The following is a 57,671-nucleotide window of genomic DNA, read 5'->3' on the forward strand; positions in this document are numbered from 1 at the left end:
GGAAGTTGCGAACCCAAAAAGGACGGGCAAAATATGCCTTGCGAAAACAAACAGTTGAGCCTGTTTTTGGCCAAATTAAGGAAGCCCGGGGTTTTCGAAGATTTCTTCTCCGCGGGCTCGACTTGGTGCGCGGAGAATGGGTCCTTCTATGCCTTACGCACAACATTTTGAAGCTATTTGGAAATAAAAAGAAGTTGGCTTGGTAAATAGTTAAAGGGGCACCTCATTCTGCTTAAAATTTTTATATAAATTCATATGAATTTGTTTTAAGGCCCCTAACCACAGTTTTTTAAAGTATCAATTCTTAGACAGGCTGCTAGTTTGTGGGGAGGTATTTTTTTTATGGATTTAACAAACTTAAAAAGACAGCACAAGGAAATTTTAGCCCTGGCAGCATCTATTAAGCAACTTTCAAAGGTGCATGAACTCGAGGCCAAAGCAATGGACATTTCAATGGAGTTAGGAAAATTATCCGGTAAAGTATCTGTACACCTTAGTAGTGAGGATAAATTTCTTTACCCCAGCTTGTTAAGTCACCCCAACGATAAAGTAAAAGCGATAGCCCGCCGGTTTATCAATGAGATGAGTGGTATTTCCAAAGTGTTTTATGACTACAAGACAAAATATCTGGCACCCAGTAAAATCAAGGCAAATCCTGAACAATTCAGCAAGGAGACAGACGCTGTTTTTGCCGCACTACAAAAACGGATTGAACTGGAAGAGAAAGAGCTGTACCCGCTATTGGCCAAGTGAAGCTCTCCCGGTAAAAAGATAATCACAGGGAAGCAAGAGAACCGTCCTCCTGCTTCCGTTTAATGATGCCGATTATCTCCTCCGGGGTGACGGCTCAATAACCGGTCTTTTCTTGCTCAACTTTTTCCAGGGCATTGGTAAACTGTTCCATACCTTCTGCCTCCATTGCTACATAAAACAACTTTTTAATCAAATCTTCATCATTAATTTTTCGCAATCTCGTCTCCAGAAAATTATCTATTTTATACCGGTATCATCTTAATATTCATATCATACCCCGCTACAAGGGTGACGTTCCCGGCCCCAGGGGCGGGATTAGAAGGATTAAGGAAAGCCATTTTCCCTACTTGGCGGAAGAAGAGTAAACGTGGAAATTATCTACAATAAAACTGGTTCGCGTGTGGTTTTAAGAAAAGATTGGTTCTTAAAAAGGTGTATTTTATTATGGATTAAATCCGGGAGGGTTTTATTCAATGTCTGACGCCAACACCAATATCCAGCAACTCAAAGACCTGGTAGCCGCTTTTGTGGAAGAACGCCGGTGGAGCCAGTTCCACAGTCCCAAGAATCTATCCATGTCCATTGCCATAGAGGCTGCCGAGTTAATGGAATTGTTCCAGTGGGACGACGGTACCGGTAATGCTGATATACCACGGGAGCGGGTGCGGGAGGAACTGGCCGATGTAGTTATTTATTGCCTTTCACTGGCCAATGCCACCGGAATAGACTTATCCAAAGCCATTCAAGATAAAGTTGTGGCCAATGCCCAAAAGTATCCGGTAGACCGCTATCTGGGGCGGTATAAATGAAACCGGATTGTCTCCTGTGATGAAAAGTTCAATGCTGATTAGTTACAATTAATTGCCTGAATAGTGTATTATGGTTACATAGAATTTATACAGTGGTCGTTTTAAAGAAATAAGAAAGGTGGTGTAAGCCTGGTTAATTATCAGATAGTTCAAAAAACCAGGCCTATCGTGAATAAAAGAATTAATGCCATGTATTTTAGCCCGACGGGCACTACTGAAAAAATAGTATCGGGGATAGCCAACAGTATTTCTGAAAGCATTCATGGGGAAAAAGTTGTAACTAAAGTTGATTTTACATTGCCGGAAGCCAGGCAAAATGCGATTTCGTTTACAGCAGAGGATGTTGTTGTTTTTGGTGTTCCAGTCTACGCGGGAAGGGTTCCCAATGTATTGCTTAAATATTTGAACTCTTCCATTGCGGGCAACGGTGCGCTGGCCGTTTCCGTGGTCGTTTATGGAAACCGCAATTATGATGATGCGGCCATTGAATTAAAAGATATTCTTGAGTCAAATGGTTTCAAGGTTTTTGCCGGTGGTGCTTTTATAGGAGAGCATTCCTTTTCCAAAACTCTGGCCCAAAACAGGCCTGATGAAAAAGATATGGCTATAGTGGCTGATTTTGCCGGTAAAATATGTGAAAAAATCAAACAAAACCACACTCAACCTGTATTTGTGCCGGGAAACAAGCCCTACAGGCAATATTACATGCCCAAGGATGAAAATGGCAATCCCGTCGATATCAGGAAGGTAACCCCAAAAACAAACAGCAATTGTGTCGATTGCAAACTTTGTGTGCAGGTTTGCCCCATGGGCTCCATAGACTACGAGGACGTTTCCAAATTAAATGGCATTTGTATTAAATGTGGCGCCTGTATTAAAAAATGTCCCAACCAGGCCAAGTACTTTGATGATATACGCTATTTAAATCATAAACACGAAATTGAGGTTAACTTTGCCAGCAGGCGGGAACCAGAATTATTTCTGTCCAATTCCTAACATCTTATAAGTGGGAAGGTTGCTTACAATTTTAGCCTTTATTGTTGATTCATTAAAAGCCGAATGCCTTCTTAGACATACTCAATACCATTAAAAAGGTTGTTCGAAAAGTCTGCGCGAGGCACTTATGATCTCAATGTTAGCTGGCTTTTGCGGTATTCACGTTGGTACCAAAGCTACTGTTGGGACAAACTCTTAAAGTATTTTTTGCGGTCAATATTAATTATTTAATGGACGAAGGGATTGATGTTCAGTGAAAGCTCCGGGAATCAATAATGTTTGTGTGGTTGGTGCGGGTACCATGGGGCACCAGATCGCCATTTGTGCGGCGCTGGCGGGGTACAAGGTGAAATGTAACGATATCAGTAAAGAGGCATTGGATAAGGCCAGGCGCTTTTTAGACAAGTATTTGCCCGGCCGGGTTGCCAAAGGCAAGCTTACCGAAGAGGCCGCCAAGGCCGGTAAAGAGAACCTGAGCTTTACAACCAGCCTGGATGAAGCGGCAATGGATGCCGATCTGGTCATCGAGGTGGTGCCGGAGGTGCTGGAGCTTAAGCGGCAGATATTTGCCCGCCTGGACAAAATTTGCCCGCCGCAGGCGTTGCTTGTTACCAATAGCTCCTTTATTGTCAGTTCCCGGCTGGCTGATGCCACAAGCAGGCCGGAAAAAATCTGTAATATGCACTTCTTTGTACCACCGCTGGCCATGCTTCCGGTGGAGGTGGTTAAAGGACCCCATACTGCTGAGGAAACAGCCGAGACCATTGCCGCTGTTTGCAGAAGCATGGGCAAAATCCCCATTATGCTGGATAAGGAGATCCATGGCTTCCTGGTCAATCGTATTTTATCCGTGGTGCACAGGGAAGCATTATTCCTTTATGACACGGGCGTAGCTTCCTATGAGGATATCGACCTGGCGGTCAAGGAAGGATTGGGACATAAAATCGCACCGTTTTACCAGATGGATTTAATCGGCCTGGATTTGGTGCTTTCGATTAATATGGAACATTACCGGGAAACAGGCAACCCGGCACACAAACCATCCCCTGCACTGGCCCAAATGGTGGCGCAAAACAGGTTGGGCCGTAAAACTGGCCAGGGTTTTTACAATTATGAAGAAATGTTGGAAGGCAGGGGTTATTGACCCAGGGCGATAACTTAATGGGCAAAATAATCTATAGTTTAACAATGGCCTGATCCTGTTTAGAGGATTTTCTTGGGTTAGAAAATGCTTTTATTTCGATATAATCCTCAAAGTATACAAGGCTTTTCGTTGGGGAAAGCTCAATTAAAATCCTCTGGTTTTGCATTCTGCGTCTATTTGGCGCCAACTTTTTCCTTTGCTGTGGTTAGCAGCGTTCACGGGCGACATATTCTCAATTAGCAACTGATGAACGCCTAACCTTTTAATTCTTTTACCTAATTTTGTATTTTCCTTATTTTCTTCTGCAACCATCGCAGCGTAGAGTATGGAAAATAATATATCTATTTCCAAAGCGTCATTTCCGAATTTTTGAGCTCTGGCGGAAATAGCTTGTAAAACCTTTTTATTTATATTCGAGCTAGTCAATTCGTAAATTTCAACAAAATTATCATAAACATTACTATATCCATGAGTAGAGCCTATATTTTTCAAGCGAGTAAAGTATTCAATGTCTTTAGGTGCATATCTGTTCTGATTTGGCCTGGAAAGGAAAACGCACCAGTTATCAAACCGGCCTCGACCATATTCTAACAGGCTCCCATCAACAAATTTTTTAATGATCACTTGTTTTTAACCTCCCTTAAGTAATGTAATATTTTATTTCTGTCTAAAGTGCATCACGAAAAAATCCATATTCCTTTTACTCTATAAGTTTCTTAATGGTATTATTGAGAGCCATCTAACTTTACCATTTGGATAATTTACATTCTCTTGTTAATAATCAGACATATTTAAAAAGTTGAGTTATTTGTGTATCGAGAGCATCAGCGATTTCAAACAAAATCTACAAAGAAAAGGAATTATAACAATTAGGTGCATCAATTTTTAAAATATAGCTTTTACTTATCCTTGAGTTTGACAGGGGGCCTGAAAGGCCTTGTTATTACTGGGCTGAGCGCGTGACACAACAAAGAGGGGTCTAAAATTTGGAAGCGGTATTAGCCCTTGGGGCAGAAGGTTTTCTAATTTTTAGTTATCATACTTAAGTTATCCCGATTTTACTGGCAAGCTGCTCTTGAGATAGCCCTTATGATTTTCATAGTTCTTTTCTGGCTTGAGCGATTTTTGTATACTTATAAATGTGTTTACCCGTCATAAAATTCACCTCAATAATATAATAAAATAAACTTTTTTACCATAATTTCACTTGTAGTGAAACTGTGCTATGATTGTTATGGAAAACGATGGTTCTCTACTAACCAGGGGGAGGATTAAAAAATGAAATCCGCTGACAAGAGTATTTCCGCAAAGCCCTTTGTCAAATGGGCTGGGGGCAAAACTCAGCTGTTAAATGCATTTAAAAAGTATTACCCAAAAGCTTTGGAAGAGGGGAAAATTGATCGTTATATAGAACCCTTTGTTGGTAGCGGGGCTGTGTTATTCGATGTAATGCAAAGATTCAAAATTAAGGAAGCATATATTTTTGACATAAATCCCGAACTTATAACTACTTATCGAGTGATTAAGAAAGATGTTGAAGCTTTAATCAGTTATCTAAAAGAATTGGAAAGCAAATACCTGGGGCTGGAGAAAGAACAGCGTAAAAAATTCTATTATTCTGTCCGAGAGGACTATAATCGCAATAAGTTGGACTTTACCTCCGCTGACTACAGTGAGAGAGCCATCGAAATAGCCGGGTCGTTCTTGTTTTTAAATAAGACATGCTTTAATGGCCTGTTTAGGGTTAACAGGAGAGGCCTTTTCAATGTACCAATGGGGCGGTATAAAAAACCAACTATTTGCAATGAAACAAATTTAAGGAATGTAAGCAAAGTACTACAGAACGTTTTAGCTTTTTACGGAGACTTTTCAGCGTGTAAGAAGTACATTAACGAAAAAAGTTTTGTGTATTTTGATCCACCATACAAGCCACTTAATGTGACTTCTAATTTTACTTCTTATAGTATGGACGCTTTTAGTGATCAAGAACAGATAAGATTGGCAAATTTTTATTCAGAAGTTGATAAAAAATCGGCATATTTGATGTTAAGTAATTCTGATCCCAAAAATGTAAATGAGAATGACAACTTTTTTGATGAATTATATCAAGACTTTAATATTTTTAATGTGCAGGCCAAGAGAGTTATTAACTCTAAAGCTAGCCAAAGAGGGGAAATATCAGAGCTGATCATAACTAATTATAACTGTTTCTTAGAGGGTAGAGAAGAGTATGAAAGATGTGAGATACTATGAAAAAAGATAAGGGTGTTGCATGTTTTAAACCTGGATGAGGGAGCATTGTACTAGATCCATTTGATATATTGCCATTTATTATTTTTTGCATTAATATATAAATATATTTTTATATATTTAAAAGGGGGCGATTTAGGTTGGCTAACTGTTCATGAGAGCGTTAATTTTTTTGGCCTAAAATATAAAACAACTTTTATATAATATAAGGGAGGCTAAAAACGTTATGCCCGATTCAATAACCGGTAAACTAAATTTTTTAGACCGGTATCTAACCCTGTGGATTTTTCTGGCCATGGCGATGGGGGTGGCGGGCGGTTACTTATACCCGCAAATCGCCGGTTTCTGGGGACGTTTTCAGGTGGGTACAACCAATATTCCCATCGCCGTCGGCCTGATCATCATGATGTACCCGCCTCTGGCCAGGGTGAAGTATGAGGAAATCAGCAAGGTGTTTACCAATGGCCGGGTGATGGGGCTGAGCATGGTGCAAAACTGGATTATCGGCCCGCTGTTGATGTTTTTCCTGGCTATAATTTTTTTACGGGATTATCCCGAGTATATGGTAGGATTGATCTTGATCGGCCTGGCTCGCTGCATTGCCATGGTGATTGTCTGGAACGGGCTGGCCAGGGGTGATTCCGAGTATGCCGCAGCCCTGGTGGCGCTGAACTCGGTATTTCAGGTACTGTTTTTTTCATTTTACGCTTACTTTTTTATCACCCTTATGCCCCGGTGGTTTGGCCTGCAGTCTCTGGAGATACAAATTTCCATGGCCGAGGTGGCCAGGAGCGTGTTCATTTACCTGGGCATTCCCTTTTTGGCGGGTATCATCACCCGGTTTACCTTGATGCCGGTAAAGGGTAAGGAGTGGTATGACAAACAGTTCATGCCCAAAATCGGTCCTTTAACTTTAATAGCTTTGCTGTTTACCATACTGGTGATGTTCTCCTTAAAGGGTAATTATATAGTTGCCCTGCCCATGGACGTGGCCAGAATCGCCATACCGCTTGTTTTATACTTTTTGATCATGTTCCTGGTTTCGTTCTTGATCAGCAAAAAGGCCGGGGTTAACTACGAGCAAGCCACAACCCTTTCCTTTACCGCCGCCAGCAATAACTTTGAACTGGCCATCGCGGTGGCGGTGGCGGTGTTCGGTATCAATTCCGGCCCGGCTTTTGCTGCGGTAATCGGCCCGCTGATCGAAGTACCCGTGATGATCTGGCTGGTTAACGTGGCCCTTTCCTTTAAGCGGAAATACTTTGACCCGGGGGTACTGCCGACAAGGTGAAATCTTAAAATGCCAGGGGGAGCTGATAAAACCGATCGTGTATTGCAATTTTGTAGGGGAGGGGAAAAGAGAATGGGGGATGTTTTGGATTTTTTAAAAATATTGGCTGATGATACACGGCTGAAAATTATCATGATGTTGTCGCGGCGGGATATGTGTGTTTGCGAAATTATAGATGAGCTGGCCATGTCCCAGCCGGCTGTTTCCCATCACTTGCGGATTTTGAGGAAAAGCGGCATAGTAAATGATGACAAGGATGGCCGGTGGGTGTTTTATTCCCTGAATGAAAAGGTTTTTAACCAGCGGCTGGCGGCTATAAATAATGATTTGTTTAGCCAAATAGAAGAGAATCTGAAAAACCGGCAGTCTAACCGTGATTACGACGCCTGTCTGCGCATGGAAAATGAAATGTGTTCTTGCCTTGAGGTAAACAAAAGTAAGTAAGCCAGGACGTTTATTTGTGTTCTTTTATTAATTGTGTACTTGAAATAAAAGGCCTGTGGACTTATAAACTGGAGGATGATTTTAATGCATGATAAAGAAAAAATCAGGGAGTATATCCGTAAAAATTATGCCGGGGTTGCCACAAAGGGGTCCCAGGGGGGATGCTGCGGGGGAGGCTGCAGCTGCAGCGGTACCCCGGCGGATATCATTGATAAATCCATTAAAATTGGGTACACGCGGGATGACCTGGCCAGTGTACCGCTGGAAGCCAACATGGGATTGGGCTGCGGCAATCCCATCGCCGTAGCCGCCCTCAAAGAGGGAGAAACAGTGCTGGACCTTGGCTGCGGTGGAGGCTTCGATTGCTTCCTGGCCAGAAAGCGGGTGGGGGAAACCGGGTATGTAATAGGGGTGGATATGACCCCGGACATGATTAAACTGGCCCGGAAGAATGCCGCGGAGAGCGGGTATGCCAACGTGGATTTCAGATTGGGGGAAATTGAACATTTACCGGTGGCTGATGCGTCAGTGGATGTGGTCATATCAAATTGTGTTATCAATCTTTCCGTGGATAAGGAGCAGGTGTATAAGGAAATTTATCGCGTGCTTAAACCAGGGGGCAGGGTATCCATATCTGACGTTGTGGCCACCGCACCATTGCCTCAAGATATTAAACAGGACCTGGCACTGATTGCCGGCTGTATTGGTGGCGCCGAATATGTTGAAGATATTAGAGCTATGCTGCGGAATGCAGGATTCAAGGATATCAAAATGACGCCCAAGGATAATAGTAAAGAGATTGTGCGCTCATGGGCACCGGGTAAACAGGTTGAAGAGTTTGTGGCTTCTTTTATCATTGAGGCGATAAAGTAACAAAAATAAACAACAGTTGTTTTGAAGGTAAACCTTTACAAAACAGTAGACGTGAGTTATCGCTTACGGTACAATTTGCGGAGATTTACTCTCTACCGTTCTTGATAGGACGGTAGTAAAGATTTAAACATAAGGGGTTGGGTTTATAACTCAGCCCCTTTAAGCTGTTTTTAGAGGTGCAAGATATTGCCTGATAGAATTGCGATTTATGTTGACGGTGGATGATAAAATCCTTCAGTTGGATGAACGTTTAATAATATATAGGTCAGTTATTGAATCACAATATTAAGATAAAATAGATGATTCGTATTAGATGAGAGTTGTAAAGTTACCTAAAAGAAAGCTGGAGAACCGTCCCCCTGCTTCCCTTTAATGATGTTAATTACCTCCTCCGGGGTGGCGGCCCGGTACAGCAGGCCGCTTTGCTGGTAATGGCTGAACAGGTTGCCGGTATCGAATCCCAGCAGGATAACCCGCTTGTGGTTTTTTAAGGCCAGGGCGATCTCGGAAATTGTACCGGCCCGGCCCGGTAATGCCACTATTACGTGGCTGGAAAGGACATTGATATAATTACGCCCGTCCCCCATGCCGGTGGCTATGGCGATGTCTATGTATTGGGATGCGGAACTGTGGACCCGGCCGGGCAAAATGCCTATGGTCAGCCCCCCGTTTTCCCTGGCTCCCCTGGCGGATGCTTCCATCACCCCTGCCGGTCGTCCCCCGTTTAGCAGTACCCAGCCCTCCCGGGCAATCAATTCCCCCAGGCGGTAGGCCCACCGGCAGTGTTTCTCCGTGGCGTTTTCCCCGCCGCCCATGACACCGACTATAAATTTGGCCATTAAACGTCATCCTCCTTTAAATGAACCAGTCCACTTGACATTTCACTACAATCATAGCAGAAAATTAACGGCGGCTTTATGCCGTTTTATTATTTTGCGAATATAAAAATAATGCCTAAAATTCTGTTTTCCATTGACGTATGCTATTATTGCCAATATAATATTTGTATACGAATAATTGCTATACAAATTAAAGGGGTGAATAAGTATGCACAATCAAACAAACCAGCAAGCCCCGGAAAAGTATATTTGTTTTAAACTCAGTAAAGTAATGCGCAAGGTGCAGCGTTATTACGAAAGCAACCTGGCCACCTTTGAGATCACCCCTGTACAATTTTACGTGCTGAGTGTGCTCTGGGGTAAAGACGGCATGAAATTTAAAGCACTGGCCAGGAGCCTGGAAATCGACGGGTCCACCCTCACCGGTATTTTGGACCGCATGGAACGCAGTGGTCATGTGGTTAGAAGGGATGATCCCGAAGATCGCCGTTCTTTGCTGGTATTTTTAACCGAAAAGGCCAGGAAGCGCGGCGCTGAAATGATTGAATTGGCTGAAAAGTTGGATGAGGAAATAAGGGAACAGTTTTCCCCGGCGGATTTCAAGGTTTTTCTGCAGGTGCTGGACCAGCTTGCCAGAAAGGATAATAAGTTTAGCTGATATGAAAAGTAATCGTCATTATTATAAATAACAAGGAGGCGTACAAATATGGGGCATTTGATAAATGCAAAGGAGGAAGTCTACCGGGCACTGGCTGAGCGTTTGAATAAAAACCCGGTGGGGGTACCGGTTAATGAGCTGTTGATGGAGATTTTGTACCGGCTTTTTACGGAAAGCGAGGCTCAGTTGGGTGGCAAGTTTCCCCTGTTGCCCATGCCGGCGGATAAAATTGCCGGTATCACTGGTATGAATGAAACTGAGCTGGTACAAATGTTAAATGGTATGGCGGATAAAGGGCTTGTACTGGACTTGCCGCGCAGGGACACCACTTATTATATGCTGGCTCCCATGGTGGTGGGGTTCTTTGAATATACCTTCATGCGGGTGCGGGAAGATATTGATATGAAGGAACTGGCGGATCTTTTTGAAAGATACTTCCAAAGCCCCGGGGTGCGGGAAGAGTTTTTCGGCGGGGATACCAAAATGTTTAAAACACTGGTTTATGAAAACCTTATACCCGCCGCCGTGGAAACCGAAGTTTTGGATTACGAAAAAGCTTCTGAGATTATCCGTGCTGCTGGTGGTGGCGCGCTGGGTATGTGTTCCTGCCGGCATAAGGCCTCTCATTTGGGCAAAGCCTGTGATGCGCCTGTGGAGGATGTGTGCACCTCCCTGGGGGGTGCGGCCCGCTGGCTGGTGAGCCGGGGGCTGGCCAGAGCGGCCACGGTGGACGAGTTGCTGCGGGTGCTGGATAAGACAGAAAAGCTGGGTCTGGTGCACCTGGGGGATAATGTGCTCAATAAACCCGCTTATATATGCCACTGCTGCGGCTGCTGTTGCGGAGTGCTGCGGACCATCAACGAGTCCGGCCTGCAGGCCGTGCATCCCAGTAATTTTATCCCCGCTGTGGATACTGGTTCCTGCACGGGCTGCGGCATGTGCGTGGAAAACTGTCATATTAAGGCGATTGAACTGGTTATTGACGGTGATGGCTCGGAGGTATCATCCATCAAACAGGACCGGTGTATCGGCTGCGGCGCCTGTGTTTCGGCATGCCCCACCGGGGCGCTGTCCATGACCCGGCGCTCAGTGCTCCATGTGCCCCCGGCCAGCAAAGGGGAGCAGTTCGCCCGTATAGCCAGAGAAAGGGGACGGGTTTAAGCACCATTGGGTTGCTGGTTGTTAAATGCGGGTGGGAGGCCATGTTTTTTAAAGGCCTCCCCATTCATTTCAATAACTACTATGTGTTGGCGTTCAGCACCCATTCAGACTGTTTGAAGGTTTCGGTTATCTGCTCTTCGGGGGCGAGGTATGGTTTATACCAACCTTTTTTCATAGCCAGTGCGGTCATCCCTTCATGGGCCATGACGCACTGGGTCAGATATTCATTATACATCCTTCTGACTTCCGGTGTGGCGGATTCCAGCGTGGCGCCGAGATAGGCCACGGAAGCCCCCTTTAAAGCCATTAAGGCGTCGTTGGCCAGTACCTGGTCGTTGATTTTAAAATCGTTTTCATTGCCCAGTAAGTTTTGCAAAAGCGACGCCATTTAATGCACCTCCGCTTTAACCATATCGTTATCGCTGATAAATTTTTGCAAGCCCTTGATTCTGGCTTCCGAAGCCTGCACGCCGGATTTGGCAAGGGTTAACAGTTCCTCATCCTGGATCAGATTTAGTGTTGCCTTTGCTTTGGCCACCGAATTGGTTTCCATTTGCAATAACTCACGTAGTTGAAGCATTTCCCCGGTTGTGATACGGCTCAATACAAATCCCCCCTACAATTTTTTATATTTTGCTGCAAAAAATAAAAAATTATTACGCGTTTTATAGAGGTGTAATTACTTATATTATTCCAGGGGGCTGTCCTCCCGCCATGCCAGGCACTCCAGTAATTCCCGGTGAATCAGCCCGTTGGTGGCTGCTATGTCCACGTTTTCCGTGAGCAGCAGTGGTTGGCCGGTTAGATTGCTCACCTCTCCGCCCGCCTCTTTCACCAGCACCATCCCCGCAGCCACATCCCAGGGCTTTAGTGAAACTTCCCAAAAGCCCGTTAACCTGCCGCTGGCTATGTAGGCCAGTTCCAGGGCGGCCGAGCCCAGGGCGCGCAGGTTGTTGCAACGGTCGATAACCTCTTTGTAATTGACCCGGTGCATGCGGGGGCGGTTATTGATATTGCCCGGGTAACCCGTTACCAGCAGGCTTTGGTCCAGGGTGGCAATGGATTTGTCCGTATTGATGGGGGAGCCGTTGAGCCGGGCACCGTCGCCCCGTACAGCGGTAAAGGTTTCCTCCCGTAGAGGATCGTGTATCACCCCCAGTACCGGAATACCGTGCTCGGCCATGGCAATGGAAACCGCGCAAAAGGGCAGGCCGAACACAAAATTGGTGGTGCCGTCCAGCGGGTCGATATACCAGGTAATGTTGCCGCCGGGTTCACCGGTGTAGTTACCCTGCTGCTCTTCACCCACCACGGCGTGACCCGGGAAGTGCCGGCGGATCAGCCCGGTGATACCGGCCTCCGCTTGCCGGTCCACTTCGGTGACCAGGTCGGACAGGCAGGATTTTGTTTCGGTGATTGAATGCCTGTAAATTTTATCTTTAATAAGTTGACCGGCCTCCCGGGCCGCCCGGACGGCCACTTCAAGTTCTGCTTGTAATCGATTCATTATTATATCACCTGCTTTATTTTTCTTTTACTATCATAACCAGGCCCCTGCACCGATACAAGGTTATGTGCCACCGGTGAGCAGGAATCGGCATGTAAATAAAAGAAATCTGTATTTAATCAAAAAGATATGTACAGATTGTGAGGGAAAAAAATGCGTTTTCTAGCCCTGGGTGGTGGCAGTGAGGTGGGGGCCAGCTGTAATCTACTACAAATGGATAATATAAATATTTTAATGGACGCCGGGATTCGCATGGGTGGTGATGTGGCCGGTGCTTCAACCGACGCGTTGCCGGATTTGGCCCTGCTGCAGGAAGCCGGTGGGGTGGATGCCGTGCTGGTTTCCCACGCCCACCTGGATCATATCGGTGCTTTGCCGCTGGTACACCGGGCTTACCCGGCGGCTCCCATATATGCCACCGCGCCAACGGTGCATTTAATGCGGGTGCTGCTGGCTGATGCCCTGAAGATAATGTCCATCAAGGCCGAGCAGGAACTGGAGTGCCCTCTTTATGATGCCGATTTGGTGGCCAGGATGTTCACCCGGGTGGTGCCCGTGCCCATGGGGGGCAACATAATGCTGCCCGGGGGGGTGAAGGTGTTCTTTTTCCCGGCCGGTCATATACTGGGGGCCGCCATGCTGGGCTTGGAAGGGGCCGCCGGGCGGGTATTGTACACCGGTGATATATCCGCGGGCAACCAGCGCACCATAGCGGGCCTTGTGGCACCTGATTTTGCGCCCCATTTGCTGGTGATGGAATCCACCTACGGTAACCGCCTGCACGCTAACCGCCAGCGGGAGGAAAAAACCCTGGCCGGTACCGTGGCCGAGGTCATCGCTTCGGGCGGGCACGCGCTGGTTCCGGCCTTTGCCCTGGGACGGGCCCAGGAGATCATACTGCTCATTGCGGCCCACCAGCAGGCCGGGCTGATACCGCAGTTTCCCATCTGGGTGGACGGTATGGTGCGCAGTATTTGCCAGGCCTATCTCAATTTTCCGGAGTTGCTGCGCGGCCCGTTAAAGCGGTTTATCAACAACGGGGGCAACCCCTTTTTTCATGATAAAGGGCTGGTGCGCCCGGTTACGGCGGCCCCGTTGCGGGAAAAGGTGCTGGCCGGTGCCCCGGCCTGTATCATTGCCAGTTCCGGCATGTTAACCGGTGGCCCCTCGCAGTTTTATGCTTCTCGCCTGGTTAACGATCCCCGGAACGCCATTATATTTTGCGGTTACCAGGACGAGGAAAGCCCGGGGAAACGGCTGCTGGCGCTGGCTGATGATCCCGGGGCCACCATTACTCTGGGTGGTGTGGAAACCCGGGTGCAGTGCCGGGTGGCCCAGTACGGTCTTTCCGCCCACGCCGACGCGGGTGAGCTGGCGTCGCTGGCCGCCCGGCTGCGCCCCCGCCGGGTGGTGCTGGTGCACGGTGACGACGAAGCCCGGCAGGCGCTGGCCCAAACCCTGGCGGATAACCGCCGGGCGGTACTGGCCCCCGAGAACGGCCAGTGGCTTGATTTTTCCTTCCGGCGCGGCCGGCGCGAAGGTGCTGCCGCCGCTCCCGCAGCCCGCAGTTCCAGGCCCGGTTCCGGGCACTGGCGCAGCGGCCCGCCGGACCCGGCGGTGCTGTGGGATGAGCTGGTGCGCAAACCCTCCACCCGCAACAAGTTATATACCGCAGAGGAACTGGCCGCTTTATGGTACGGCGGGGCTTTGACCCCCGAGGGGCAAGCCCGGGTGGCGGAGATGCTGGAATCCGACCGGCGTTATTTTGCCGCCGACTGGAAGCACCCTTACTTTTATCGCCCCCGTCGCCCGGATCAGGTGGCGGCGGACAGGTTACGGGAGTCCATTATGCAGGGCCTGCCCCACCTGCCGGGCAAGCTGGTTCTGTTGCGGGACGCCGGCGGGGCGGTGCGGGCCGGTATATGTTACGGAGTGGATGAGCTGGGGTTTTACGCCTGGAAGGTGGGCCGGGACGGCACCTGGCACCCGGCGGAGAGTTTGCTGGAGGTTATCGGCCCCTGGTATAAGCCCGGGGAGGTAAATGCGCCGGGGAAAGAAAAAAAAGCTCGGGTGTTGGGGGAACCGCCGGAGGAAAGCGTGGTGCGGGCTGAGCAAAAACAAAGGCTGCACCGGTTTTTGTTGCAGGTAAAACATGTTTACCGGCAGCTTAAACCCCGGGTTCTCTGGGAGAAAATACGCAACCAGGCCCATGGACCGGCCAGCGTGGCACAGTGGCTTAACCTGTTGGGGCTGGAAGCGGGTATGGAAACACAAACCGCCCTGGCCTGGCGGCTGAATAACCATCCCGATTATTTCACCCGGCAGTTTACCCCCGGAGAGTTACCCCTTTACCAGTGCCGGGCGGAGGTGCCCGGCGAAGAGGCCGGGCCGGATGAAGATATGGTGGACCGCATGGAGCAAAACGCCGCCCTGGCTGTGGCGGATAAATTGTTTGGACCGGCCAGCGGGCTGTACCGCAAGGGGCTTGACTTTTCCAGCGGAGAGATGACTTTGTATTTCCACTTCCCGGGCCCGGCGGCAAAGCGGTACGGGCAGCAAATTGAAGAGTTGGGTGCTGTGACGGGTTGGTCGGTAAAGGTGCACCCCGAGGCCCATCACGGTGCCCTGGCTGATGCTGTCCGGCGCTTGCTGCCCCCGGGCTGGCAGTTGCTGCGCAACCCGTCCATCCACCGGGAGGATGAACGGGTAAGCGTGCGGTGTGAAATTCCTCCGGGGGAGGAGGAACTGGCCCTTGAGCTGGTCAAGGGTTACAAGGAATTGACGGGACAGCAGCTGGTTATTGAAAACCCCGGCGGTGAGCCCGTTGCAGGGGGCGGTGTGCTTTCGGCTGCCGGTGCCGGTGATGCCGGTGGAGCCGGCGGGGTGACGGGAATCGACGGCAAAACCGCTATCTCCGGGATGGCCGGCCCCGGTGATGAGGCCATGGAAATCAACGCCGCTTATGCTACTATTCGCGCCGGGTTGCAGCAGGCGGGGGCGGTGGTGTACAAGGTGGGGAAAAAAAGGGACAGCGGTGGTGAATATATAGAAGTAAGTTTTATAAGTCCCGAGGTAGGGGAGCGGTACCGGAAACAGCTGGCTGGTTTACAAGCCCAAACCGGGTGGCCTGTCCGCATTAACCCCCGCCCTAACCAGAATGAGATTAAGTCACTGGTGCGGTCGGCTATGGAACCCGCCTGGGGGCTGGTTAAAGAACCGGGGTTTTTTGAAAAGGAACGGATGGTGCGGGTCAAGCTAAGAAATGCTCCGCCCGGGGATGATCCCAAATGGAAAGCCGTGGTGGAGAAAATCGGTCTGTTAACAGGATATACCTTGGAGTGTATAAATATTTAGCTGAATAATATATGGCGTATCTTCTTTTTAGGATGCGGGTTACCGGCCCGCTATGACCTGTACGTGTATCTGCGGTTTACCGGGGGGTATTGTTGCCTGAACACGGTACCTGTAATGTATTCAGGCAGCACTAGCCCCTTGTATTATATGGTTTTTCATAACTACTTGCTTTCCTTGTTTTCATCCTCCGGCGGGCGCATGAATAGCGGCACCACCTGGCTGTGAAATGATTCCACCCCAGCATTAATACTGGTCAGTGCTTCGCGCATGGAATTAATGGCCTGACCCAGGTTGTTCAGCTTTCCGGCGGGATCAGGGGTGTTGGCGGCCATTAGCAACAGCAGGGTGACCAGGGGATGGGTGAAAGGACTTTGCTCGTTACCGGGCATGGTAACCGGTACACCTCCTTGTTATAAAAAAATTCATTCGTTACAGGTAATTTATGAAAAAAGGTCTTTATGTGTGCGGGAAAAACTGTTGTATTATTATTCATCTGTATGTATAATTATTTTATGCCATTTTGGAGGTTTGTTGGAAATGAAAATTAAAGTGGGTATTATTGGTGCTACGGGCTACGCCGGTGCGGAACTGGTGCGGTTATTGTCGGCGCATCCCGAAGCCGAACTGGTGGCCCTTACCACCCAGAGCTACGGCGGAAAGTCATTTTGTGAGGTCTACCCGCATTTATACAAATATGTGGATCAGAAGTGCTGCGAGCTTGATATACCGGACCTGGTGGGTAAAGCCGATGTGATATTTGCTGCTTTGCCCCACGGGCATGCCATACCCGTGGCCCGGGAGGTGCTTAAACAGGGCAAAAAATTTATTGACCTGGGCGCTGATTTTCGTTTTGACCGCCGGGAAGTATATGAACAATGGTATAAAGTGGAGCATACCGCACCGGATTTGCTGGAGCAAAAGGTTTACGGGCTGCCCGAGGTGTACCGGGAGAAGATTAAATCGGCTTCTTTGGTGGGCAATCCGGGTTGCTACCCCACCAGTGTGATACTGGGGCTGGCACCCCTTTTGAAGCACGGTTTGGTGGATACCGGTACGGTGGTGGCGGACAGTAAATCAGGGGTATCGGGGGCCGGGCGGGGCCTCTCCCTGGGCAATCACTTTTGCGAAGTGAATGAAAATTTCCGCGCTTATAATGTAGGTATGCACCGGCATACGCCTGAAATTGAACAGGAACTGGGCAAGCTGGCGGGGGAGGAAATGGTCATATCCTTCACGCCGCACCTGACTCCCATGAACAGGGGTATTTTAAGTACGGTTTATGCCAAATTGAAGCAGGAAATGACCCTGGGCCAGGTGCGTTCCATTTATGAAGAATATTATCGCAGTGAATTTTTCGTGCGCCTGCTGCCCCCGGGAATACTGCCCCAGACCAAGGCAGTGGCCGGCTCCAACCACTGCGATGTGGTGCCCGTGGTGGACCCGCGCACCGGGCGGGTGGTGGTTATTTCCGCCATCGATAATTTGATTAAAGGGGCCGCAGGACAGGCCGTGCAAAATATGAACCTGATGTTTGGCTTGCCGGAAATTACGGGCCTGAACAGGCCGGGGTTGTACCCCTGATTGTGAACTATATTTAGAATCACTGCCGGTACTGTATCGCCGGATATCCCTTTTACGGCGCTTCCCTTTTTCACTCGGGCAAAGGTACTGAGGCCCGCGAGCGTACCGGTGTTGGGGTTAATACAGCATTTTGGAGGAAAGTAATTATGGCGCAAACAGCCTTTGATGAAATCACCGGCGGGGTCACCGCCCCGCAGGGTTTTACCGCCGCCGGAGTGGTGGCGGGGATCAAGTATGATAGAAAAGATGTGGCGCTGGTTTACTCGGAGCGGGAGGCTTCGGCCGCCGGGGTCTTTACCACAAACATAGTGAAGGCCGCCCCCGTTCTTTTAACCATGCAGCATATCAAGGGCGGCAAAGCCCGGGCCGTGGTGGCCAACAGCGGCAATGCCAACGCTTGTGTGGGCCCCCGGGGAATGGAGGATGCCCGGACCATGGCGGCCGAGACGGCGGGGCTTTTGGGCCTGCCGCCCGGGCAGGTGCTGGTGGCCTCCACCGGGGTAATCGGCCAGCCTCTGCCCATGGACAGGGTGCTGCCCGGTATCCGGCGCGCGGCGGCGGAGTTGAGCCGGGAGGGCGGCGGGGATGCCGCCCTGGCCATCATGACCACCGATACCGTGGCCAAGGAGGCGGCGGTGACGGTGTCACTGGGCGGTGTCAATGTTACCATTGGCGGCATGGCCAAGGGCTCGGGGATGATCCACCCCAACATGGCCACCATGCTGTGCTTTATCACCACCGACGCCGCCATTGAGCCCGCCTGGCTGCAAAAAGCACTGGCTGCGGCGGTGGAGCGGACCTTTAACATGATCACCGTGGATGGTGATACCAGCACCAACGACATGGTGCTGGTCCTGGCCAACGGCGCGGCGGGCAATCCGGTCATTGACAGTGAGAACGCTGATTACGCGGCCTTTGCCGGGGCACTGGAAGCATTGTGCCGCAAGCTGGCCGTGGCCATAGCTGCGGACGGCGAGGGGGCCACCCGGTTACTGGAGGTGCGGGTGCTGGGTGCTTCCACGGAGCGGGATGCCCGGCTGGTGGCCCGGGCGGTGGCCGCCTCCAGCCTGGTCAAGGCGGCGGTGTTCGGCAAGGATGCCAACTGGGGCCGGGTAATTTGTGCCGCCGGGTATTCCGGCGCCAGTTTCAACCCGGATAAAGTGGATATTTATGTGGGAGATGTACAGGTGGCCGAAAAGGGCGGGGGACTGCCCTTCAGCGAGGAGGAGGCCACCAGGGTGCTGTCCGGCGACCGGGTGGTGTTCACCATTGACTTGCATGATGGTGATGGCGACGCCACCGCCTGGGGCTGTGACCTTACCTACGATTACGTGCGCATTAACGGTAGTTACCGTACTTAATACCGGCGGTTAATTTATTAAACTTTAAACCTGACCCTGAAGAAAGGTGGTGTTGGGTTGATCAGCCCAATGGAAAAGGCGGGCATTTTGGTGGAAGCCCTGCCTTACATAAAGAAGTTTTATGGTAAAACAGTGGTTATCAAATATGGCGGCCATGCCATGGTTAATTGTGAGTTAAAAAAAGCGGTTTTGACAGATGCAGTGCTGATGAAATACGTGGGTATGCATCCCGTTATTGTCCACGGTGGCGGGCCGGAAATTACCGGTATGCTGAAAAGGCTGGGCATAGAAAGTAATTTTGTGGGGGGGCTTCGGGTTACCGATGCCGAAACCATGGAAATTGCCCAGATGGTGCTGGTGGGTAAAATCAACAAAGACATCGTGGGTATGATCAATGATATCGGCGGGCATGCGGTGGGCCTGTCCGGCAAGGATGGCAACCTGCTGGTGGCCGGTAAAAAAATGGGCCGGGTGCGCAATGCCGACGGCACCGAGGAAACCGTGGATATCGGTTTGGTGGGCGAGGTGCGCCAGGTCAACCCCGGTATTGTGAACACGGTGATAAGGGAAGGCTATATTCCCGTGGTAGCCCCGGTGGCTGTGGGCGAAGGCGGCCACAGCTATAATGTCAACGCGGACAGTGCGGCCGGAGCGCTGGCGGTGGCCCTTAAAGCGGATAAGCTGGTTATTCTTACCGATGTGGAAGGGATACTGGCCGACCGCAACGACAAATCCTCCCTCATATCCACCATAACCAGGCAGCAGGTACCCGGGCTGGTGGAGCGGGGCATTATAGACGGCGGAATGATTCCCAAAGTGGAATGCTGTATATCGGCACTCCAGGGAGGGGTGGGCACCACCCACATTTTGGACGGCCGGGTGCCGCACTCCGTGCTGCTGGAGATATTCACCGACCGGGGTGTGGGCACCATGGTGACCAATTGACCACTCCGGCTGCTGCTTAGGCTGGTGCCGGGTAATGAAAGTATCGCTCAGCCGGGTAATAACAAGGCTTTTCAGGCCCCCTGTCAAGCTAAAACATAAAGTTTATTCACTTATTATGGGTGTTGAAAGGTTGAAAGAAGGCGAGAATATTGAATACCAGTGAAATTATGCAATTAAGTGATAAATATGTTATGCATACCTACGGGCGCATAGGCTTAGCTCCGGTGCGGGGCCGGGGAGCGCTGCTGTGGGATGCCGAGGGCCGGGAGTATCTCGATTTTGTGGCCGGTATTGCGGTTAATTCCCTGGGGCACTGCCACCCGGCGGTGGTTCAGGCGGTGCAGGAACAGGTCGCCCGGCTGTTGCATGTCAGTAACCTGTATTACATCGAGAACCAGGCCCGACTGGCTGAGATCCTGGTGCAAAACAGCTGTGCCGACCGGGTCTTCTTCTGTAATAGCGGGGCCGAGGCCAATGAAGGAGCCATCAAGCTGGCCCGCAAATGGGCCAAAAAACAGCACGGCCCCCAGCGATATGAAATAATCACCGCCGAAAATTCTTTCCACGGTCGTACCCTGGCGGCCATTACGGCTACCGGCCAGCCCAAGTATCAAAAAGGCTATGAGCCCTTACCCGAAGGATTCAAGTATGTTCCATTCAATGATCTGGAAGCGCTGTCCCGGGCCATTGGCCCCCATACTTGTGCCATTATGCTGGAACCGGTGCAGGGTGAGAGCGGGGTCCGGCCGGCCACCCGGGAATACCTGTCCGGTGTGCGGGAATTGTGCGATAAACACGGGCTGCTGTTGATTTTTGATGAAGTACAGTGCGGCCTGGGGCGTACCGGCAAGTTCCTGGCCTACCAGCATTATGATGTGGAACCCGATATATTCACCCTGGCCAAGGCGCTGGGGGGCGGTTTCCCCACCGGTGCCATGCTGGCCAGGGAAGAAGTGGCCAACGCCTTTGGGCCGGGGGATCACGCCGCCACCTTCGGAGGCAACCCGCTGGCCTGCGCCGCCGGCCTGGCCGCCATGTGGACCACGCTGAACGATGGTGTATTGGAAAACTGCAACCGGGTTGGGGCATACTTTAAAGAAAAACTGCATGATCTGGCCGGTCAATATGACTTGATCAAAGAAGTGCGTGGTTTGGGGCTAATGCTGGGCATGGAACTCACCGTGCCGGGCGGGGATATTGTCAACCGCTGCCGGGAGCGGGGATTGCTGATTAATTGCGCCAACAACACCGTGCTGCGGTTTGTGCCGCCACTAATAATCACCCCTGAGGATGTGGACAGGGCCGTGGAAATTCTGGACGGAGTATTACAGGAACAGTAAGACAGGGGGATGTTTATTTATCCTTGTGGTGGGGGACCGGGGACAGATTTTTAACAAATACGGTTATTTAATAAAAAATCTTTAACTTTTAAATTGTACCGTGTTAATATGGATAAAGATGTTATATTTCGGAAGCATTAATGGGGTTATCTTATTGAAAAGCGGTGATATAAATGAATTCCATTAGGGAGACATTTAAAGGGAGGGACTTGCTCTCCCTGCATGATTTTACCCCGCAGCAAATCGCCTTTATGCTTGATTATGCCGCCGAGCTCAAACAAATGCAAAAACAAGGCGAGCCCCACGCGCTGCTGCAGGGACAAACCCTGGGTATGATATTCCAAAAGTCCTCCACCCGCACCCGGGTTAGTTTCGAGGTGGGCATGTACCAGCTGGGCGGGCATGCCCTGTTCTTAAGCTCAAACGATATTCAGTTGGGGCGGGGGGAAAGCATTGCCGATACCGGGCGGGTGCTGGGCCGCTATGTGGACGGTATCATGATCCGTACCTTTGCCCAGAGCGATGTGGAGGAACTGGCCGAGTACGCGCCGGTACCGGTGATTAACGGTCTTACGGATTTGTTGCACCCCTGCCAGATACTGGCCGATTTGCTCACCATTAAAGAACACAAGGGACGGTTGGCGGGTCTTAAACTGGCCTACGTGGGCGATGGTAATAACATCTGCCATTCCCTTTTATATGGTTGTGCCAAAACAGGCCTTAATATCAGCGTGGCCTCGCCCGAGGGTTACCTGCCCCGGGAAGAAATCGTGGCGGCGGCCCGGCAGGACGCCCGGGAAACAGGCGCCTCCATAACCATAACCACCAACCCCGAGGAGGCTGTGACGGGAGCCGATGTGCTGGTGACCGACGTTTGGGCCAGCATGGGCCAGGAAAGCGAGCAGCAGGCCCGGGTGAAGGTGTTTGCCCCTTACCAGATCAATGCCCGCCTGGCAGCCCTGGCGGCACCGGACTACATATTCCTGCACTGCCTGCCTGCCCACCGGGGTGAGGAAGTGGCCGCTGAAATAATCGACGGTCCCCATGCGGTGGTGTTTGATGAGGCCGAAAACAGGCTCCACGCCCAAAAGGCTGTTATGGCCCTGCTTATGGTAAAGTAAGTGAGAACTGTCGAATTGTGAAAAGGTAATTTCAAATATAGCATTAAAGGGAGTTGGCGACATGAAAAAAGTAGTTTTGGCGTATTCGGGAGGTTTGGATACCTCCATTATCATACCCTGGCTCAAGGAAAACTATGGTTATGAAGTCATTGCCATGGCTGCGGATGTGGGCCAGGGAGAGGAACTGGACCCGCTGCATGAAAAGGCGCTGAAAAGCGGGGCCAGCAAGCTGTATATCGAAGACCTCAAGCGGGAGTTCGTCACCGATTATATCTACCCCACTTTAAAGGCCGGGGCGGTTTACGAAGGCAAGTACCTGCTGGGCACTTCCATGGCCCGGCCGCTGATCGGTAAAAAACTGGTGGAGATTGCCGAGCGGGAGGGGGCCGAAGCGGTAGCCCACGGCGCCACCGGCAAGGGCAATGATCAGGTGCGGTTTGAGCTGGCCGTGAAGGCCCTGAAGCCTGAATTAAAGATTATTGCTCCCTGGCGGGAGTGGGACATTCGCTCCCGGGACGATGCCATTGATTACGCCGAGGCCCGGGGTATTCCCGTACCCGTGACCAAATCACGGCCCTACAGTATGGACCGCAACCTGTGGCACCTTTCCCACGAGGGCGGGGCATTGGAGGATCCGGGCCAGGAACCGCCGGATGATGTGCTGCTGCTCACCGTACCGCCCGAAAAGGCACCGGACGAGCCCACCTACGTGGAAATATATTTTGAACAGGGTGTGCCCAAAAAGGTTAACGGCCGGGAACTGCCCCCCGAGGAATTGATCATGGAGCTGAACAAACTGGGCGGTGTCAACGGCATCGGTATTGTGGACATGGTGGAAAACCGTTTGGTGGGCATGAAATCCCGGGGTGTCTATGAAACGCCGGGTGGCACCATACTCTTCCTGGCCCACCGGGAGCTGGAGTTGCTCACCATTGACCGCAACACATTGCACTATAAGGAAATGGTGGCCTCCCGTTATGCCGAGCTGGTTTACGACGGAGTGTGGTTCTCACCGCTGCGGGAAGCACTGGACGCCTTTGTGGACGTTACCCAGCGTACCGTCACCGGTACCGTGCGTATGAAGCTGTACAAGGGTAACTGCACCCCCGCCGGGACCACTTCGCCTTATTCCCTGTACAACGAAGAACTGGCCACCTTTGGCCGGGATGAAGTATACACCCAGGCCGATGCCGCCGGTTTTATAAACCTGTTCGGGTTACCGCTGCAGGTGCGGGCGCTTATGGAAAGAAAAGCGGGATTGCGTAAATAACCAATTAAAATAACCAGGAGCGGAGCATTAAACACGCCTCGTTAATGCATTTATCCGTAACACCCAAATTGCCGAAATATGAAAAAATAAAAGTCCAAAGGCGTTGCCTCAGGTAGTTGCAGGTGTGCTATAAAAAACCCGCCGTGTAAATTAATACCACGGCGGGTTTACGATTACTTATGGCTATTTCGTTATCATTAAAGTAGTTTCATTAACCAAATCAATACTTGTTGCCAAATTTTCATCAGCGATAAGGCTCACCGGAATCATAGTATAACCCGCCTCAAGGTAGGCCGGTATACTTAATGTTTTATCAACCCCGTTGACCTTGTAGCTGTTTTCATTGATAAACACGGAAATTGTTTTATCCCCGGTGGTTACTTGCATTTCGTTGGGTTTGATCCATTTAACCCCATAACCCAGTACCTCCAGAACGGCCCTGGCCGGTACCATGGTATCCCCGTTATCTTTAACGCTAAAGGGTACACCGGTGGTCAGAATATTTCCGTCCACTACTATTTGCAGTCCGGTTTCCTCGCCCACCGGTGGTGCCGGCATGTCCTGGGCGGGGTCCGGGATTAGTGAAGATATATCGGTGCTGTTGCCGTCATTTAACACCGGGGCATTTACAACCAGGCTTTGATCCACTTTGGTGACGGATTTGGCTGTGGCCCCAAGGTCTAGTAATAATTCCCCCGTGGCATTATCTCTGGCTGCCACTTGAAAAGTGGTGTCGGCATAGGCGGCCTCGCCTTTATAATTGAACAGACAATCTAATGCAAAATTAAACTGGGGCCCGTTTTGGGCATTGAAGTCCACCAGGAAATTATAGGTTCCCTGCAGGTTATCTGCAATACCGGTGCCCTGGTAAGCTATAACAAATTGCCCGTTCATTGAGCCGTCGGGGGCTTTAAAGCCCAGGTTGACATTAAAATTCCTGGGACCGCCGGGGGACAGGGAAGCCTCGTAAGTAAAATCTTTTACATCCACAAAGTTTTTAAACAGTTTTATTTGTTCCAGGGGTATAACCGGGATACTATCAAAGCCGGAGATGATTTCCTGCTTCATTTGCTCCGGGGTGGTACCTAACTGCTCAAAACTGTACTTGTTTAAATCCACGATAATGCCGGCGGCCCTTTCCTTTTCGGCTTTCACCTTGGCCAGCAGGTTGTAGATGAACTCTGCCACGCCGTCCTGATCCAACTGCAAAGTAACCTTATCGCCGGACTGGCTAAAATACTGGTCCGGTATGGCTTCCACCAGGAAAAGCAGTAATTCTTTGTATTCTTCAGGCAGTTGCTGGTTTTGGTAGCTGGCCATTTGCTCCCAGACGCTTTTGAGCTGTTCATTGGATAAGTACAGGTATTCGTGGCTTTGTTCCAGTAAAGCCGGGTTCTCCTTAAATGCATCAAATCCCAATTCCCTTAACAGGGCAAAGAAATCCCTGGTCAAGATAACCTTGTCATCCTTTAGATAAATATCGCCGTTGTGATCATTACCCTTGATGTCCGTGGTGTAGCTAATTTTAATTACATTATTGGTTGCGTCCATTTGTGTCAACAGGTCAATGGAAGCACCTTTCAGGGAAGCCAGATCCTTTACCAGGCTGCCGTCAAACCGGGTAATATTGATAGTGGTTTCGTCCCGGGACTTTTCATAATAATCTTTGCTAACACCCAGGTTAAAGTTTCCGATGTTTTCGATCAGCACATCCTTTGCGGTTGGCTGGGCGGCCTCTGCGGCAAAAGCCAAGGTAAAACATAAAACCAGTGCCAGCATTACAATAAATATGTTTTTTCTGACCAAGATAGCACCTCCAAAATTAAAATTATTTATTATGGCTGATTATATCATAACTAAATAGTTAATTTGTATAACAATTAAAGTCAATTTTTTTTATAGGAGAGAAAAATATGTATGGTTTTGTTTGGACAAATTGCGGGGAGAACAGCCCCAGGGAGGTTTTTAGGATAACCACTCTCCCCGGGGTAAGTGCAGAATCGCCTTTTGGGTGATTTTAGAAAAAAGTGTGGAAAAATCTCCGGAGTATCTCCGCCCCTCCGATATAAGTGCCAAGGCTGCTGCCAATATTGGCCAGTACCACCACCAGCAGTATGCGGGTGACCTTGTTGCGCCAGAAACCCTTGAAAGAGAATATATCTTCGGAAATATTTTCAAAGTCCCGAACATTTGGTTTTCTTATGAAGGCTTCGGTAATACCGGCAAACCAGCCCGCTGCCAGCATGGGATTCAGGGAAGTTACCGGCGCGGCAATGAATGCTGTCAGTACGGTTAGGGGATGTCCCAGGGCAATTAAGGCGCCCAGCGCGGACAAACTACCGTTCCAGAGAACCCAACTTACCAGTTGGTCAAGCCCCGCGGATTTATCAACAGAGAATGTGGAAGCAATGATGGCTATTATCAGCAGCGGGATGCCCCAGCCGATAATTTTAGTAATTATGGGTGTTGGTGCGACCTGGGACAATTGAGCCAGATCGTGCTCGCGGTACAGTTCTTTTTTAATACCGTGTACATGGCCTGCCCCCAGTACGGCCACCACTTTGTTGCCCGGGGCGGTTTTAATTTTTTCTGCCAGGTACTGGTCCCTTTCATCAATTAAAACCGATTTGAACTTGGGGGAAACCCTGGATAACTCGCTTAGCGCTGCTGTCAACATATCCTGGCCTTTCATCTTCTCCATTTCTTCTTCACTGATTTCTTCCGTATCAAACATGGACAAGATAATCTCGAATAACAGTTTTACTTTGCCCCAAAAACTTACACCCCGCCATAACCGGAGCATGGTGGTATGGATTTCCCGGTCGGCCAAACATAGAGTTGCACCCACTTCGTTGGCCGAGTTAATACCCTGAATCATTTCCTGGCCCGGTTGAACCCCGAACTGCTGGGCCAATCTTTTTTGGTAAGAAGAGAGTATCAGGTTGATCAGCAGCAACATGGCCTTGCCTTCTTTGATAATTTTGAAAATGTCCGTATTTTTCCATCTGTCCGTGTCGGTGATGGACTGGTACCGGGGTTGGCATAATTCCACGCAAACGGTGTCGGGTCTTTCAGATTGGATAACTTCTTTGACCTCATCGACACTCTTTGGGGAAACATGAGCTGTGCCGATGAGGATTATTTCTTTGCCGTCTATTTCCAGGCGGTGTACATTGTTGCCGTCAGTGGCCAAATTATCACTTCCCAAAAGCGGATTTTAGCAAAACAATTATAATAATATCATATTTACAGTCCATTGCCATGCCCGGCAAACAAAAACCGCCGCCCATTTCACGCCAGTGAAAATGAGCGGCGGTGCTTTTGATAGCCGATACCTGCGTTATCAGGATTAGTTTTCAACCTTATTCTGGTTAACAACCACCGGGTTTTTTATTTAGCGGGAAAACAAGATTTGCAAAAAATGCCAGGCGGCTTGTTCCGCCCGGCACTTTTTTATAACATTACTTTTCTTTAATCAGCGAGTAGTGCGGCTTGTATTTTAAGTTATGTACCGTGTTGATAAAGCGCACCGTGCGGCTTTTGGCCCGCATCACCAGCGAGTAGGTTTCAGCCAGCTCACCGCCTCTGAAACGTACCCCTTTGAGCAACTCTCCGTCGGTTACGCCGGTGGCTGCGAAAATAGCATCATCCCCCTTGACCAGGTCGTCCATGGTTAAAATACGGTTGGGATCTTCGATGCCCATACTCAGACAACGCTGGTATTCACTGTCGTCTTCGGGAACCAGGCGGGCTTGCATGTCGCCGCCCAGGGCTTTAAGGGCCGCTGCTGCAATCACTCCCTCGGGGGCGCCGCCGATGCCGGCGCAGATGTCAATACCCGTATCTTCAAAGGCGGTGGCCAGCGCTGCGGCTACGTCGCCGTCGCCGATGAGGCGTACCCGGGCACCGGCTCCCCTGACCGCTTCAATGAGCTTTTCGTGCCGGGGGCGATCCAGTATCATCACTGTGCAGTCCACAATGCGTTTATTGTGGGCCTTGGCTACAATTTCCAGGGTCTTTTCAATGGGATCATCCAGGCTGATTTGGCCGGCGGCCCGGGGGCCCACAGCCAGTTTATCCATATACATGTCCGGGGCGTGCAGCAGGTTGCCCTTTTCGGCAATGGCAATCACTGACATGGCGTTGGGCAGGCCTTTGGCCAGAATGCTGGTACCCTCCAGCGGGTCCACTGCTACATCCACCTCCGGGGTGAGGGCGCAGCCCACCTTTTCGCCTATATATAACATGGGGGCCTCATCCATTTCACCTTCCCCGATAACCACGGTACCATTCAAGGACACTGAATCGAACATAGTGCGCATAGCATTGGTGGCTGCCTCATCGGCCTCGTTTTTGCGCCCGCGTCCCATCCACTGGGCGGCGGCCAGGGCAGCCATTTCGGTAACCCGCACCAATTCCAGCGTCAGTTCTCTTTCCATAAATGCACGTCTCCTTTATTAAAAAACTGTTTAATTAACTTTATTTTAACATATTTGCACACTAATAAGTTATATAGTATAACATTTTCTTAAAAAAAACTTAATGTGTTATCACTTTTATGCTTGGCCATGTTGCATAGCCGCTGAATTATATAAGCTTCAGTCTGTAATTTATTATATTACCCGTTGCTTTCTTTAATGAGCAAAACACTAAACCTGGCTTTCAATAAAAAACACCGCCCGATTTTTACGTGCATCAAATGGGCGGTGGCGTGGTACAATTTACCCGCTTAGTAAGCAACAGGATGGTTATATTGCAATTCTTCCAACTCCAACCGGTACCAGGTGAAATCCCCGGTTTTTAGTTTCCAGGTCACCTCTCCTTTACCGGGAACCCGTATGCCTTGAAATTCTTTATAATCATTAACATTAACCAACCATGTTTCTAGGGTATATTGACCGCCAAATTCTCCATATCTGGGCGCGGTAAAACTGGTAACCTCGCCTTGCTCGTTGAAGTTAAAAACCCCCGTTGCCGTTACCCCTGCGTAACTTATAGCGGCTTCGGCCGTGTAGTCGTTTACTGGGGTCCAGGTAATATAATCGCTCAAAGCCGCTGTGGGGATCCATACTGTTTCCGCCAGAAATCGTACCAGTGAACCCTGGTCAACCTCCGGCCCCCTGGCGTCTACAACCTTAAATAAAGATAAAATTTTAATTAGTACATTGCCTTTGCCCCCGTGGTATTTATCCCTGGCTGCAAAATGCACAAGCGGGGCGGCTTTGACCCTGGCTTTCCATAAATAGCCCGGCCGGTCTATGGTGAAGTATTGTTCCGCTTCAAGTTGCAGCCATGGATTTTCCGGTTTCATTTTCATCACGGCTTTTTGTTTTGACCGGGCGGAGGAAAACCTTGGCTTGCCCATCACCTGGGAGTAATGAAGCCACCTTTGCACTGCGGGTGGCAGTTTTTCCAAATCGTCCGGTTTTATTATTTCTTCTTTGTGAACCAGGCCCGCAAAAAATTCATTGACTTCTTGTTTTACCTTTTGACTAAACAAAATGTTGGCAATTCGGGCTATAAACGAAACCAGTGCCAAAATAATAGTTACAACTCCGGCTATTGCAAGCGCAATACTCCCCATAGGTTTTCGTCTCCTTTATAATTTATTACCGCGGCGAACCCGTCTTTCCTTTGATTTGCAATATGCAGCCATAATCAATAATTGTATTATAACAAATGGGTGCTTTGATGGAAAATAAAAAGCCCGGGGGTTCAACCGGGGTTGTAATTATTTTTTCGACCTTTTTCCAACTTTGGTACAGCCATGTTATAATATTTTAGCATGATTACCGGTAAAATGATGCAATAGCAAGTGTTTAACAGGACCTTCATTGCCAACAGTTAATAAGAAGAGGTGGTTTTAATGGCCAAGCTGTGGAGCGGGCGCTTTCAAAAGGATACGGACCGGCTGATGGATGATTTTCATTCCTCCATTTCCTTTGACAGCCGCCTTTATAAATATGACATCACCGGCAGTATTGCCCACGCCAAAATGCTGGCGCGGGTGGGCATTATCAGCGACCGGGAGGCCGGTGCCATTATTGACGGGCTTTCAGGTATACTGGAGGATATCGAAGCCGGCCGGGTGGAATTTTCCGTGGCCGCCGAAGATATTCATATGAACATGGAACAGTTGTTAATAGATAGAATCGGAGATGTGGGCAAAAAACTGCACACCGCCCGCAGCCGTAACGACCAGGTGGCGCTGGATGTGCGCATGTACCTGCGGGATGAAATAGACGAAACCGGGCAATTGCTGGCCAAACTTACGGGGGTGCTGCTGGATGTGGCCGAGCAGCACCTGGATACCGTAATGCCCGGTTATACCCACCTCCAGCGGGCCCAACCCATCACCCTGGCCCACCATTTACTGGCTTACTGCCAGATGTTCGAGCGGGATAGACAGCGCCTGGCGGACTGCCGCCGGCGGGTTAACGTGCTGCCCCTGGGGGCCGGGGCGCTGGCCGGCACCACCTTCCCCCTGGACCGGGAATATGTGGCCCGGGAGTTGGGTTTTGACGCCGTGACGGAAAACAGTTTGGATGCGGTTAGCGACCGGGATTTTGCCGTGGAGTTCGCCGCTGCCGCTTCCCTGATTATGGTGCACCTGAGCCGTTTTTGTGAAGAAATTATTCTTTGGTCCTCGGCGGAGTTTGGTTTTATCGAACTGGATGATGCCTACAGCACGGGCAGCAGTATGATGCCCCAGAAAAAAAATCCCGATGTGGCCGAGTTGATTCGGGGCAAAAGCGGCCGGGTATTCGGGGATCTCACCGCTCTTTTAACCATGCTTAAAGGCCTTCCCCTGGCTTACAACAAAGACATGCAGGAGGATAAGGAGGCCCTGTTTGATGCGGTGGATACCGTGAAAAAGTGCCTGCTGATTTTTCAGCCCCTGGTGGCCACGATGCGGGTTAGAAAGGAAAACATGGCCCGGGCGGCCCGGGGCGGGTTTACCAATGCCACCGACCTGGCCGATTACCTGGTCCAGCAGGGCGTGCCCTTTCGGGAAGCCCATGCTATAGTGGGCCGGGCGGTGGCTTACTGCCTGGAACACAATAAAGCACTGGATGAATTGAGTTTGGAGGTTTTACGCGATTTTTCCCCGGTCATCAACGAAGATGTTTACGAAGCCATCGGGGTATCCCGCTGCGTAGCGGCCCGAAATGTTATTGGCGGCCCTGCTCCCGAGGCGGTGCAAAAGGCCATTCGGGCCGCCCGGGAGAAGCTTGACGGGTAGTGTTGCAAATTTACCTTCCTTGATGGTGCCGGGTGGTGAAAGTCTGAAATAAATTCATTCATGGCGTTTTGTGCTCTGGAAAGGCATGCATATACTGTTGAAAGTCGAAGGCTTTAAAACGGCAGGCACCCGGCACCGGAGGATTATAGCAAATCTTATATATAAGGATGATTTGTTTATGAATTGGCTGCAAGTAGCTTTAACGGTGTTGTCGGGGGCAGTTATCGGATACACCACCAACTGGATTGCCATTCGCATGTTATTCCGGCCCCTGAAAGAAAAAAGATTTTTCGGCCTGCGGGTGCCCTTTACCCCGGGGGTTATCCCCCGGGGTAAAGGACGCCTGGCCGGTGCCGTGGGCAATGCGGTGGGTGGCATGCTGCTCACTGAAGAAAAGGTGGTGCAGCACCTGTTGCGGCCTGAAGTGGAAGAACAAATGCGGCGCTTTCTGGCCGAGGGGATGGTTAAAATACGCGAGGGTGGTGTCAGCGTTGGCGAGGCACTGGGCGGCCCCGAAGGTGATACGCAGCTCCAGCGCGAGTTAACGGAACTGGTTTCCGGTGTGGCAGTGAAACTGGTCAGGGGTGAGGCAGCCCGGCGGGCGGCGGGGCGCCTGGCCCGGGAAGCCGCCGGTTACCTGCTGGAGCAAACTGTGGCAGATACACTTGATCATGCCAAAGCCGAAAACATGGTGGCCGCTTTGGAGCAACTGCCCGCTACGGTACTGCAGCAGCCGGCAGTAAAGCGGGAGTTGGAGCGTATACTGGCCGGGCAAATGGAAAAATTTTTGGCCAGCAACCGGCCGTTGGAATACTATCTACCCGGGGCCGTGCGGGAAGGCATCCATCAATTTATCAATGACCAGGCTCCCCGCATTATTGCGGTCATAGAGCAATATATCAATTCCCCGGCAGCCCGGCGGGCCATGAAAGACAAGATTGAAGGATTTTTTGAAAGCTCAGCCATTAAGAGGTTCGTCAACGGCCTGTTTCAACTTATGGGTAACGGCTCGGACATGCTGGTGCAGCGGCTGGCCGGTGAAATAGCCCGGTTTTTTGCCGATGAAAAAAACCGGGCGGAGATTGTGGAGCGCTTGCACTTGCTGGTGGATGAAGTGCTTGGAAAAAGGGTCAGCGATATTACCGCGGGATTGGATGAGGCCGGTAAGCGGGAAAAGGCCGCCGAAATAGCCGCGTGGGCCGTGGACAAGCTGGGTGACCCTGCTGTGACGGACGCTTTGGCCGGTGCCGCCGGGGAAATATTAGAAAAATGCCGCAGCCGGACCTGGCGGGAACTGGCGGGCCGGGCTGATCCCGGGTGGCCGGCCAAACTGACTGCATATTTCGAGCGCCTGGTGGAGAACCTTTGGGAGCAAAACCAGCCGGCACAGCATGTGGAAGCGCTGGTGCGGCATGAAATGGCAGCCCTCTGGCAACTGCCCCTGGGCCGCATACTGGATTTTCTGCCGGGTGATTTTGTCACCGGCTCCGGTGGCACGGTCACCAGGCTATACCGCCTGGTGGTGCAAAAACAGGTGCCGGGGTTGCTGCGTTTCATTGATATTAAGAGCATGGTGCGGCAGCGGGTGGAAGAGTTGGATGAACTGCAGGTGGAAGAGATGTTGCTGGGTATTATGCGCCGGGAACTGGTGGCCATCACCTGGCTGGGTGCGCTGTTGGGGGCGGTGCTGGGCGTGGTTACAGTTACCATGCAATATTTGATGAATTAAAACATAAAACTGTTGACCTTTATAATGGTTTTACTGTATACTGAATTGTAAGTTTTTACGTTAAAGGTTATGAAGGGGAGCAATACCTGCAAGCCGCGCCACAGAGAGCTGGGGGTGCTGAAAACCAGTGCCGGAACAGGTTAGGCATCGCCCCGGAACTGCTTTGTCGAAAGGCTGTCCGCCCGGTAGGCAAAGCCGGGAACAGGTGGCCCGTTATTGCTACCGTGTCGCTGACACACTCAAGAGGTTTTCGCCAAGGGCGCGAAAACAAGCAGGGTGGTACCGCGGGAGGAATTTAACACCTCTCGTCCCTGGTGGTTATTTCACCAGGGACGAGAGGTTTCATTATTTATACGGTAAAACACGCTTCTTCCTATACAGGTGAAATGATGATTTCATTTGTTAATGATGAACACTAACACTACTATGGAGGGAAGTGTACCTAGGGTTCCGCCTCCCATGGGAGGGACTGGACCGAGCGGTACAGGCCGCCGGGGAATAACCACCGGGGGTTACACCGTGGGGATAAAAGACCCAAGCGGATAGGTTCCACCCTTGGAAAATATCAGCGGGGTCTTATTTATTTTAATAGCATTATGAAGGCTATATACGGGGGTGAAAAGACGGTAGTTTGTCCGGGCGTTGGATGCGGTTTTTAATAAACTAATGTTAACTTATTTTTAACAGTTCAGTAATTAAAATTAACTGAATCATAACAGGAGTGTGAAAACATGAGCCTTATAATTTATTTGGATGGTAAATATGTACCCGAGGAAGAGGCCGTCGTATCAGTATTTGACCACGGTTTGCTGTATGGTGACGGTGTGTTTGAAGGCATCCGGGCCTATAACAACCGGGTTTTTAAACTGTCCGAGCACCTGGAGCGGCTGTATGAATCGGCCCATACCCTGGCCCTGGTGATTCCCATCAGTATTGAAGAAATGCAGGAAGTGGTGCTGGAAACGCTGCGCCGTAATAATTTGCGGGATGCCTATATCCGCCTGGTGGTGACCAGGGGTAAAGGGGATCTGGGCCTGGACCCCCGTAAGTGTCCCAGAGCCACTGTTTTCTGTATTGCGGCCTCCATCCAACTTTATCCCGAGGAATTGTATGAGCAAGGCCTGGAGATGATTACCGTGGCCACCCGGCGCAATCTAAGCGAGGCCTGCAACCCCAGGGTCAAATCCCTCAATTACTTAAATAATATCTATGCTAAAATAGAGGCCAATTTAGCCGGTGTGCCCGAGGCCATCATGCTCAATCAAGAGGGTTACGTGGCCGAGGCCACCGGGGATAATCTTTTCCTGGTCAAAAAGGGTAAATTGATTACTCCGCCCATACATGCCGGGTTATTGGAAGGTGTTACCCGCAATGCTGTAATAGAATTGGCCCGAAATAAAGGCATTGTGGTGGAGGAAAAGATGTTCACCCGGCATGATGTGTATAATGCCGACGAGTGCTTCCTCACCGGTACGGCAGCCGAATTAATCCCCTGCGTGCGGGTGGACGGGCGCGCCATAGGCAGCGGCAAGCCCGGCGAAGTATTCTGGGGTTTGCTGAAAGATTTCCGGGAATTGACCAAAGTGGACGGACCGGTTATTTTCGAATAAACAGGGAACGAAGGGACGGTTATCCTGCTTCCGTGCCCTTGCTTCCATAACGGGAAGATGGCCATAAAGCAGGCTTTTAAACCGTATTTCCCCTGGATAAAGCATAAAAGGGACAGTGTAAGTAGATTAGCCATTTAGATAGGAGGATTAAAATGCGCAGTGATGCCATGAAAAAGGGGCTCAGCAAAGCCCCCCACCGCTCTTTGTTCAAAGCGCTGGGTATGACCGAGCAGGAGCTGGAGCGGCCCATCATTGGAGTAGTCAACTCATATAACGAAATAGTGCCCGGACACATGCACCTGCGCGAAATCACCGAGGCGGTCAAGGCCGGTGTCCGCATGAACGGCGGCACCCCCGTAGAGTTTCCCTCCATTGCGGTGTGCGACGGCATTGCCATGAATCATGAGGGTATGAAATACTCCCTGGCCAGCCGTGAAATAATCGCCGACTCCATCGAAGTGATGAGCATGGCCCATCCCTTCGACGGGCTGGTGCTGGTTACATCCTGTGACAAGGTGGTGCCCGGTATGTTGATGGCCGCGGCCCGGCTGGATATCCCTGCCATCGTGGTCAGCGGCGGGCCCATGCTGCCAGGTCGTTACCAGGGACGGGATATGTCCCTCAGTAATATATTCGAGGCTGTGGGGGCGGTGCGGGCCGGTAACATGACCGAGGCCGAGCTGGCCGAGGTTGAAGAATCGGTATGCCCGGGCTGTGGTTCCTGTGCCGGAATGTTCACCGCCAACTCCATGAACTGCCTCACTGAAGCCCTGGGTATGGCCCTGCCCGGCAACGGCTCGCTGCCCGCGGTTTCCGCGGCCCGCCGGCGCCTGGCTAAATTAACCGGCATGCGGGTGGTGGATTTGGTACGGGAAAACCTGCGCCCCTCGGATATTCTTACGGCCAGGGCATTTGCCAACGGCCTGGCCCTGGATATGGCTTTGGGCTGCTCCACCAACACGGTGCTGCATTTGCCCGCCATTGCCCACGAGGCCGGGGTGGAAATAAACCTGGATATTATCAACCAGGTCAGTGAAAAAAACCCCAACCTGTGCAAGCTGAGTCCCATGGGCCAGCATTTTATGCGGGATTTGGATGAAGCCGGGGGTGTACCGGCGGTACTCCGGGAACTGGTGGACCACGGGCTGGCTGACGGCAGTACCATGACCGTTACCGGTAAAACACTGGGGGAAAATGTGGCGGGTGCTGCTATAAAACGCAGTGATGTCATTCGCAGCGTAACTGACCCGTACAGTGCCAGCGGCGGTATTGCCGTGCTGTACGGTAACCTGGCCCCCGGAGGAGCGGTGGTGAAAAAGGCCGGGGTGGATCCGGAAATGCTTAAGCACCGCGGCCCGGCCCGGGTATTCAATTCCGAAGAAGAGGCCTGCCAGGCCCTGATTGACAAGCAAATTCAAAAGGGCGATGTTATTGTCATCAGGTACGAAGGCCCCAAAGGCGGCCCGGGCATGCGGGAAATGCTCACCCCCACTGCCACGGTAGCCGGGCTAGGTTTGGATAAAGACGTGGCCCTGATTACCGACGGGCGGTTTTCCGGTGCCACCCGGGGTGCTTCCATCGGGCACGTTGCCCCGGAGGCTGCCGAGGGCGGCCCCATTGCCGCGCTGCAGGACGGGGATATGATTGAAATAGATATACCCGGGTGCAAGCTGAATGTGCTTTTAAGTGAAGATGAGCTGGCGGCCCGGCTGGCCCGGTGGGTGAAGCCCGCGCCCAGGGTAACCAGAGGTTACCTGGCCCGGTATGCCCAGCTGGTAACGTCGGCGGGCACCGGAGCTGTTCTGAAAAAACTGTAGAAAATAAAGCGCCAAACTGTCGTCCATTATACTCTACAATGCCATCTAATATATTTAAACTCCGCCGGGGCTGCCGGTTCCGGCGGGGTGGAATTTGCCAATGTGAATACGTGCTGCCGTGATTCGCCGGCAGCAGTCGTATTACCCAAAAACTACATACCACACCAATTGTGGTAACAAATTCGGTCTGAAAATAACAGATATGCGACAGGCCGGCTATTAAAATAAATTTACCGGAGGTGGAAGGGGTATGCAAAAAACCGGGGCACAAATCCTGGTAGATAGTCTCCTGGCCGAGGGGGTGGATACTATTTTCGGCTACCCGGGCGGGGTGGTACTACCAATTTACGATGTGCTTTATGATTCTGAAATTAGACATATACTGACCCGGCACGAGCAGGGCGCTGCCCATGCCGCCGACGGCTATGCCCGGGCCTCCGGTAAACCCGGAGTATGTCTGGCCACGTCGGGGCCCGGTGCTACCAACCTGGTTACCGGTATTGCCAATGCCTATATGGATTCCGTTCCCATGGTGGCAATTACCGGCCAGGTGGCTACGTCGCTTTTGGGCCGGGACTCTTTTCAGGAAGCCGATATTACAGGTATAACTTTACCCATCACCAAGCACAATTTTTTGGTTAAAGATCCCAAAGATATAGCCAGGACGGTGCGAGAGGCTTTTTATATCGCCACCAGCGGCCGCCCGGGTCCGGTACTTATCGACATGCCCAAGGACGTATCCTCGGGTGTGGCGGAGCATATCGAGCCCGGACCGGTGCAGCTGCCGGGGTACGTAGCCAAAAAAGAGCCAGATCCCGAACAAGTGGCCAGGGCCGTCCGGGCGATTGAAGAAGCCGAGCGGCCCGTTATTTATGCCGGTGGTGGAGTGGTAAGCGGCGGTGCCCATGGCGAATTGCTGGAGCTATCTGAAATGCTGCTCATACCGGTGGCCACCACCCTGATGGGCCTGGGTGGTTTCCCCGGCAACCACCCGCTGTCGGTGGGTATGCTGGGCATGCACGGCAGCAAGTACGCCAATTACGCTGTAAACGAGTGCGATTTGTTAATTGGCGTGGGGGTGCGCTTTGATGACCGGGTGACCAGTAAACTGGAGGAATTCGCCCCCGGCGCTACCATTATGCATATTGACATAGACCCGGCGGAAATAGGTAAAAATGTTGATGTGGATATTCCCGTGGTGGGTGATGTCAGGCTCGCCCTGCGTCAAATAATTAAGCGCCTCAAGCCCAGACTGGCCAGCCGGTGGCGGGATAAAATAGCGATCTGGAAAAAGGAACACCCTTTCGGGTTTGAGGAAAACGGGCGGATTAAGCCCCAGCAGGTTATCCAGGAAATATGCAATGTCACCAAGGGTAATGCCCGGATTACCACCGAAGTGGGGCAGCACCAGATGTGGGCCGCCCAGTATTATACCTTTACCCGGCCCCGGACCTTCATTTCATCGGGCGGGCTGGGCACCATGGGCTTCGGCTTCCCGGCCGCCATCGGTGTGCAGGTGGCCTGTCCGGATGAAACAGTAATTGATATTGCCGGTGACGGCAGCATTCAAATGAATATTCAGGAACTGGCCACGGCGGTGCATTATAAATTGCCGGTAAAAATAGCTATTATGAACAACGGTTTTTTAGGTATGGTCAGGCAGTGGCAGGAACTCTTTTATAACCGCCGCTATTCCTACACCGAGCTGGAAAACCCCGATTTTGTCAAGCTGGCCGAGGCATATGGCGCCGTGGGCATTCGGGTGAGCAAAAAATCGGAAGTGCGGCCCGCCCTGGAGGAAGCCATGGCAGTGGAAAAACCGGTGGTTATTGATTTCCCCATTGAGCGGGAGGAAAATGTGTATCCCATGGTTCCCCCCGGCGAACCCATCCATAAAATGCTGGGATAGGAGGGCTATAGATGCTGAGGCATACTTTAGCGGTGCTGGTGGAGAATAACCCGGGCGTACTGGCCCGGGTGGCCGGCCTGTTCAGCCGGCGCGGTTTTAATATTGACAGCCTGGCGGTGGGGCGAACCGAAAACCCCGACGTGTCCCGGATGACCATCGTGGTTGACGGCGATGACAGGGTCTTGGAGCAGGTCACCAAACAGCTGCACAAGCTGGTGGATGTAATAAAAATAAATGATATCACCGTGGATGAATATGTTGACCGGGAACTGGTGTTAATAAAGGTAAATGCCGACCCCGCCCAGCGGGGCGAGGTAATGCAGATTGCCGATGTGTTCCGGGCCCGCATTGTGGACCTGGGCCGCAGGACATTAACCCTTGAATGTACGGGCAACGAAGGCAAAATAAATGCCTTTGAAGAATCCCTGCGCCCGTACGGTATCAAGGAGCTGGTGCGTACAGGCAAAATTGCCATGGTAAGGGGTTCCAAATATACGGGATATCATGATAACGGTACCAAGGAGGAGAATTAATAATTATGGTTAAGGTTTTTCACGATCATGACGCGGATTTGGCGGTACTCAAGGGTAAGAAGATTGCCATTATGGGTTACGGCAGCCAGGGGCATGCCCAGGCCCAAAACCTGAAGGACAGCGGATTGGATGTGGTGGTGGGTTTGCGCAAGGGCAGTGCCAGCTGGTCCAAAGTTGAAGCGGATGGTCTGGTGGTGACCACCGTGGCCGAGGCGGCCAGCCAGGCTGATGTGATTCAAATACTGCTGCCGGATGAAACCCAGGGCCGGGTTTACACCGAGGAAATTGCCCCTTACCTCACCGAAGGAAAGGCACTCATGTTCAGCCACGGTTTTAATATTCACTTTGGACAAATTCAGCCGCCCGAAAACGTGGATGTAATCATGGTGGCGCCCAAGAGCCCCGGTCACATGGTACGCCGGATGTACGTGGATGGCCTGGGTGTGCCGGGACTGGTGGCGGTGCACCAGGATTACACCGGCCGGGCCCGGGATATCGCCATGGCCTACGCCAAGGGTATCGGCTGCACCCGGGCGGGGGTGTTCGAAACAACCTTTGCCGAAGAAACCGAAACCGATTTGTTTGGCGAACAGTGCGTGCTGTGCGGCGGGGTCAGTGAACTGATCAAAGCCGGCTTTGAAACCCTGGTGGAAGCGGGCTACGCCCCTGAGATGGCTTACTTCGAGTGCCTGCACGAAATGAAATTGATCGTGGACCTGATTAACGAGGGCGGCCTCAGCTGGATGCGCCACTCCATCAGCAATACCGCCGAGTATGGCGACTACATGGTGGGTCCCCGGATCATTAATGAGGATACCCGGGAAGAAATGCGGGCTGTGCTGGCCGAAATTCAAAACGGCACCTTTGCCAAGGAATGGATGCTGGAGAACCAGGTAAATCGCCCCGTATTCAATGCCATTCGCAAGCAGGAAAAGGAACATCTCATTGAAGAGGTGGGGGCTGAAATAAGGGAAATGATGCCCTGGTTGAAAAAGAAATAAATTGACAAAGAAATTATATCATGACTTTTTGTGCCCCCAAAAGGCACGCATATAAGTTTTGAAAATTGAAAAACCGAAACGGGCAGAAGGATGCCCAACAAGTAATATTTGATGTGGCTAAAGAGTTTTATGATCATAATGTACTACGATATAACGCGTTATGGTATTTTAGAGAATATGTTTTGAGGGGGACTCGCCATGGAAATAACGGCTGCCCAAGCCCTGGTGCAGTGCCTGGAAAAAGAACAAGTGGAAATAATTTTCGGCTACCCCGGTGGAGCAATTCTACCGGTGTACGATGCCCTCTATCATTCGTCCATCCGGCATGTGCTGGTGCGGCATGAGCAAGGGGCGGTGCACGCGGCGGACGGCTATGCCCGGGCCACCGGGCGGGTGGGGGTGGTAATGGCCACCTCAGGCCCCGGGGCCACCAACCTGGTCACCGGTATAGCCAACGCCTACATGGACTCGATACCCCTGGTTCTTATTAGCGGCCAGGTACCCACCAGCCAGGTGGGTACCGATGCCTTTCAAGAGGTAGATATTACCGGCATTACCATGCCCATAACCAAACATAATTACCTGGTCAAGGATGCCGCCCAGTTGCCCCGGATCATTAAAAATGCGTTTCACATTGCTTCCACCGGGCGCCCCGGTCCGGTGCTCATCGACCTGCCCAAGGACGTGGCCCAGACCACGATTAAATTTCAATATCCTGAAACGATCCAATTGCGCGGCTATAAACCTACTTTCCGTGGCCACCCCAATAAAATTGCCGAAGCCGCCCGGCTTATCGCCCGGTCCCAAAAGCCGGTGATTTACGCCGGGGGAGGAATACTGGCCAGCCGGTCCAGCGCGGAGTTGCTGGCCCTGGCCGAAACCATCAATGCACCGGTTACCAACACCTTCATGGGGCTGAGCAGCTTTCCCGGTGACCACCCGCTGTTTTTGGGCATGCTGGGGCTGCACGGTACCCGTTCCGCCAACCTGGCGGTAACCAACTGCGATTTGCTGATTGCCCTGGGAGCCCGGTTTGATGACCGGGTAACGGGCAAAATTGCCGAATTCGCGCCCAACGCCGGGGTTATTCACGTAGATATCGACCCGGCGGAAATAGGCAAGAATGTACCGGTGCACGTGCCCATTGTGGGTGATGTGAAGCAGGTGCTGCAGGAGCTGTTGTCACGCCTGGAAAAAAGAACGGACACCCGGTGGTTGGAGCAGATAAAGGCCTGGAAGAAGGAATACCCGCTGTACTACGATGCCGGTGGCGATAAGTTAAAGCCCCAATACGTGATCGAAAAACTGGATGAGATAACGGGCGGGAACGCCATAGTGGCCACCGATGTGGGACAGCACCAGATGTGGGTGGCCCAGTACTACCAGTTTAGAAGGACCGGCGGCTTAATATCGTCGGGGGGACTGGGGACCATGGGCTTCGGCCTGCCGGCCGCCATGGGGGCCCAGATAGGCCTGCCCGGTGAACAGGTAATCCTGGTGGTGGGTGACGGGGGCTTTCAGATGACCATGCAGGAACTGGCCACCATTGTGGAACAGGAACTGCCCGTGAAGATAATTATTTTGAACAATCACGTGCTGGGCATGGTACGCCAGCTGCAAAAGGTATACTGCCAGGGCAGGTATATGGCGGTGGACTTTAAATTCCACCCGGACTTTGAAACCCTGGCCCAGGCGTACGGAATCAAGGGTTATACTTTACGCACCAATGAAGAAGTGGATAGTTTGCTGCCCCGGGCCCTAGACGAGCCTGGAGCGGTTTTGATTAATTGTCTGGTTAGCGCCGAGGAAAACGTCAACCCCATGGTGCTGGCCGGTAAATCCATCAGTGAAGCTATTGATTGCTAATATGAAGGGGGATCCACATGAACAACCGGGTGTATATTTTTGACACCACCTTGCGGGACGGGGAACAATCCCCGGGGGTGAGTTTGAATGTCAGCGAAAAGCTGGAGATAGCCAAACAACTGGCCCGGCTGGGTGTGGACATTATTGAGGCAGGTTTCCCCATCACTTCCCCGGGCGATTTTGAGGCTGTAAAGGCCATCGCCCGGGAGGTGCGAGGCGTAACCGTGGCCGGGCTGGCCCGTACCAATTTTGCCGATATCGACCGGGCCTGGGAGGCCGTTAAGCAGGCCGACCAGCCGCGTATCCACACTTTTATCGCTACCTCGGATATTCACTTAAAGCACAAGCTGCGCATGACCAGGGAGCAGGTACTCCAGGCCGCCGTGGCGGGTGTCAAACGTGCCAAAAGCTACACCGCCGATGTGGAGTTTTCCGCCGAGGATGCTTCCCGCAGCGATCCCGACTTTTTGTGCCGGGTGTTCGAGGCGGTTATTGAGGCCGGGGCCACCACCATTAATATACCCGACACGGTGGGTTATACCACCCCGGATGAATATACCGAGTTTATTCGCAATATTATGACCCGCACCAAAGGTATTGAAAAGGCCATTGTCAGCGTGCATTGCCATGACGATTTGGGCATGGCCGTGGCCAATTCCCTGGCTGCGGTGCTGGCCGGGGCCCGGCAGGTGGAAGGGGCCATCAACGGCATCGGGGAAAGGGCGGGCAATGCCTCCATCGAGGAATTCGTGATGGCTCTGTATACCAGGCGGGACCGGTACGGCCTGGAAACGGGTATCAACACCGAGGAAATATATCGCACCAGCAAGCTGGTCAGCAAACTCACGGGCATGGATATTCAGCCCAACAAAGCCGTGGTGGGCAAGAACGCCTTTGCCCACGAATCAGGTATTCACCAGGATGGGGTGCTTAAAGAACGTACCACCTATGAGATCATGAATCCAGCCATGGTGGGCCTTTCCCACAGCAACCTGGTGCTGGGCAAGCACAGCGGGCGCCACGCCTTTCGCTCCCGTTTGGTGGAACTGGGCTTTGTTTTACATGAAGATGAGCTGAATAAAGCCTTTGGCCGCTTCAAGAGCCTGGCCGACCGCAAAAAGGAGATCACCGACCAGGATATTGAAGCCATTGTGGAAAATGAAATTCGCAAGGTACCTGCCACCTATGAACTGGCTTACCTGCACATCAGCAGCGGCACCACGGTGGTACCCACTGCCACAGTGGGCCTCACCAGGGGCGAGGAACTGCTGGAAGAGGCGGCCTGCGGCAACGGCCCGGTGGATGCCATCTGCAAGGCGGTGGATAAAATCACGGGTTACAGCTGCCGGCTGGCCAGTTGGGGTATTAATGCCATTACCGCCGGTAAAGACGCCCTGGGTGAAGTTACCTTGCGCATAGCTGAAAACAACCGGGATAAACTGTACATGGGCCGGGGCATCAGCACCGACGTGCTGGAAGCCAGTGCCAGGGCTTATGTTAACGCGGTAAATAAAATGATCTATGAAAAAAATAATCAACCTGATGAAAAATAGGGGTGACAAATGATGGCCATGACCATCACCGAAAAGATACTGGCCGCCCATGCCGGGGTGGACCGGGTGGAACCCGGGCAATTGATCAATGTTAAAGTTGACCTGGCCCTGGGTAACGATATCACCGCCCCCGTGGCCGTCCGCGAATTTGAAAGAATAGGCGTGGAGACCGTTTGGGACCGGGAGCGGGTGGTAATTGTGCCCGACCATTTCGTGCCCAACAAGGACATTAAATCAGCGGACCAGGTTAAGGCCCTGCGGGAATTTGCCCGCAAGCACGGGCTTACTCACTTTTATGAAGTGGGCCGCATGGGTGTTGAACACTGCCTGCTGCCCGAACAGGGCCTGGTGGGGCCCGGGGACCTGGTCATCGGTGCCGACAGCCACACCTGCACCTACGGCGGCCTGGGGGCATTTTCCACCGGGGTGGGCAGCACCGATTTGGCGGCGGCCATGGCCCTGGGGGAAACCTGGCTTAAGGTACCCGAAAGTATTAAATTTGTTTATCATGGCGAGCTGCCCCGCTGGGTGGGCGGTAAAGACCTGATACTTTATACCATTGGTCAAATCGGTGTCGACGGGGCACTGTACATGGCCATGGAATTTACCGGCCCGGCGGTGGAAAGCCTGGATATAGAGGGGCGGTTGACCATGGCCAACATGGCCGTGGAGGCCGGGGCCAAAAACGGCATCGTCCCTCCGGATGAGATAACCCGCCGGTACGTGGAAGGCCGGGCCAAACGACCCTATACCTTCTACCAGAGCGATCCGGATGCCCGCTACGCTAAAGTTGTTGAAATTGACGTGAGCAAGCTGGAGCCCCAGGTGGCCTTCCCCCACCTACCCGAGAACACGCGCCCGGTGAGTGAGGCCACAGGCGTAACCATAGACCAGGTGGTCATCGGTTCCTGCACCAACGGGCGGCTGTCGGATTTACAACTGGCCGCCCGGGTACTTAAAGGGCACCGGGTAAACGACAACTTGCGGCTGCTGGTGATTCCCGGCACCCAGGAAATATACATGCAGGCGCTGCGGGAGGGACTGGTGGAACAATTCATCGAGGCCGGTGCGGCGGTGAGCACCCCCACCTGCGGACCCTGCCTGGGCGGGCACATGGGCATTCTGGCCAGGGGCGAGCGGGCCCTGGCCACCACCAACCGTAATTTTGTGGGCCGGATGGGGCATCCCGAAAGTGAAGTATACCTGTGCAACCCGGCGGTGGCCGCCGCCTCGGCGGTGCTGGGCCGTATAGCCGCCCCCTGGGAGGTGGAATAATATGACGCTGCAAGGTAAGGCCTGGAAATTCGGCGCTGATGTGGATACCGACGCCATTATACCGGCCCGTTACTTGAATACTTCCGACCCGGCGGAGCTGGCCAAACACTGCATGGAGGATGCCGACCCCCAGTTTCCCGGTAAAGTGCGGCCCGGTGACATTATCGTGGCCGGCAAAAACTTCGGCTGCGGCAGTTCCCGGGAACACGCCCCCATCGCCATCAAGGCGGCCGGGGTAAGCTGTGTAATCGCCAAATCCTTTGCCCGGATATTCTACCGCAATGCCTTTAATATCGGGCTGCCCATTTTCGAAAGCGAAGAAGCGGCCCGGGCCATCCAGGAAGGTGACCAGGTGGCCGTGGACCCGGCCCGGGGCGAAATTAAAAACTTGACCAAAAACGAGACTTATAAAGCCACCCCCGTGCCCCAATTCATGCAGCAAATCATCGCCGCCGGGGGATTAATCGGCTACGTATCCCAGCGGCTGCGGGAGGCAAAGGTTTAGTAAAAAGTAATGGTGTTGTCCGGTGCGGCCTTTATACGCGCCGCGTAAAACAAGGAGTGAAAATTAATTTGTATACAATCACGTTATTGCCCGGCGATGGTATCGGCCCCGAGGTAATCGCCGGTGCCGTGCATGTGCTGCAAGCGGTGCAGGAGCAGCACACCGGGGTCCGGTTTGTGCTGCGGGAAGCCCCCTTTGGAGGCAGTGCCTGCGATCAAACGGGCACTCCGCTGCCTGAAGAAACACTACAGCTCTGCCTGTCCGGGGATGCCGTACTATTGGGAGCGGTGGGCGGTCCCAAATGGGATTCCCTGCCCGTGCACCTGCGCCCCGAGGTGGGGGCGCTGCTGCCCTTGCGCAAGCACCTGGAGGTATTTGCCAACCTGCGGCCATCGGTGATTTTCCCGGCCCTGGCCGATGCCAGTACCCTGAAGCGGGAAGTGGTGGAAGGCCTGGATGTTATGGTGGTGCGGGAACTCACCGGCGGTATCTATTTCGGCACCAAGCACCGGGAAACCCTGCCGGACGGCGGTGTCAAGGTGGTGGAAACCTTGGAGTACACCACCGCCGAGATCGTGCGGGTGGCCCGGGTGGCTTTTGACCTGGCCCGCCAGAGGCGCGGTAAACTCACGTCGGTGGATAAAGCCAATGTACTGGAAAGCTCCCGCCTGTGGCGGGAAGTGGTGTCGGAAATGGCCGGTGAATACCCCGACGTGGAACTAAACCACATGCTGGTGGACAACTGCGCCATGCAGCTGGTACGCTACCCCAAACAATTTGACGTGCTGCTCACCGAGAATATGTTTGGCGATATACTGAGCGACCAGGCCTCCCAGTTGACGGGTTCCATCGGTATGCTGCCCTCGGCCAGCCTGGGCGGCAAGGTGGGACTGTACGAACCCATTCACGGTTCCGCCCCCGACATAGCGGGGCAAGACGTGGCCAACCCCATCGCCACCATTCTTTCGGTGGCCATGATGCTGCGCTTTTCTTTCAACCTGCCCGAAGCAGCGAATTCGGTAGAGCGGGCCGTATCCCGCGTGCTGGAGGAAGGCTACCGCACCGCCGACATCATGCAGCCCGGAATGCGGCAGGTGGGCACCAAAGAGATGGCCGAGCTGATAGGGGTCAGGCTTAAAGTTTGTTAAAGTAACCATAATAGCCATATATAAAAATAAAAGGGTGTATATCCTTTAACTTCGGATGTCCCGGGGTGAAGAATTAACCATATCACCCCGGGGTAACCAGTATATATTCATTATTGAAGAAAGGAACGGAGATGGACTTGCCAAGAGTTGAGATATACGACACTACCTTGCGGGACGGAACTCAGGGGGAGGGTATTTCATTATCCGCCAAGGATAAAGTTAAAATAGCCCTCAGGCTTGATGAACTGGGTTTTCATTACATAGAGGGGGGCTGGCCGGGTTCCAATCCCAAAGACCTGCGTTTTTTTGAACTGATTAAGGAACACCAACTGAAAAATGCCCGCATCTGTGCTTTTGGCAGCACCAGAAAATCCGGCGTGGCCGCCGACCGGGATGAAAATTTGCAGCAAATTGTCCGTTCCAATGTACAGGTAGCCACCATATTCGGCAAAACATGGGATTTCCATGTACGGCATGCTTTGTTGACCACTCTGGAGGACAATCTGAATATGATTGAAGAATCAGTAGCTTATTTAAAACAGCAGGGCATGGAAGTTTTTTATGATGCCGAGCATTTTTTTGACGGTTTTGCGGCCAACCCGGAATATGCCCTGGCCACACTGCAGGCGGCCAAAAAGGGAGGTGCCTCCCGCATTATCCTTTGTGATACCAATGGTGGCCGGCTGCCCAATGAGATTTATGAGTCGGTGGTGGCGGTAAAGAAGGTTTTGGATGTGCCCCTGGGGATACACTGTCATAATGACGGGGAACTGGCCGTGGCCAATTCACTGGCGGCGGTGCAGGCCGGGGTAATCCAGGTGCAGGGCACCATTAACGGTTACGGTGAACGCTGCGGCAATGCCAATCTTTGCTCCATCATACCCAACCTGGCCTTTAAATGCCACAGGCCCAGCATTCCTGAACAAAGCCTGGCGGAGCTCACCGAATTGTCCCGGTTCGTCAGCGAGCTGGCCAATATGCACCATATGAACAACCAGCCCTATGTGGGGGGCAGCGCCTTTGCCCACAAAGCCGGGGTGCACGTCAACGCGCTGTTGAAAAACCCCCGCACCTATGAGCATATTGAGCCCGAAAAGGTGGGTAACCGGCGCCGGGTGCTGGTATCGGAACTGAGCGGTCTAAGCAACCTGATTTATAAATACCAGGAACTGGATTTGGGGCTGGGTGTTGACAAAGAGGCCAACCGCCAGCTGTTGGAGGAATTAAAAGAGCTGGAGAACCAGGGTTATCAATTCGAGGGTGCCGAAGGTTCCTTTGAACTGCGCCTGCGCAAGGCCTTTTATGGTTACCGGGAACCCTTTTCTCTGGAAAACCTGAAGGTGCTTATAGAGGTGCGCGACGGCACTGTTTATTCCGAAGCCATTATCAAAATTAATGTTAACGGCCAGGTGGTGCATACCGCCGCCGAGGGCAACGGGCCGGTAAATGCCCTGGACAACGCCTTACGCAAGGCGCTGGAAGGATTTTACCCGGAAATCTCGGGCATGCAGCTAAATGACTACAAGGTGCGGGTGCTGGATGAAAAGGACGGCACCGGGGCCGTGGTGCGGGTGCTGGTGGAAACCGGAGACGGTCACTGCTCCTGGGGCACGGTGGGGGTAAGCCCCAATATCATTGAAGCCAGCTGGGAGGCATTGGTGGACAGCATTGCCTATGGCCTGCTGCGTAAAGAAAACAAGGACGAAGTGGATAGCCAAAAAATAATTACCGGCGTATTTCGCGGTAAATGCTGATGATAAGCCCGGTAATTTTCCTTGGGTTGGGGGATATGTAACATGGCACAGCATAAATACCGGCAGTTAACGAAAAATATACAGACCTGTCATAGCATGCTGGTGGCCTTTTCCGGTGGAGTGGACAGCGCTCTGCTCCTCAAGGCGGCCAGGGACACCCTTGGCCGGGACAACGTGCTGGCGGTCACCTTTCATGCCCCTTTCCACGGAAAAGAAGAGCTATTGGAAGTACAGTCACTGGCCGCCCGGTTGGACTGCCGGTTACAAGTCATTAAGGACAGCGGGCTAATGGACGATGCGGATTTTTGCGCCAACCCGCCCAACCGCTGTTATATTTGTAAACGTACCATACTTACCCGGTTACTGGACCTGGCCCGGGAAAAAGGTTTAAGCACTGTCGCCGAAGGCTCCAACGCCGATGATGTTCGGGATTATCGTCCCGGTATGCAAGCAGTGCGGGAATTGCATGTTATAAGTCCTCTGCAAATGGCCGGGTTAACCAAGCGGGAAATCAGAAAAATCTCCAGGGATTTGGGACTGCCCACCTGGAACAAGCCATCCTCACCCTGCCTGTGCTCCCGTATACCATATGGCAGTCCCATTACATATATCAAATTGCGGCAGATAGAAGAAGGAGAAAAGTTTTTAAAGGAGGCCGGCTTCTCCGAAATCCGGCTGCGCCACCATGGTCCTTTGGCCAGGATTGAAATTCCCGCCGGGAAAATGGGGGACCTGATTAACGAACCAATGCTGTCTATGGTACAAAGCCACCTGCGGGGTCTGGGTTTCCAATATGTTACCCTGGACCTGCATGGCTTAAGAAGCGGCAGTCTAAACGAGGTACTGGATTTTAAATAACTCCGGCAATCATACTTCACCTGTTACAGGTTGTGGTGTGCATTGCCTTTTTTAACATCCGGGAGGGGTAATATGTTTTACACTGAAGATGTACTGGTTATGGAAACCGCCATTGATGATATGAACCCGGAGTTCTTTCCCCACCTGCTGGACCGGCTGCTGGAGGCCGGGGCGCTGGACGCTTATCTGCAGCCTGTCGTTATGAAAAAGGGGCGGCCCGGAACTATGCTGACGGTGCTGGCCAGGGAGAATATACAGGACATTTTGCTGCAGATAATCTTTTCCGAAACCTCCACCCTGGGGGTGCGCCTGCGCACCGAACGGCGGGCATGTTTATACCGGGATTTTATCACGGTACAGACCCGCTATGGCACGTTGCGGGTTAAGCTGGCCCTGGAGGGAGCGGGGGGACGGCCCTTAAGGTACGCTCCGGAGTATGAAGATTGCCGGGCCAGGGCCAGGGAGCACGGCGTGCCGGTGCAAAGTGTATACCGGGCGGCTTTGCTGGCGGCAGAGAATATGTTAAAGGATGAAAAATAAAAGCCAGGTCGTTTTACAGGTAAAGCTGATTTTTTGCAGTTAGTGATTATTGACGGTTTTTTCACAGGCCATGTGTTAAAATATAAAACAGGTAAAGCCGGTTGTTTTACGGAGGTACAAATATGGACTACCTCAGGGCACTTAAGGACAATCTTAATTTCAATCTGGATGTATTTAATATAGTCAGTGTTATCGATATTTTAATCGTGGCCTTTGTGCTGTACCGCTTGATGCTGCTGATCCGGGATACCCGGGCTGTGCAGTTGATTAAAGGTTTGGCGGTGCTGCTGGTGGCCACTGCGGTGAGCAGTTTGCTTAATTTGCATACAGTACACTGGTTGCTCAGGTATACCTTAACCGGCTTGGTGGTGGCGCTGCCCATTGTTTTCCAGCCGGAATTACGCCGGGCTTTGGAAAAACTGGGCGGAGGTGATTTCTTTTCCCGCCCGCTGACCCAGATGGCCGAGGGTGACCGTAGTGCCCTGATTAATGAGGTGGTCCGGGCTGTGCAGAATATGTCCGGCACCCGGACCGGAGCACTGATTATTTTAGAACGGGCCACCGGTCTGCAGGAATTGGCAGACACCGGCATCAAGGTGGACGGTATAGTATCCGCCGAGCTACTGATGAATATTTTTATCAACAAGTCACCGCTGCATGATGGTGCCGCCATTATCCGGGGGGATAGGCTGGTGGCCGCGGCTTGTGTTCTGCCGCTATCCGAAAGCAGGGAGTTAAGCAGGGAACTGGGTACCAGGCACCGGGCCGCCGTGGGGGTGACGGAACAGTCGGATGCCCTGGCGGTGGTGGTTTCAGAAGAAACGGGAATTGTGTCCATGGCTCTGGAAGGGACCCTTTACCGGCGTTTAAATGAGGCGGGTTTACACGAACTGCTGGTTAAGTTTTTGCAGCCCACCACCACCCGTAGTGCCCTGTCCTCAATCTGGCAGTGGAGGTGATACCTTGATGGCTTTTCGCTGGCGGGATAATTCCATAAAAATACTGGCCCTTTTTATGGCTCTGTTGCTGTGGGTGTATGTAACCAACGAGCAAAACCCGCTAATGAGCCGAAATTACCACATTCCACTGGCAGTACAGGGGAAACCCGAAGGTTATGTAATTAGCGGGCTGCCGGAAAAGGTGCATATAAGGGTGCAAGGACCCAGGACCATCGGTTCCGCTCTGGGGGCGGGTGATTTTACCGCCCAGGTCAATTTGATGGGGGTTGCCGAAGGGGAATGGGAACTGCCCGTACAGGTTACCACACCGCCGGGAGTTGAGCTGCTGCAGGTGACGCCCCGGACAGTAAAGGTCCTGACCGACCGGATAACCCAAAAAAACGTACCGGTGACACTTAATTTTAAGGGTAGGGTTGCCCAGGGCTTGCAAAGGGGAGACCCTGTATTGGAACCGCCGGTGGTAACTCTGCACGGACCAAGCAAACTACTGGCTGAAATCAACCGTGTGGGGGTGACGGTGGATGTATCCGGAGCGGAGGATACCCTGGTACGGGATGTGGCCCTGCAAACAGGTGTTAAGGGTGTAACCGTCAGCCCCGGCCGGGTATCGGTAACTGTGCCGGTGACGGCACTGCCCGCCAGGGAACTGCCGGTGCGGATCAATCTTACCGGTGCGCCGGGTGAAGGCTATGAGGTGGGCGAGATTCTGGTGCAGCCTGCTTTAGTGTGGGTGACCGGGCCCCGGCAGGTAATTGAAAACCTCGCAGAGGTGCAATCATTAAAGGTAGATATTTCTGGTGCCACCGAGGACGTGGCCAGGGAAGTGGTGCTGGTACTGCCCGACGGGGCTACATCAGTAAAGCCTGACCGGGTGCATATTACATTGCCCATTGTACCGCAGGAAACAGAACCGCCACAGCCACCGGAAGAGGAAGAAAATACTGAAGATGCAGGTGAGTAGCATATATGCGTCCCGGACTTCTTAGTTAATGAGCCCGGGATTTTTTGCGCACAGATAGTTCTAAAAAACACTAAGAGCATTGGGCCGGGACTCAATGCTCTTAGTGTTTGGACCGCCGGTTCGGACAGCTCCTTTCCAATGGCATACAATGTTTACGAAGGTAATCCCATGAATTTGTCAAATAGTTCCGATAGCCTTTTGTTAAATTCATCCGCGTCACAGAATTCCCGTTCCGGTTGTACCTCGGGTAGCACGCCCAAAACAGGTAGTTTAAAATCCTGGGCTACAGTTTCCGGCAGGTCCTCAACCGGGGAGGCTTCCCGGTTAAAAAGTAGCTTCAGTTTGTTTACCGGAAAATGCACATCTTCAAGATCCCAGATAAAATGCTTCAGCAGCTTTAAATTATATCTGAATGTGTCCACCACCAGTATGGGTAAATCCACGTCTTCCAAAACCATATAGCTGAAACTGGTGGGAATATTACTCATATCGAATACGATGACATCATAATCGCTGTCTATCAGGGAGTTATAAATGATTTTGATTTCATAATAAATGTTGCCGTAACCAGGCAGTTTTTTATTCGAACTGCTGGTCAAGACGTCCAGGCCTGAGGAATGCCTTTGTAGAAACTGTAACCACTGGTCCTGGGTATATTTTATATTGATGATGGATGTTTCCTTGCAGGCCAGGTAAATATCTTCGCACCAGTCACTGATATTGGGGTGCCGGTTAAGCTTAAGTCGTTTTGTAACATTACCGGTATGAATATCCAGGTCCACCAGTAGTGTTTTGAGACCCTTTTTTTGGCTGATTAAAGCCAATTCTACGGCTATTGTGGTGTTGCCGCTGTTTTTATTTACTCCATACACCGAGATGGTTTTCATAAGTCAACTCCTTTTCGTTAGTTTTGGTCTAGCCCGTTAGCCCTTAATAAGGGCTATATTTTATTATAACAATAGTATTAAGTGGGAAAAGATGTATATACTTTGTTAATTATTTAACATATTATAATATACTTAACATTTTGGATAAAGTTTTTTTTCGACTTTACGTATTATTGGGAGCGAAAAGCAATGAAAAAAAGTCCAATATGGAGATGTAGATATATCGTGGCTTCCGGCTGGTATCCTGGTTAAAAGAGGAACTTGCCAGGCATGAACAAAACCTGGCCCGGCAGGCGGGGGTGAGCGCGGTGGAACTGCTGGAAAAAATGCCGGCCAAATTGCCCCCGGGTTCCATGGGCTTAATACTACATCCCTTCTGTTCTCCAGGATGCAGAATGTAAATGAAGGGTGTATAATGAACAGGTCAAATAAACCGTTTATTAGTTGTTAAAAACGGCTTACCGGCAGTGTTTAATGGGGTACTTTGGTAATATAAATGTAGGCGGCAATGGCCAGCATGATAAATGCAATGGTAAAACGTACTCTATCGGACATAATCTATGCTCCTTTCTGCTAAACATTTTAACTGGTTTTCCCAAAAGTTTCAACCGGGATTGGTTGGGGGGAAAACAACAAAATGTTGGCATATCCTTGAGGTAATAACGGGGTGTTTTTGTGAACGCTGGTTTTTCCTTTATTCACGCGGCGGATTTACACCTGGACAGCCCTTTCCGGGGTTACGACCAAATAGATTTTGCAGACCCGGATACCCGGGAAAACGTGCTCCGGCAGCTACGGGACTGTACCTTTACAGCCCTTGATAACATAGTGCGGGCCTGCCTTTTATACCGGGTGGATTTTCTTGTACTGGCAGGGGATATCTATGACCTTACGGACCGCAGTCTAAGGGCACAGTTGCGTTTCCAGAGTGCCATGGAGCGGCTGGCCGAAGCGGGAATCCCCGTTTTTGTCGCCCACGGTAACCACGACCATGATGATGGGCGACGGGCTGCTCTGACCTGGCCCGGCAATGTCTATTTTTTCCCTGCGGGTGAGGTGGCGGCCTGGCCCGTGATACGGAGCGAGCGGGAAATAGCCCGGGTATACGGAATCAGTTATCCCCGGCGGGATGTTTGCGAAAATTATGCCGCTCTCTTTAAGCGCGAGCCGGATGCACCCTTTGCTGTGGCCGTGCTGCACTGCAACGTGGGGGGAGATACCGAACACGCCAATTATGCCCCCTGCCATCTACAAGAATTGGTGCAAGCGGGTTTTGATTACTGGGCGCTGGGACATGTGCACCGCCGTAATTTGCTATATAAGCAAAATCCCTGGATTGTTTATCCCGGCAACACCCAGGGGCGCCATCCCCGGGAAACCGGAGCCCGGGGCTGTTACCTGGTACGGGTACAGGATAGCGGCGCTACTGCGCTTGAGTTTTTGCCGGTGGATTGTGTGCGCTGGGAGCATGTGCAGGTGCCTATAGATGGCCTGGCCACGGAACAGGAACTGTTGGATAAAATAGATGAGCGGCTGGCCCTGTTGCGTCACCAGCATGGCGGGCGATCAGTGGTGGCCCGGCTGGAACTAAACGGGCGCGGTGCATTGCACCGGTCATTAAAGCATGCCGGGGTACTGGAAGGTATACTGGAAGAAATGCGCGGCCGGTTTGCCGGGCCCGGGGGCAGCTTTGTGTGGCCGGAATCTATCCGGTGCAGCACTAAACTGCTGGTGGACAAGGAACAACTGCGGGATAGCGAAACACTGCTGGGAGATTTGCTGGTCATCAGCCGGCAGGCCCGGGAATCTTCCGGTACCGGCGGGACGGGTAATAATGTGCGGGAACTGCTTCGACAGGCTCTGGCACCGCTGCACCACCGGATGGCCCGGTACATACCGCTGCCGGGTGACGAGGAGTTTGATGCGCTGCTGGAGGCAGCGGAAGATTTGGCGCTGGATTTGCTCTGGGAGCACGAGGAAGGGAATGATTGATTAACTGTGCGACTGGTGGGAGTACATATAGAGAATTACGGGCCGCTGCATGATTTTTCGCTCACTGAAGAGGAACTGAGCCCCGGTCCATGCCTGATATACGGTTTGAATGAAGCGGGTAAGTCCACATTGCTTTCTTTTATCCGGGCCGTGCTTTTTGGTTACAAGTCCGAGGGCGTCCATGGCGAGCCGGTGGGAGACAGGCCCAATAGCGGGTGGCTGCTTTTAGAGGAAGGCGGTGAAATCTACCGGGTAAAACGCAGCGGGCGGGGCAACGGCCGGGTGGTGGTGGAGTTGCCCGACGGCAGCCGCGCCGGGGAAGAGCTTTTAAAGACCGGTATTCTCCGGGGGGTGAGCCCGGCGTTGTTTAAAAATATTTTTGCCTTCGGCATGGATGAACTGCGCAAACTGGAAGATTTGGCCCGGGACGAGGTCAGTGCTCATATTTACGGTGCGGGCACGGGCACAGGACCGCAGCGCTTGGCCGGTGCCGCCGCCTGGTTGGACAAGACCGCCGGTACATTGTTTAAACCCCGGGGAAGGGCACCGGTATTAAATAAGCTGTTGGGTGAATTGGATGCCCTGGACCGGCAAATAAAAGAATTGGAACAGCAGCCTGAACAATACAATACTTTGCAGCAGCAATTAAAGGAGCTGGAAGGCCAAAAAGACCGCCTCCGGGCCGAAAGGGATGAGGGGCAAAGGCGCCTGCGCCGACTGGATAACCTGCTTAAAGCCCGGGCTCCCTGGAATGAATTGCAGCAATGCCTGGTAGCCAAAGGACGGGTGGCGGCCGGCTTTACACCGGCTACACAATTTCCTGACGACGGTATGGAACGGCTGAGCAGCCTTGAGGCCAGGCGTGATGAAAAACAGGCCGAGATAAGGGCCTGGGATAAAAAGGTGCAGGCCATAGCTGCCAGGCTGGCCGACATAAAAGTGGATGAGAAAATACTGGCCTGTGCCGCCGAAATTGAAGAATTAACCGGGGAGCGCTCCCTGTACCTGGAAAAAAAGCAAATGCTGGCGGAGCTAAAGGCAAGGGTTACGGAGGGAGAGCGGGCGGTACAGGAAAAACTATCCTCCCTGGGGCCGGGCTGGAATGAAAACAAGCTCATGCAGTTGGACACCTCCCTGGCCGTAAGGAGGCAGGTGGATGATTTCAGCCGCCGTTTCATGTCCCTGGAGCAAAAAACTGCGGACTGCTCCGCCCGGCTGTCCGGTGTCCGCAGGGAATTGACCGGGCTAAAGGCAACTAAGGAGGCCTTTGCTTCCCAATTGGCCGCACTGCCCGCGCCCCTTGATGATAACGGTATAACAGCGGAGCAAAGACTGGAGATGCTGGACCAGGCGGCTGTTGAACTGGAACAACAGCAACGGCACCGGTTTATGGTGGATATACAGCAAAATAAACTGGCAGAAATTAATGAGCGCAGGCAGAGGCTGGAAACATCACTGGGACAGGCTGCAGGCGCTAAAAAGCCGCTCTGGCCGGTGTTGGCCCCGGTGCTGTTGGGCTGCCTGGGTGCCGGAGTTGCATTGCACCACACGGCATTGGGTTTATTAATTATGGGCGGTGGTATTGGCCTGGCTGTATTGCTTTATGGCATACTGGCGGGACAGGCCAGGGAACGCCACAGCCGGGCGGAAGAATTGCGCGGTGAAATCGCCGCGCTGGAAAAGGCCCGGGCCGCAGCGGAGCAGGAACTGGCACGCTTGAATAATGAAATAACCGCCGGGGTGGACAGGCTGCGCCGGTTGGCATTAGCTTTAAACGGGCGTGAAACCCTGGCCCGGGAGGATATCCCCGGGCTCAGGCAGCGCCTGTTGGGAGAGTTGGAAACCCGGCGCGTAAGACGTGAATTACTTGCCCGTCTGGAACAGGCCGCCGGGGCGTTATCCCGGGCTACCGGGGAAATGCTACAGGTGGAGAAGGAACAGGCTGATCTCCAAAAAGCACGGGAAAAACTGGAAGACGAGTGGCGACAGTGGTTGAGTCACGGGGGACTGCCGTTACTGGACACCGGGGCGGCCGCAGATTTCTTGACCCTGGTGGAAAGGATTGCCGACGGGCTCCGGGGCCTGCAGGCGGAAAGAAAGACACTGGAACAGGCGGCCGTAATGGTGCGGGAATATGAAGACCGGGTTATTGCACTGGCGGAGAAGTTAGGCCAGACAAGGCCTTCCCGAAACCATGTGGCGGGCTATATTACGCATGTGGCTAATTTGTTGAATGAGCAGTTGGAGGGTAAAGCCCGGTGCATGAGATATGAGGAAGAGTTGCAGGAGGCGCGGGAAGGGCAAAAACTGGCGCTGGACAATCTGGCCGCTATAGAGCAGGATATTCAGGAACTTCTGGACCTTGTTGATGCCGGTGACACCGAGGATTTTCGACGCCGTATGGCCTTTTACCGGGAGTTGCGGCAACTGGAACACCGGATTGAAACCCTTGGAGGGCAGCTTTTGAATATTGCCGGATCGGCCGGGGACCTGCAGGAATTGCACGAAGAACTGGTCAACACTACCAGGGGGGAACATGAAGCCCAGCTCCGGGCTTTAGAAGAATTTTTGGCGCGGGCTGAAAATGAATTGGCCCGGTTGGGTGATCAGTCTGCGGCCATAAAACAACAGTTGCAGGTGCTGGAAAACGGTGAGGAATTAGCCCGGGCCAGGCAGCAACGGGCTATGCTGCGGGAAAGGCTGGCGGCCCGGGCCAGGCACTGGCAGGTGACGGTCTTGTGTGCCGCTCTGCTGGAGATGGCCAGGGAAAAACACGAGCGGGAGCGCCAGCCCGCCGTACTGGCCCGGGCTTCCCGGCTAATCGGTCCCATGACCCGGGGGCGATATACCCGGGTGGTGGCCCCGGTGGGGGAAACAACCGGTTTGGTGGTGGAAGAGCCGGGGGGGAGCCGGGTGCCCGCCCGGTTCCTCAGCAGGGGGGCGGCGGGTCAACTTTACCTGGCGGTGCGCATGGCACTGGCCGAACACTTTAGCTCGGTGGTTGCCCCCATGCCTATCATACTGGATGATATTTTGGTTGATTTTGATGCCGGTCGCATGCGGGGCGCCTGGCAGGTAATTAAAAAAATGGCCCAAAAACAGCAGATAATATTTTTTACCTGCCATGATTATATTGTGGCCGCCGCCCGGGAGCAGTTGACGGATTTTAGCCTGGTCAGGCTGGAAAACGGCGTTAAGGTGAGCCAGGCCGGTTTGTAACGAATATGATTGATAAAAGATGCATTTGAACGACAGCGAGGCGTGGGGCATATTATATAAAGCGCTGGTTTAACCAATTGACCGTCAATTAAAGTGACTGTTCGACAAGTCCGTGCCAGGTGCTGTACTGGTTTCACCAATAATCTCTATATCAATCTCTAAGTTGGCTGGAGTCTTCTATGTTGGCCGGCTTGTGCGTGAACATACTTTAAAGGCTAATTCTTGTTTATTTTTCGGTAAATTGACACATAGATAACGAAAGTATATACTTTATGTATCTGCACGTAAAAATTTCCATTTTCATTGCAAAAATGTCAAGGGCTTCAATTAACTGTTTATCGCATTTCAGGAGGTAATGTATTAATGACACGGTTATTCGGCACCGATGGTGTGCGTGGCGTTGCCAATAAGGATCTCACCCCCGAGCTGGCTTATAAATTGGGCCGGGCCGGGGCACACGTGCTGGCGGGAGACAATCTGCCCAAGCGGTTGGTGGTGGGTCGTGACACCCGTGTTTCCGGGGATATGCTGGAGGCAGCCCTGGCCGCCGGTATTTGTTCCACCGGCGTAGATGTATTAACGGTGGGGGTTATTCCCACACCCGCCATAGCACTG

At 52.1% G+C, this 57,671-nt stretch carries 50 protein-coding genes and 1 other annotated feature (1 of these 51 running past the window's edge); of the genes, 38 read left to right on the plus strand and 12 right to left on the minus strand.

Going from position 1 to position 57,671, the window contains the following annotated elements:
- The coding region (locus tag LX24_RS11885; protein WP_166512372.1) for a transposase at positions 1–206 on the plus strand (206 nt) is incomplete at its 5' end.
- A gap of 136 nt (positions 207–342) precedes the next feature.
- On the plus strand, positions 343–753 hold the full coding sequence (locus LX24_RS11890) for a hemerythrin domain-containing protein (protein WP_166512373.1): 411 nt from the start codon (positions 343–345) through the stop codon (positions 751–753).
- Between the two features lie 94 nt (positions 754–847).
- Here the strand turns inward: LX24_RS11890 and LX24_RS15190 are convergent, their stop codons facing one another.
- A complete protein-coding gene (locus LX24_RS15190; RefSeq protein ID WP_279233218.1) occupies positions 848–970 on the minus strand; it encodes a hypothetical protein in 123 nt (40 codons plus the stop codon).
- Positions 971–1,226: 256 nt separating this feature from the next.
- On the opposite strand from LX24_RS15190, the gene LX24_RS11895 reads away from it, so the two are divergent.
- From LX24_RS11895 to LX24_RS11905, 3 genes are all read left to right on the plus strand, one after another.
- A complete protein-coding gene (locus LX24_RS11895) occupies positions 1,227–1,562 on the plus strand; it encodes a nucleotide pyrophosphohydrolase (RefSeq protein ID WP_166512374.1) in 336 nt (111 codons plus the stop codon).
- 168 nt (positions 1,563–1,730) lie between these two features.
- Positions 1,731–2,558 carry an EFR1 family ferrodoxin gene (locus LX24_RS11900; protein WP_166512375.1) on the plus strand — a complete coding sequence of 276 codons (828 nt, stop codon included), beginning with the start codon at positions 1,731–1,733 and terminating at the stop codon, positions 2,556–2,558.
- 253 nt (positions 2,559–2,811) lie between these two features.
- Entirely contained in the window at positions 2,812–3,702 is an 891-nt protein-coding gene (locus LX24_RS11905; protein WP_166512376.1) for a 3-hydroxyacyl-CoA dehydrogenase family protein, read from the plus strand.
- A gap of 144 nt (positions 3,703–3,846) precedes the next feature.
- On the opposite strand, the gene LX24_RS11910 is transcribed toward LX24_RS11905, so the two are convergent.
- A complete protein-coding gene (locus LX24_RS11910) occupies positions 3,847–4,326 on the minus strand; it encodes a DUF7004 family protein (RefSeq protein WP_166512377.1) in 480 nt (159 codons plus the stop codon).
- A gap of 654 nt (positions 4,327–4,980) precedes the next feature.
- Between LX24_RS11910 and LX24_RS11915 the strand changes: the two genes are divergently transcribed.
- The 4 genes from LX24_RS11915 (at position 4,981) to LX24_RS11930 (ending at position 8,560) form a co-directional block, all read left to right on the plus strand.
- On the plus strand, positions 4,981–5,955 hold the full coding sequence (locus LX24_RS11915) for a DNA adenine methylase (RefSeq protein ID WP_166512378.1): 975 nt from the start codon (positions 4,981–4,983) through the stop codon (positions 5,953–5,955).
- A gap of 223 nt (positions 5,956–6,178) precedes the next feature.
- Positions 6,179–7,243: an ACR3 family arsenite efflux transporter gene (arsB, locus tag LX24_RS11920; protein WP_166512379.1), complete on the plus strand. Its 1,065-nt coding sequence runs from the start codon at positions 6,179–6,181 to the stop codon at positions 7,241–7,243.
- A 72-nt stretch (positions 7,244–7,315) separates the two neighbouring features.
- On the plus strand, positions 7,316–7,687 hold the full coding sequence (locus LX24_RS11925; RefSeq protein ID WP_166512380.1) for an ArsR/SmtB family transcription factor: 372 nt from the start codon (positions 7,316–7,318) through the stop codon (positions 7,685–7,687).
- 84 nt (positions 7,688–7,771) lie between these two features.
- Positions 7,772–8,560 (plus strand): arsenite methyltransferase, encoded by a 789-nt coding sequence (locus LX24_RS11930; protein WP_166512381.1) that lies wholly within the window; start codon positions 7,772–7,774, stop codon positions 8,558–8,560.
- A 332-nt stretch (positions 8,561–8,892) separates the two neighbouring features.
- Here the strand turns inward: LX24_RS11930 and LX24_RS11935 are convergent, their stop codons facing one another.
- Positions 8,893–9,399, minus strand: a complete 507-nt coding sequence (locus LX24_RS11935) for a TIGR00725 family protein (RefSeq protein WP_166512382.1) — start codon at positions 9,397–9,399, stop codon at positions 8,893–8,895.
- A gap of 208 nt (positions 9,400–9,607) precedes the next feature.
- Here LX24_RS11935 and LX24_RS11940 point away from each other — a divergent pair, with 208 nt between their 5' ends.
- A complete protein-coding gene (locus tag LX24_RS11940) occupies positions 9,608–10,057 on the plus strand; it encodes a MarR family winged helix-turn-helix transcriptional regulator (RefSeq protein WP_166512383.1) in 450 nt (149 codons plus the stop codon).
- Positions 10,058–10,105: 48 nt separating this feature from the next.
- On the plus strand, positions 10,106–11,218 hold the full coding sequence (locus LX24_RS11945) for a 4Fe-4S dicluster domain-containing protein (protein ID WP_166512384.1): 1,113 nt from the start codon (positions 10,106–10,108) through the stop codon (positions 11,216–11,218).
- Positions 11,219–11,297: 79 nt separating this feature from the next.
- Here the strand turns inward: LX24_RS11945 and LX24_RS11950 are convergent, their stop codons facing one another.
- From LX24_RS11950 to LX24_RS11960, 3 genes are all read right to left on the minus strand, one after another.
- Positions 11,298–11,606 carry a spore coat protein gene (locus tag LX24_RS11950; protein WP_166512385.1) on the minus strand — a complete coding sequence of 103 codons (309 nt, stop codon included), beginning with the start codon at positions 11,604–11,606 and terminating at the stop codon, positions 11,298–11,300.
- Entirely contained in the window at positions 11,607–11,822 is a 216-nt protein-coding gene (locus LX24_RS11955; RefSeq protein ID WP_166512386.1) for a hypothetical protein, read from the minus strand.
- Between the two features lie 84 nt (positions 11,823–11,906).
- Entirely contained in the window at positions 11,907–12,725 is an 819-nt protein-coding gene (locus LX24_RS11960) for an inositol monophosphatase family protein (protein ID WP_166512387.1), read from the minus strand.
- A 153-nt stretch (positions 12,726–12,878) separates the two neighbouring features.
- On the opposite strand from LX24_RS11960, the gene LX24_RS11965 reads away from it, so the two are divergent.
- Entirely contained in the window at positions 12,879–16,079 is a 3,201-nt protein-coding gene (locus tag LX24_RS11965; RefSeq protein WP_166512388.1) for an MBL fold metallo-hydrolase, read from the plus strand.
- 161 nt (positions 16,080–16,240) lie between these two features.
- Here LX24_RS11965 and LX24_RS11970 read toward each other — a convergent pair whose 3' ends face one another.
- Positions 16,241–16,468 (minus strand): hypothetical protein, encoded by a 228-nt coding sequence (locus LX24_RS11970; RefSeq protein ID WP_166512389.1) that lies wholly within the window; start codon positions 16,466–16,468, stop codon positions 16,241–16,243.
- A 148-nt stretch (positions 16,469–16,616) separates the two neighbouring features.
- On the opposite strand from LX24_RS11970, the gene argC reads away from it, so the two are divergent.
- The 6 genes from argC (at position 16,617) to LX24_RS12000 (ending at position 23,697) form a co-directional block, all read left to right on the plus strand.
- On the plus strand, positions 16,617–17,660 hold the full coding sequence (gene argC / locus LX24_RS11975) for an N-acetyl-gamma-glutamyl-phosphate reductase (protein ID WP_166512390.1): 1,044 nt from the start codon (positions 16,617–16,619) through the stop codon (positions 17,658–17,660).
- A gap of 146 nt (positions 17,661–17,806) precedes the next feature.
- Positions 17,807–19,021, plus strand: a complete 1,215-nt coding sequence (gene argJ / locus LX24_RS11980; protein WP_166512391.1) for a bifunctional glutamate N-acetyltransferase/amino-acid acetyltransferase ArgJ — start codon at positions 17,807–17,809, stop codon at positions 19,019–19,021.
- Positions 19,022–19,078: 57 nt separating this feature from the next.
- Positions 19,079–19,966: an acetylglutamate kinase gene (argB, locus tag LX24_RS11985; RefSeq protein ID WP_166512392.1), complete on the plus strand. Its 888-nt coding sequence runs from the start codon at positions 19,079–19,081 to the stop codon at positions 19,964–19,966.
- A gap of 149 nt (positions 19,967–20,115) precedes the next feature.
- Complete coding sequence (locus LX24_RS11990; protein WP_166512393.1) at positions 20,116–21,306, plus strand: acetylornithine transaminase; 1,191 nt, start codon at positions 20,116–20,118, stop codon at positions 21,304–21,306.
- A 173-nt stretch (positions 21,307–21,479) separates the two neighbouring features.
- A complete protein-coding gene (gene argF, locus LX24_RS11995) occupies positions 21,480–22,427 on the plus strand; it encodes an ornithine carbamoyltransferase (RefSeq protein WP_166512394.1) in 948 nt (315 codons plus the stop codon).
- Between the two features lie 61 nt (positions 22,428–22,488).
- The gene (locus LX24_RS12000; RefSeq protein WP_166512395.1) at positions 22,489–23,697 is read left to right on the plus strand and encodes an argininosuccinate synthase; all 1,209 of its coding nucleotides are present in this window, start codon (positions 22,489–22,491) and stop codon (positions 23,695–23,697) included.
- 183 nt (positions 23,698–23,880) lie between these two features.
- On the opposite strand, the gene LX24_RS12005 is transcribed toward LX24_RS12000, so the two are convergent.
- The 4 genes from LX24_RS12005 to LX24_RS12020 all read right to left on the minus strand — a co-directional run bounded on the left by LX24_RS12005 (position 23,881) and on the right by LX24_RS12020 (position 29,281).
- Positions 23,881–25,503, minus strand: a complete 1,623-nt coding sequence (locus LX24_RS12005; protein ID WP_166512396.1) for a copper amine oxidase N-terminal domain-containing protein — start codon at positions 25,501–25,503, stop codon at positions 23,881–23,883.
- A 211-nt stretch (positions 25,504–25,714) separates the two neighbouring features.
- Positions 25,715–26,890, minus strand: coding sequence for a TraB/GumN family protein (locus tag LX24_RS12010; RefSeq protein WP_166512397.1), 1,176 nt, complete (start codon positions 26,888–26,890; stop codon positions 25,715–25,717).
- Between the two features lie 268 nt (positions 26,891–27,158).
- Entirely contained in the window at positions 27,159–28,136 is a 978-nt protein-coding gene (gene glpX, locus LX24_RS12015) for a class II fructose-bisphosphatase (RefSeq protein WP_166512398.1), read from the minus strand.
- 290 nt (positions 28,137–28,426) lie between these two features.
- On the minus strand, positions 28,427–29,281 hold the full coding sequence (locus LX24_RS12020; protein ID WP_166512399.1) for a DUF6544 family protein: 855 nt from the start codon (positions 29,279–29,281) through the stop codon (positions 28,427–28,429).
- Positions 29,282–29,563: 282 nt separating this feature from the next.
- Here LX24_RS12020 and argH point away from each other — a divergent pair, with 282 nt between their 5' ends.
- From argH to LX24_RS12105, 17 genes are all read left to right on the plus strand, one after another.
- Positions 29,564–30,940: an argininosuccinate lyase gene (argH, locus tag LX24_RS12025; protein ID WP_166512400.1), complete on the plus strand. Its 1,377-nt coding sequence runs from the start codon at positions 29,564–29,566 to the stop codon at positions 30,938–30,940.
- Between the two features lie 178 nt (positions 30,941–31,118).
- Positions 31,119–32,669 (plus strand): DUF445 family protein, encoded by a 1,551-nt coding sequence (locus tag LX24_RS12030; protein WP_166512401.1) that lies wholly within the window; start codon positions 31,119–31,121, stop codon positions 32,667–32,669.
- Positions 32,670–32,729: 60 nt separating this feature from the next.
- Positions 32,730–32,985: a binding site (T-box leader), on the plus strand.
- A gap of 415 nt (positions 32,986–33,400) precedes the next feature.
- Complete coding sequence (gene ilvE, locus LX24_RS12035) at positions 33,401–34,279, plus strand: branched-chain-amino-acid transaminase (protein ID WP_166512402.1); 879 nt, start codon at positions 33,401–33,403, stop codon at positions 34,277–34,279.
- A gap of 152 nt (positions 34,280–34,431) precedes the next feature.
- A complete protein-coding gene (gene ilvD / locus LX24_RS12040) occupies positions 34,432–36,096 on the plus strand; it encodes a dihydroxy-acid dehydratase (RefSeq protein WP_166512403.1) in 1,665 nt (554 codons plus the stop codon).
- A gap of 250 nt (positions 36,097–36,346) precedes the next feature.
- Entirely contained in the window at positions 36,347–38,005 is a 1,659-nt protein-coding gene (ilvB, locus tag LX24_RS12045) for a biosynthetic-type acetolactate synthase large subunit (protein ID WP_166512404.1), read from the plus strand.
- 14 nt (positions 38,006–38,019) lie between these two features.
- On the plus strand, positions 38,020–38,538 hold the full coding sequence (ilvN, locus tag LX24_RS12050; protein WP_166512429.1) for an acetolactate synthase small subunit: 519 nt from the start codon (positions 38,020–38,022) through the stop codon (positions 38,536–38,538).
- A 5-nt stretch (positions 38,539–38,543) separates the two neighbouring features.
- A complete protein-coding gene (gene ilvC, locus LX24_RS12055) occupies positions 38,544–39,539 on the plus strand; it encodes a ketol-acid reductoisomerase (RefSeq protein WP_166512405.1) in 996 nt (331 codons plus the stop codon).
- A gap of 198 nt (positions 39,540–39,737) precedes the next feature.
- The gene (gene ilvB / locus LX24_RS12060) at positions 39,738–41,405 is read left to right on the plus strand and encodes a biosynthetic-type acetolactate synthase large subunit (RefSeq protein ID WP_166512406.1); all 1,668 of its coding nucleotides are present in this window, start codon (positions 39,738–39,740) and stop codon (positions 41,403–41,405) included.
- 17 nt (positions 41,406–41,422) lie between these two features.
- The gene (locus tag LX24_RS12065) at positions 41,423–42,958 is read left to right on the plus strand and encodes a 2-isopropylmalate synthase (protein WP_166512407.1); all 1,536 of its coding nucleotides are present in this window, start codon (positions 41,423–41,425) and stop codon (positions 42,956–42,958) included.
- A gap of 12 nt (positions 42,959–42,970) precedes the next feature.
- Positions 42,971–44,233: a 3-isopropylmalate dehydratase large subunit gene (gene leuC / locus LX24_RS12070; protein ID WP_166512430.1), complete on the plus strand. Its 1,263-nt coding sequence runs from the start codon at positions 42,971–42,973 to the stop codon at positions 44,231–44,233.
- Between the two features lies 1 nt (position 44,234).
- Positions 44,235–44,738: a 3-isopropylmalate dehydratase small subunit gene (gene leuD, locus LX24_RS12075; protein WP_166512408.1), complete on the plus strand. Its 504-nt coding sequence runs from the start codon at positions 44,235–44,237 to the stop codon at positions 44,736–44,738.
- Between the two features lie 68 nt (positions 44,739–44,806).
- Entirely contained in the window at positions 44,807–45,886 is a 1,080-nt protein-coding gene (gene leuB / locus LX24_RS12080; protein WP_166512409.1) for a 3-isopropylmalate dehydrogenase, read from the plus strand.
- Positions 45,887–46,017: 131 nt separating this feature from the next.
- A complete protein-coding gene (gene cimA / locus LX24_RS12085) occupies positions 46,018–47,640 on the plus strand; it encodes a citramalate synthase (protein ID WP_243131730.1) in 1,623 nt (540 codons plus the stop codon).
- A 42-nt stretch (positions 47,641–47,682) separates the two neighbouring features.
- Positions 47,683–48,498, plus strand: coding sequence for an ATP-dependent sacrificial sulfur transferase LarE (larE, locus tag LX24_RS12090; RefSeq protein ID WP_166512411.1), 816 nt, complete (start codon positions 47,683–47,685; stop codon positions 48,496–48,498).
- A gap of 72 nt (positions 48,499–48,570) precedes the next feature.
- A complete protein-coding gene (gene larC2, locus LX24_RS12095) occupies positions 48,571–49,038 on the plus strand; it encodes a nickel pincer cofactor biosynthesis protein LarC2 (protein WP_166512412.1) in 468 nt (155 codons plus the stop codon).
- A gap of 122 nt (positions 49,039–49,160) precedes the next feature.
- Positions 49,161–49,997, plus strand: a complete 837-nt coding sequence (gene cdaA / locus LX24_RS12100) for a diadenylate cyclase CdaA (RefSeq protein ID WP_166512413.1) — start codon at positions 49,161–49,163, stop codon at positions 49,995–49,997.
- Between the two features lie 7 nt (positions 49,998–50,004).
- Positions 50,005–50,958: a CdaR family protein gene (locus LX24_RS12105; RefSeq protein ID WP_166512414.1), complete on the plus strand. Its 954-nt coding sequence runs from the start codon at positions 50,005–50,007 to the stop codon at positions 50,956–50,958.
- Between the two features lie 152 nt (positions 50,959–51,110).
- On the opposite strand, the gene LX24_RS12110 is transcribed toward LX24_RS12105, so the two are convergent.
- On the minus strand, positions 51,111–51,845 hold the full coding sequence (locus LX24_RS12110) for a CpaE/TadZ family protein (RefSeq protein WP_166512415.1): 735 nt from the start codon (positions 51,843–51,845) through the stop codon (positions 51,111–51,113).
- 675 nt (positions 51,846–52,520) lie between these two features.
- On the opposite strand from LX24_RS12110, the gene LX24_RS12115 reads away from it, so the two are divergent.
- The 3 genes from LX24_RS12115 to glmM form a co-directional block, all read left to right on the plus strand.
- Positions 52,521–53,837, plus strand: coding sequence for a metallophosphoesterase family protein (locus LX24_RS12115; RefSeq protein WP_166512416.1), 1,317 nt, complete (start codon positions 52,521–52,523; stop codon positions 53,835–53,837).
- A 6-nt stretch (positions 53,838–53,843) separates the two neighbouring features.
- A complete protein-coding gene (locus LX24_RS12120) occupies positions 53,844–57,056 on the plus strand; it encodes an AAA family ATPase (RefSeq protein WP_166512417.1) in 3,213 nt (1,070 codons plus the stop codon).
- A gap of 363 nt (positions 57,057–57,419) precedes the next feature.
- Positions 57,420–57,671: the 5' end (the start) of a phosphoglucosamine mutase gene (gene glmM, locus LX24_RS12125; RefSeq protein WP_166512418.1), read on the plus strand. It continues 1,083 nt past the right edge of the window; only the first 252 of its 1,335 coding nucleotides appear in the window; the start codon lies at positions 57,420–57,422; its stop codon lies off the right edge, out of view.

Source organism: Desulfallas thermosapovorans DSM 6562 (genome assembly GCF_008124625.1).
GTDB lineage: Bacteria > Bacillota > Desulfotomaculia > Desulfotomaculales > Desulfallaceae > Sporotomaculum > Sporotomaculum thermosapovorans.

Bases quoted from the DNA above. Each gene is read 5' to 3' on its own strand.
- LX24_RS12110 (WP_166512415.1), bottom strand. From the start codon at position 51,845: ATGAAAACCATCTCGGTGTATGGAGTAAATAAAAACAGCGGCAACACC.
- LX24_RS12105 (WP_166512414.1), top strand. From the start codon at position 50,005: ATGGCTTTTCGCTGGCGGGATAATTCCATAAAAATACTGGCCCTTTTT.
- cdaA (WP_166512413.1), top strand. From the start codon at position 49,161: ATGGACTACCTCAGGGCACTTAAGGACAATCTTAATTTCAATCTGGAT.
- LX24_RS11960 (WP_166512387.1), bottom strand. From the start codon at position 12,725: ATGAATCGATTACAAGCAGAACTTGAAGTGGCCGTCCGGGCGGCCCGG.
- LX24_RS11925 (WP_166512380.1), top strand. From the start codon at position 7,316: ATGGGGGATGTTTTGGATTTTTTAAAAATATTGGCTGATGATACACGG.
- LX24_RS12030 (WP_166512401.1), top strand. From the start codon at position 31,119: ATGAATTGGCTGCAAGTAGCTTTAACGGTGTTGTCGGGGGCAGTTATC.
- ilvD (WP_166512403.1), top strand. From the start codon at position 34,432: ATGCGCAGTGATGCCATGAAAAAGGGGCTCAGCAAAGCCCCCCACCGC.
- LX24_RS11930 (WP_166512381.1), top strand. From the start codon at position 7,772: ATGCATGATAAAGAAAAAATCAGGGAGTATATCCGTAAAAATTATGCC.
- cimA (WP_243131730.1), top strand. From the start codon at position 46,018: ATGGACTTGCCAAGAGTTGAGATATACGACACTACCTTGCGGGACGGA.
- ilvC (WP_166512405.1), top strand. From the start codon at position 38,544: ATGGTTAAGGTTTTTCACGATCATGACGCGGATTTGGCGGTACTCAAG.
- ilvE (WP_166512402.1), top strand. From the start codon at position 33,401: ATGAGCCTTATAATTTATTTGGATGGTAAATATGTACCCGAGGAAGAG.
- larC2 (WP_166512412.1), top strand. From the start codon at position 48,571: ATGTTTTACACTGAAGATGTACTGGTTATGGAAACCGCCATTGATGAT.
- ilvB (WP_166512404.1), top strand. From the start codon at position 36,347: ATGCAAAAAACCGGGGCACAAATCCTGGTAGATAGTCTCCTGGCCGAG.
- glpX (WP_166512398.1), bottom strand. From the start codon at position 28,136: ATGGAAAGAGAACTGACGCTGGAATTGGTGCGGGTTACCGAAATGGCT.
- LX24_RS12065 (WP_166512407.1), top strand. From the start codon at position 41,423: ATGAACAACCGGGTGTATATTTTTGACACCACCTTGCGGGACGGGGAA.
- larE (WP_166512411.1), top strand. From the start codon at position 47,683: ATGGCACAGCATAAATACCGGCAGTTAACGAAAAATATACAGACCTGT.
- leuC (WP_166512430.1), top strand. From the start codon at position 42,971: ATGGCCATGACCATCACCGAAAAGATACTGGCCGCCCATGCCGGGGTG.
- LX24_RS11940 (WP_166512383.1), top strand. From the start codon at position 9,608: ATGCACAATCAAACAAACCAGCAAGCCCCGGAAAAGTATATTTGTTTT.
- argH (WP_166512400.1), top strand. From the start codon at position 29,564: ATGGCCAAGCTGTGGAGCGGGCGCTTTCAAAAGGATACGGACCGGCTG.
- LX24_RS11890 (WP_166512373.1), top strand. From the start codon at position 343: ATGGATTTAACAAACTTAAAAAGACAGCACAAGGAAATTTTAGCCCTG.
- LX24_RS12000 (WP_166512395.1), top strand. From the start codon at position 22,489: ATGAAAAAAGTAGTTTTGGCGTATTCGGGAGGTTTGGATACCTCCATT.
- LX24_RS11950 (WP_166512385.1), bottom strand. From the start codon at position 11,606: ATGGCGTCGCTTTTGCAAAACTTACTGGGCAATGAAAACGATTTTAAA.
- ilvB (WP_166512406.1), top strand. From the start codon at position 39,738: ATGGAAATAACGGCTGCCCAAGCCCTGGTGCAGTGCCTGGAAAAAGAA.
- LX24_RS11965 (WP_166512388.1), top strand. From the start codon at position 12,879: ATGCGTTTTCTAGCCCTGGGTGGTGGCAGTGAGGTGGGGGCCAGCTGT.
- LX24_RS11970 (WP_166512389.1), bottom strand. From the start codon at position 16,468: ATGCCCGGTAACGAGCAAAGTCCTTTCACCCATCCCCTGGTCACCCTG.
- argC (WP_166512390.1), top strand. From the start codon at position 16,617: ATGAAAATTAAAGTGGGTATTATTGGTGCTACGGGCTACGCCGGTGCG.
- argJ (WP_166512391.1), top strand. From the start codon at position 17,807: ATGGCGCAAACAGCCTTTGATGAAATCACCGGCGGGGTCACCGCCCCG.
- LX24_RS11935 (WP_166512382.1), bottom strand. From the start codon at position 9,399: ATGGCCAAATTTATAGTCGGTGTCATGGGCGGCGGGGAAAACGCCACG.
- LX24_RS12020 (WP_166512399.1), bottom strand. From the start codon at position 29,281: ATGGGGAGTATTGCGCTTGCAATAGCCGGAGTTGTAACTATTATTTTG.
- argF (WP_166512394.1), top strand. From the start codon at position 21,480: ATGAATTCCATTAGGGAGACATTTAAAGGGAGGGACTTGCTCTCCCTG.
- leuD (WP_166512408.1), top strand. From the start codon at position 44,235: ATGACGCTGCAAGGTAAGGCCTGGAAATTCGGCGCTGATGTGGATACC.
- LX24_RS11945 (WP_166512384.1), top strand. From the start codon at position 10,106: ATGGGGCATTTGATAAATGCAAAGGAGGAAGTCTACCGGGCACTGGCT.
- arsB (WP_166512379.1), top strand. From the start codon at position 6,179: ATGCCCGATTCAATAACCGGTAAACTAAATTTTTTAGACCGGTATCTA.
- LX24_RS11915 (WP_166512378.1), top strand. From the start codon at position 4,981: ATGAAATCCGCTGACAAGAGTATTTCCGCAAAGCCCTTTGTCAAATGG.
- LX24_RS11895 (WP_166512374.1), top strand. From the start codon at position 1,227: ATGTCTGACGCCAACACCAATATCCAGCAACTCAAAGACCTGGTAGCC.